Source organism: Streptomyces sp. NPDC059989, assembly GCF_042736975.1.
Classification (GTDB): Bacteria; Actinomycetota; Actinomycetes; order Streptomycetales; family Streptomycetaceae; genus Streptomyces.
This window is the reverse complement of the sequence record NZ_JBHWUO010000029.1, coordinates 1-57515: the sequence shown is the minus strand read 5'-3', so window position 1 is coordinate 57515 and position 57515 is coordinate 1. Positions and strand designations below refer to the sequence as shown.

Here is a 57515-nt window from a genome sequence, read left to right as displayed (position 1 = left end):
GACCCGGCCCCGGCGGGTGTAGCTGCGCAGGGGCCTGCCGCAGGTGCACGGCCAGTCGAGGTCCACGGGCTCCTCGGCGACACTGCGCTCCCCGAAGTACGTGGGGAACTGCAGCACGGGGTCGTCGTGGTGCTTGGCGATCCGCTGGGCCAGTGCCAGGTCGAGCGATTTCGTCTCGGCCGCGATCGCGGACAGGGCCGCGCCGCCGTCCGGCGGCGACAGCAGCACGGTCCGCACGGCATCGCGCAGTACGGTGTCCGCGAGCTGCCGCAGCCGGGGCCGCAGCGGGTACTCCTCGTTCAGCAGGCCGCTGTCGAGCAGGCCGGACAGCCGGGCTCCCAGGGTGTGCAGGGCCGCGTCCGCCGTCTCCTGCTCCTCCTGTACCGGCGCGGGCTGCTCGGTGAGCCCGGAGGACTGCAGCCCGATCTGGACGAAGGACGGGTACGGGTTGATGTCCGTGAGCCGTTCGTTGATCGCGCCGGCCGCACTGCCCCGGGAGGCGGTGTCGGTGAGCCAGGCGAGGTTCTCCGGGCGCTGGGCGTCGCAGGCCGTGAGGGTGGCGACGACGGTCTGTGCGGGACCGTCCAGCGCGTCGAGCAGGATCACGTACTTCGGGTCGTACATCGCGTGGTCGGACAGCGGGCCGCTGAAACAGTTGCCCAGGACCAGTTCCGCGGCGCGGATGTGCCGCGCGGGGATGAGCTTGTCCTCCGGTTTGGGGCAGCCCAGCCCGTACGCGCACTTGGGGCCGTCCGCGCCGGGCTGCCGCTCGCCGGCCGGGCTCAGCCCGCACAGGGTGAACTGGCCCAGGTTGAGCTGGTCGTCCTTGCCGTTGCCGTGGAACAGGACCCGGCTCCAGACGCGGCCGAGAGCGATGCTCTGGACGTCCTGGTGCCGTACCTCTTCGGCGCCGAGCCAGACCGTGCCGGGTACCGGCGCCAGCGTGTCCAGTTCCGAGATCATCCCCACCTCGCCGTGCGGTACGACCTTGCCGTACTGCTTGGCGACCATCCAGCTGAGGGTGTGCACATCGCGGCCGGTGAGCACGAACAGCGGGCGGTCCTGCGCGTGGGCCCGGTCGATGACCTCCTGTACGGCGTCGGAGCGCAGATCCGCGTACGCGCCGACGAGGAGCACGGAACCGGAGTCGGGCAGGTCGGACACGTCGGCCACCCAGGAGCGGGCCAGGGGTTCCGCGAGGCGCCGAAGCGGCTCGGGCAGCGGCCCGCCGATGACGACCCCGGTGGTGCTGGGGGCCGGGGCGCGTCGGCTGTCGTACACCTGCTCCGCCAGGGAGATCCCTCGAAGCAGTTCGGGACGGTCCCCGCTCCACACCGGGATCGGCTCGGCGTCCCGGTCGTCGGAAAGGAGCCGGGCCACGGCCTCGTCGAAGTCCCGCAGCGTCTCGCAGGCGACGAACAGCGCGCCGCGCTCCGGCCCGCTCACGCCTCTTCCACCTTCAGCTCGAAGTGGTCGAGCACCGCGTACATGCGCTGCTCGACCTCGTCCGCGGTGGCGCCTTCGACGTGGACGTAGCCGGTGCTGGCGTGCGAGGCCCGCGGGGGGTCGAGCAGGTCGCCGGGGGCCGCGGTGAGGTGGGCGCCGAGGACGCCGGGCAGCCGGCGCAGTTCCTCCTCGGTGCTGATGTGGAGGAGCTTTCCGGGCCGGATGGGCAGGAGCAGGTCGCCGACGGCGCGGTCCTTGGTGTACGCGGGTACCGGAACCCGGTCGAGGTAGGTGTCGAGGATGACGTGGAGGAAGTCGAAGCCGTAGGCGAGACCGTGGTTCATGGGCACTTCGCAGCCGCTGAGCCGGGCCGCGACCTCGCTCATGAAGAACTCGCCCTCGTCGGTGAGGAAGAACTCGCCGTGCAGGTATCCGTGGGGAATGCCCAGGCCGTCGGTGAGTTGCTGGGCCAGTGCCTTGGCGTCGACGGGAAGCTGCTCGCTCGGCGCGTACGTGATGTTGGCGTTGATGGCACCGTCGAGGACTTCGAGGATCGGCCGCGGGTTCTTGGACAGGTACGCGTCGACCACCTGCCCCCGTGCCACGACGGCGCAGAGCTGGAACTCGCGGCCGCTGATGAACTGCTCGACCATCCACTCCAGCTTGGGGTCGAGGGGCGGAATGGCCGCCAGTTCGTCCGTCGATCCGATCCGGTACGTGGCGATGCAGGAGTCGGAGTCGATCGGCTTGAGCACGACCGGCCAGCCGTGATCGGCGGCGAACGCCTCGACGTCCTCCAGGGCGTCCACGGGCCGGTACGCCGCGTGCGGAATGCCCAGTTCGGCGTAGCGGTCCTTCATGGACATCTTGTTGCGCACCCAGGCGACCTGCTCCTGGTCGAGGTGCGGCAGGCCGACGAGCGCGGCGAAGCGCTGGGCGTCCGCCTGGAGTGCCTCGTTCGGGTTGCAGAAGTACTCCGGCAGGACCCCGGCTTCCGCGATCCAGCTCAGGTACCGGGCCGCCTCGGCCTCCAGCGGGGCGGCGGTCGCCAGGGTGAACGTGGGGATGTGCGCGGTGCGTTCGACGTATTCCGGGGTCAGCTCCACGGAGTCGAAGCGCAGCAGCACGACCGTGACGTCGTCGCGGCTCAGCACGCTGTCGGTGAACGTCGCCCGGCGGCTCTCCACCAGCAGTACGACGGGGCGGGTGGTCTGGGAGGTCATGTCGGGTTCCTCGGGTGATCTGGGTGTGCTGTGCGTGGCGGTGTTGGGCTCGGCCTGTCAGCCGATGACGCGGGTCGTTCCGTCGAGGCGCCCCGGCCGGGTGCGCCGCAGGTCGCGGACGATGTTGACGCGCTTGAGCCAGCGGTCCGATCCGTCGAATCCGGCGCGGAACGGGCGGCGCCCGTGCACGACGTTGCGGTTGTCGACGAAGCAGACGTCGCCGGTGCGGATGAAGACGTCGGTGAGATTGGCGTCGAGGTGGTCCACGATCCAGGCCAGGGCCTCGGCCGCCTCGGCGTCCTGGTCCTGCGCGCGGAAGTAGTCGCGGTCGATGCGCAGCACGGGGCAGTCGGGGTGGCCGCCCAGGACCGGGACGGGGTCCATCTCCGGCTCGTGTTCGGCGAATTCGTGCGAGGCGTCGGGGATGGGGACGAAGCGGGGCTGCGCGAGGACCTTCGCGATGTTCTCGGGCACGCGCCGGACGTCGACGTGCGAGACGGTGGTGGGGACCTCGGCCGCGTTGCGCAGCGCGAGGAGGCCGACCCAGTCCGCGCGGTGGGGCGAGAAGGCGTCCTCGGTGTGCCAGGCCAGTTCGAGCTCGCTGGACGCGGACACCAGGCTGTGTTCGTAGCCCCGGCTCGGGAGGACGTCCGTCACCAGCCGGCCCGACTGCTGGGTCGCCCAGCCGATGACGTCGCCGAGGAGGGCGGAGTAGAGGACGAGCAGGCAGCCGTAGGTCTGGCTCGACTCGGTGTCGGCCTCGCTCCAGTGGCCCGGGGTGGCGCCCAGGGCCGTCTGGTCGAGGACGTTGCCGCGGATCACGGTCGTGTGCGTGTTCTCGTCCCGGCGCGCGGCGTTGAGGTGCCGGCGTACGGCCAGGGGCAGGTCGTGGGCGATGACCGGCGCCTCGTCGAGGAACTTGGGATCGTCAGCCGTCTTGAACTCCTTCGCGCACCGCTCGGCCAGCTCGCGGGCGGCGTACGCGTCTCGTTCGGACAGGTCGAGTATGTGGTGGCGCAAGTCCCAAGGACTGGCCTGCGTCATTGTGGGCATGGGTAGGCCTTCCGTTTCGCGGGAGTTCTGCGGGTGCGGCGGATCAATTGCCGATTTCGAGATCGGCCGCCGGCTGTTCGTTCAGGGCGTCGAGGCAGGTTTCGCGGAGGTCTTCGGGGTGCGCCTCGTGCCACCCGTCCGGTACCGGGACGGTGGTGGGCCACAGCGCACGCTGTCCCCGGTCGTTCGCGAGGACGGCGAACGTCCCGTACTCGTCCTCGAACGGGTCGTCGGACCAGGGCTCGCCGAGCACCTCCAGGGCGCCGTCGGAGTCCCGCCGTGCGGCGCGCGCGGCGCGCCACATGCGGCCGCCGGGTGCCTCGAAGGGGTCGGGGACGAAGCGTTCGCCCGTGGCACCGGGTCGGTTCGCGTAGCCGAGCGCGATGCCCGCACCGGCGACGTACAGCGCGCCGGTGGTTCCCGCCGGTACCGGCCGCAGGGCCTCGTCCAGCACGTACGCCCGGTGGTTCCAGACGTGCCCGGCGTCGTCCGTGCCGGGCGCGTGCCCGGTGAGGAGACGGGCCTCGGCGGGACCTCCGCGTACGGTCAGCGCCAGCCCGTGGGCACGGGCGAACCCGACGGTGTCGGGGCTCGCGCCGTCGTGGGGCGTGGACACCGTGAGGGCCCGTACGGGGGCGGGTGCGCGGCCCTGTGCCGCGGCGGCGCGGCACAGCAGGGCGGCGTCCGCGTCGCCGGCCAGTACCTCGTCGGCGGCGCTGTCGCGCAGCCAGTCGAGGAGGCCCGGAAGTTCCTCCGGCCACCGCGCATCCGGTACGAGCACCGTGCCGCCGGAGGCGAGTACGCCCAGGAGGCCGAGCGCGGCGTCGGCGTCGGGGTAGCGCCTGACCAGCCAGGCGCTCCGCGCGCCCGGGAGGTCCGCGGCCCGTCGGGCGGCGTCGGTGGCGACGGCGAGGGAGACGATGAGCGCTTCGCCGGCTCCGGGGGCGCCCGCGGCGGCGAGCAGCAGCGGGTGGTCCGTGGTGAGCGGCCGGGTGCGGTCGGCGTCGAGCAGCGGCCGGACGGCCGTGCCGGGCACCCCTTCGGGCGCTGCCTCGGGGTCCTGGAGCAGCCGCACGACACCGGGAGTCTCGGGGAACGACTCCTCGGCGGAAGCGTCCAGGAGCAGGACCACGGGCCGCGCCGCGGCGAACCGGTCCGTGATGTTCCGTGCACCGGCGTCCGGGTCGAGCGGCAGGCACACGGCGCCCGACTTGGCGACGGCCAGGGCGGCGACCGCGAAGCCGAGGGGCGAGGCGATCGCGGTGGCCACGGCCGTGCCCGGCCCCGCCTTGTGGTCGATGAGCGTGCGGGCGAGCCGGTCGGAGCGGGCGTCCAGCTCCGCGTAGGTCGTCTCCTCCCCCGCGTGGACCAGGGCGAGGGTGTCCGCAGCCTGCCCCGCCTGGCGGGCGAAGAGGTCGGGCACGGTCGCGGGTGCCACGGTGCGCGGTCCGCCGTCGGCCTCGCGCTGTGTGCGGGCCGGCGCTTCGTCGAGGGCGAGGGGCAGGCGGCTGATGCTGCTGCCCGGGTCCTCCAGTGCGGAGTCGAGCAGGGCCACCAGGCGGTCGGTCAGCGAGGCGGCCGTCCCCTCGTCGACGGCGCTGCGGCGGTACGCGACGTCGACCGTGATGCCGAGCGGGGCGCCGGTCGCGCTCTGCCGTTCCGTCAGCAGCAGGGAGAGCTCCGCGTCGGGGTGGGGCTGGAGGGGCTGTTCCATCTGGATGGCCAGCCCGGCCGCCTCGAAGTCGGCGCCGGTCTGCTGGGCCACCGCGAGCACCACGCCGCCCGGCCGGGCCTGCGGCGCGGCCTCCAGGCGGTAGGCCGCCAGGTCGGCGCCGCGCACGCGCCGGAGCAGCGCGGCGAACGCCGGGTCGCCCGAGGTGTCCGTACGCAGGGCCAGCATGCGGGTGTACGGTCCGACGGCGCCTCGCAGCGCGTCGTCGCCGCGGGCGGGCACCGGGGTGGAGAGCACGATGTCGGTTCCCGCGCCCAGCCGGGTGAGCAGGGTGGTCAGGGCGGTGTGGACCAGCATGAACAGGGTGGTTCCGTGTTCGGCGGCGAACGCCGTGAGCCTGCGGTGCAGGGCCTCGTCGATGGCCGTCTCCCACGTGCCGAACCCGGGGTGCTGCTCCCGCGGGGCGGCCACGGGCAGCGCTGTGGGCAAGGGGGACGCCGCGGTCGCGGCCGGTTCGGGGCGCGGTGCGGCGTCGGCGGTGAGGGCCGGGGACTCCGTGCGGAGTACGTCGCCCACGGCCCGCGCGGCGTAGGCCGCCGCGAGGTCCGAGGCGAGCGGGAGGTGCGACGCCACGTCGACCGCGGTGGCCGGCAGCGCGAGGACGAGCAGGTGGTCGTCTGCCGCGAGCGCGAACAGCTCGGCGTTGCAGGGGTGTTCGGTGGCGGGGTCGAGCGTGCGGTGCTGCGCGGCACGCAGCAGCCGGGGCACGTCGGCGTCCGCGGACCCTACGGCCGTCAGGGGCCGCGGGGTGAGGTCCTGCGTGCCGCCGGTCCGGTCCTCGCCGTTCGGGGAGAGCGCCGCACCCAGAGCTTCGTGGCGGTTCTGCAGGTCCCGGAGCGCGGCGGCGAGGGCCTGCGTGTTCAGGGCTCCCCTGAGCCGCAGCGGCAGGACGAGGTTGCCCGCGTTGACGTCCTCCGGGACGGGGAGGGCGCCGCCTGCGACGGCCCGCGGTCCGGGTCCGTCGAGAAGGGCCGCGAGCAGTACGGGAGTCGGCGCCTCGTACAGGGCGCGGCTGCTCGGGTCGGCGCCGAGGGTGGCGCGCAGCCGGGCGACGAGCCGGGCGGCCGCCAGGGAGTGGCCGCCGAGGGCGAAGAAGTCCGAATCCGCGTACACCTCCCGCTTCGGCAGTCCCAGGACCTCGGCGAACAGGTCGCGGAGGATCTCCTCGACGGGCGTTCCGGGCTGCGTCCCGGGCGATGCGGCCGCGAAGACGGGGGAAGGAAGGGCCCGCCGGTCGACCTTCCCGTTCGGGGTGAGCGGGAGCGCGTCGAGGGTCATCAGCGCCGCCGGGACCATGTAGTCCGGCAGCTGCTCCTGCAGGTAGCTGCGGAGCACGATGCCCAAGTCGACGGTGCGGTCGAAGGCCGTGGGGGTGTTGGCGCAGTCGGCGGCCGCGGGGGCGGCGGCCGGGGCCAGCGCGTATCCGTAGGTCAGGGGTCCGTCCGGGATGCCGTCGGAGGCGAGGAACAGGACGTCGAACGCCTCGTCCGACTCGGCCGACCAGGTCGTGAACGCCCGGTATCCCAGGCTCTCGCCCGCCGCGCAGAACGCTTCGGGGTCGGGGGCGGAGCCGGTTCCTGCGAGCCGCTCCCCCACCGCGGCGGTCGTGCCCCCGGCGTCGAGTTCCCGCATCGCCGCGTGTTCGCCGTGGATACGGCGGTTGGGCACGGAGGCGACGCGCAGGGCGGCGGGCCGCTGTGCCCGCAGGTGCTCCTCCAGCTCCGCGATGCCGGCCGGCTGCGCGTCCCAGTCGAGGCGCGGGACGGCGCTCAGGTCCGCGACGGGTTCTCCGGTACCGAGGACGACGTCGTACCGGTAGCGGGTCAGCTCGTTGTGGTGAACGCCTCGCTTGATCCGTACGTCCACCGAGCGGATGGCCGGCAGCTCGCGGGCGAGGGCGCTGAAGAGAGCGGGAGAGAGGAGGAGTTCGGTCTCCAGGGCGACGCGCTGGTCGATGGCCCGGCGCAGTCCCTCGGGGTCCCGGTCGGCGCCGTCCTGTGCGAGCTCCACTCCGGTCTGCATGCAGCGCAGCAGGTCCAGGTTGCGCAGGTCCCCGAGGAAGACGGAGCCGCCCGGCGCCAGCAGGGGCAGCGCGCCTTCGAGCACGGTCCTCAGGTAGTCGAGGTTGGGGAAGTACTGGATGACCGAGTTGATCACGATGGTGTCGAAGTGCCCGGCGGGCAGTCCGTCGGTGACGTCCGCCGCCCGGCAGCTCAAGGTGACCTTGTCGCGGAGGTTCGGGTCCGCCTCCGTCTGGGACCGCAGCGCCTCGATCACGGATGCGGAGAAGTCCGTGCCCCAGTAGTCCTCACAGTCCGGGGCGAGTCGGGAGAGCAGCAGGCCGGTGCCCACGCCGATCTCCAGCACGCGGCGCGGCCGGAGGTCGCGGATGCGTTCGACCGTCGCCGTGCGCCACTCCTCCATCTGGTCGAGGGGGATCGGCTCCGCGTCGTAACTGCTGTTCCAGCCGGTGAAGTTCTCTCCGAGACCGGCGGACTTCGCGTCGTCGTAGAGGGTTTCGTAGATCTCCCGCCATTCGGTGACCTGCTCGGCGGTCTCGGCCGCGGCGGCCGCCGCGGGCACGACATGGGCGACGAGGCGCCGGTCGTCCTCCGCCTCGTGCAGCGAGACCACCGCCTGGGCGACACCCGGGTGCGAGGTCAGTACCGCTTCGATCTCGCCGAGTTCGATGCGGAATCCGCGCAGTTTGATCTGGTTGTCGACGCGGCCGAGGAACTCGATCTCGCCGTCGGGACGCAGGAGGACGCGGTCGCCGGTGCGGTAGAGCTTGCTGCCGTCCGCCGCGAACGGGTCGTCGACGAATCGGTCCTGCGTGAGGTCCGGCCGTCCGAGGTAGCCCAGGGCCAGACAGGGCCCGCCCAGGTGGAGCTCCCCGGTGCCGCCCGGGGACACGCGCAGGCCGGCCTCGTCGAGCACATGGGCGACGGTGGCGCCTATCGGCCGACCGATCGGTATGGTGCGGGCGCCGTCAGCCGGTTCCGCGACCTCGTGCCACGTGGCGAAGGTCGTGGTCTCGGTGGGCCCGTACACGTGCAGGATCGTCCGGGGAGGCTGCGCCGCGAAGACCTCCCGGACGCGGCGCGGATCGCACGCCTCGCCGCCGAAGAGGAGGACGCGCAGCGGGGCGAAGGCCGAAGGCCGCTCGCGGGCGATCTGGTTGAACAGCGCGGTCGTCAGGAAGAGGACGGTCACCCCGTGCTCGCGCACGGCGCGCTCGAAGGCGGCCGGGTCGACGACGGTGTCCTTCGACAGGCCGAGCAGCCGGGCACCCGCGGTCAGCGCACCCCAGATCTCGAAGGTGACCGCGTCGAAAGCGGGGTTGGCGGCCTGCGCCACCACGTCCTCGGGGGTCAGTCGCACGTAGTCGGTCGACTGCACCAGGTCGATGACGGCGCGGTGCGGGACGACAACGCCCTTGGGGGTGCCGGTGGTTCCCGAGGTGTAGCAGACGTAGGCGGCGTCCTCCGGAGCCGGCCGCACGTCCGGGACGACCACGGGCTGTGCGGCGATCGCCTCCGCGAGGGTGTCCACCGCCACGGTCACCGTCGGGAGGTCCGCGCAGTCCGGGGCGAAGGCCTCCGTGGTCACCACGGCCCGGGCCTCGCAGTCACGCACGATCAGCCGACGGCGCTCCAGCGGGTGCGCCGGATCCACCGGGACGTAGGCGGCTCCGGCTCGCACGATCGCGAGAAAGGCGATCACCAGCGCGGATCCCGCCGGCAGGCAGGTGACGACCCGGTCCCCGGACCCCACGCCCCGCGCGATGAGGAACGAGGCCAATCGGTTGGCCCGCCGGCTCAGTTCGCTGTACGTGAGGGCTGGGCCTTCTCCCGGGTAGGAGACCGCGATGGCCTCCGGGGTGGCGAGAACCTGCCGTTCGGTGAGCTCCGAGAGAGTCTCACCCCTGCGTGTGCCGTGCGACGTCGGACCTACAACCATGCCGGTCATTCCCACCTCAGCGAGCAAAAGTACGTATGCGCTGCGAGGTCCGCCCCACCTGTTGACGGCACTCGGCGCAACCCCCGTGGGGCGTCCGACTTACGGACTCGCAGTCCGATATCCGCACCCCGGCACGGACGCTATGTGCAAAATTCACCTCCGTCAACCGTCAATTCAAAGGTCCGATTCCGCTCGCAGTAACGGAATGTGACGGATGAACAGAGGGCGGAAGTGCTCGCATGAACCCGCCGGCAACACAACCGGATATCGCGCCGGCGGGTGAAACTGAACAGGGCCGCAGGTTTTTGAGAATGGCTGAAACCTTACGTTTAAGTTCTTCCTCTCTGCGAGAAAGCGCGTCCCCATCCCGAAACCGGGCCGGAGCCTCAACCAGTGGGCTCCGGTGCGGGTTTGGTGTCCTTCAGGCGGTGGACGCGGGCGAGGACCAGGACGGTGTCGTCCGCCGGTGGACCGGGGAGCAGGTTGGCGAGGATGCGGTCCGCCGCGGGCTCCAGCGGGCCGGTCGATCCGGCCAGTTCGGTACGCAGTGACTCCAGGCCCGTCTCGATGTCCTGGCCGCGGCTTTCGATGAGGCCGTCGGTGTAGAGGACCAGCGTCGCGTTGTCGGGGAGTTCGATCTCGGTCGTCCCGAACGCGACGCCGCCGACGCCGAGCGGGACCCCCAGGACCTCGTCGACGGTGTCGACCGTGCCGTCCGGGCGGACCACGAGGGGCGGGAGGTGGCCGGCATTGCCGATGCGGGCACGGCCGGTCCTCGGGTCGTACACGATGTACAGGCACGTCGCCAGCTCGATGCCGGCCTCCTGGGCGCACACGTCGAGCTCGGCGAGCAGGGCGGCCGGTTCGCTGGTGTGCCGGGCCAGCGCCTTGCCGGTGATACGGAGCCGGCCCATGGCGGCGGCGGCCGGCACCCCGTGCCCCATCACGTCGCCCACCACGAGGCCGACCCGGTCGTCCGGCAGCCTGATCACGTCGTACCAGTCGCCGCCGACCTCGGTGATGCGGCTGCCGGGCACGTACCGGTGTGCCACGTCCACGTACGGGCTGCTCACCGGCGCGCTGGGCAGCAGGGCCCGCTGGAGGGTGAGCGAGATGTCCTGCACGCGGCTGTACAGGCGGGCGTTGTCCAGGCAGATCGCGGCGCGCGAGGCGAGTTCGCCGGCGAGGCCCAGGTCGTCCCGGGTGAAGGCGGGCCGGTTCGCGGACCGGCCGAACATGGCGATGCCCTGGATCGTGCCCCTGGCGATGAGCGGGGCGACGAGGACGTAGGCCACCCCGCTCTCGGCCATGAGGCGGGCGCGTGACTCGATGAGGACGGTCCGCGCCAGGAACTCTTCGTCCACCACGGCCGAGAGGGGACGGCCCGTTCGCAGCATGTCGTGCATGACGGAGCCGGGCGGGTACCGCACGGTCTCCACCCCGCTCACGAGCTCGGTCGCCGGCTCCGGGAGGATCGTCCCGGAGGCGATCCTGCGGGTGAACAGCGGCCGCGCCGGGTCGAAGCGCTCGCTGGCGTCCATCCATTCCACGACTTCGACCACCGCGCCGTCGCAGAAGTCCGGCATGGCCGCGTCGACCAGTTCCTGGGCCGTGAGGTTCACGTCCAGGGTGGTCCCGATGCGGGCGGAGGCGCGGTCCAGCAGGGCCAACCGCCGGCGGCCGGCCGTGGCTTCCAGGATGGCCTTCTCCCGGTCGGTCACGTCCACCATCAGCCCGCCCACGCCGCCCCGCGTGCCGACCGCCTGGCTCAGCGGAAAGAAGCTCACCGACCGCACCTGGTCGCGGTCCGGGTGCACCCGCGGGCGCATGCCCACCGGCACCCCGACGACCGGCGCTCCGCCGGCCGCGACCGCGCGCAGCATGCGCTCGTACTCGCCGCCCTCGGACATGATCACGATCTCGTCCGTGTGCCGCCCGATGTGCGCCTCGATGGGGAGGCCGTCCATGTCGGCCAGCGCCTGATTGAGGTGGACGAAGCGGAGGTCCTGGTCGAGCAGGCACAGCCCGATGGGGCAGGTCTCGAACAGCGCGTCGAGGAAGGCCAGGTTGGTCTTGACCCGGTCGAGTTCGTCGCTGCGGCTCGCGAGGCCCATCACGACCGGCCGGCCGTCGGCGCCCGTCAGGGGGAAGACGCGGAATCCGCAGTTGAAGGCGGTGCCGTCGCGGTGCCGCGCGGTCAGCCGGACCCGCCAATACCCCTGGGTCCGCGCTCGCTCCACCAGCTCGGCGCACGTGTCGGCGGCGTTCCGGGATTCCGTGTCGGCGAAGAGCAGGGCGCCGGGCCGCGCCAGGGTGGCGGCGGAGTCGTGGCCGAAGAGCTCCTGCGCGCCGGGCCCCCAGTAGGCGATGAGCCCGTCGTCGTCGATGCCGAAGACCGCCACCGGTACGTGCTCGAGCAGCGTCCCCGGTTCGGACAGGAACGGGCCGTGAGCCTTCTCGCCCCCCGGCTGCACCGATGGCACGAGACGTCCCCTTCCACCCGCGGACCTGTGCATCCAGTATGCGGACACCACGGCGGTTCTCGCCGTGGAAGGCCGTCGTGGTGCCACGGGCCACGGCACTAGGCCGTGCCCTCGTCCGTCGGTACGCACAGGACCGGGATCGGCGAGAGGTGCAGGAGCTTGTGCGGGGTGGAGCCCAGCAGCGCGCCGCGGATCGGGCTGTCGCCCCAGGTGCCGACGATGATGACGCGGGCGTGGTGGCGCTCGGCGGCGTCGAGCAGCGCCTGAGCCGGTTTCTCGTCGACCACCTCGACCGTCGAGGGCACTCCCGCCTCGTCGGCGGCCTCCACGGCGCGCGCCAGCGCGCTGCGGCCGACCTGGCGGACGGCTTCGCGGTGGGCCAGGTACTCCTCGCCCGGGGCGCCCGGGGCGGCCACGCCGTAGACGAGCACGAGGGGCTCGCCGAAGGCGGCCGCGACCTCCAGCGCCACCCGAAGGGCGTGTTCCGCGCCCGGTGACTCGTCGTACCCCAGGACCACGGACATCGGTCCTCCTCCTCAGGTCTTCCTGCCGTGCACGACGTCCGGATCGGCCACCCCGCGCCGCTCGCGCCAGAACCTGCCGTCCCGCAGCCGCCAGAAGCACATGACGGCCAGGCCCACGACAGCGATCGCGATCCCGATGACCAGCGGCGGGCCGAGTCCGAACCAGGAGACGCCGCTGGCCGAGTTCTCGGGGTTCGACATGTCGTGGACGGACTCCACCAGCAGCCAGACCAGCAGGCCGGCGCCGACGACCGGCCCGGCGCCGATGAGCAGGAAGTTGCGCGGGCTCTCCAGCAGGTGGCGCCGGTAGTAGATGGCGCAGGCCAGGCCGGTGAGCGCGTAGTAGAAGGCGATGAGCAGGGAGAGCGCGGTCAGCGAGTCCAGGAGCGCGTTCTCGCTGATCTGGTTGACGACGAGGTACCAGCCGATGGCGATGGCGGCCACCCACCAGGTGCTCACGTCCGGGGTGCGGAACCGCGGGTGGATGTGCGCGAGCGCCGGCGGCAGTGCGTGCCGGCGGGCCATGGACAGGGCGGTGCGGGAGGCGGGGATGATCGTGGTCTGGGTGGAGGCGAGCGCGGAGGTGCAGACGGCGAGGAGCACCATCCAGTCCCAGCCGCCCATGACCTCGTGGGCGAGCACGGCGAAGATCGCCTCCTCCTCGCCCGCGTTCTCGGCGAGGAAGGCGGTGCCCGCGTAGCCGACGACGGCGAAGCCGACGGACAGGTAGGTGACCAGGAGGACCACGGTCGACCAGATGCCGGCCTTGCCGGGTGCGGTCGCGGAGTTCTCGACCTCCTCGGTGAGGTTGACCGCGGATTCCCAGCCCCAGTAGATGAACACGCCGAGCAGCAGTCCGCCGGTGAGGGCGGCGCCGCCGGCGCCGAAGGGGTTGAGCCAGGTGAGGGACGGCTCGATCGCGTCGAGGGTGCTGGTGCCGGCGTAGATGCGGTAGATGGCGACCACCGCGAAGGCCAGGAGGAAGAAGACCTGGGCGAGGATGAGGATGTCCTGGAGGTGGGCCGACAGCTCGGTGCCGATGACGCAGACGGCGGTCATGGCCAGGATCACGACGACGGTGAGGGTCTGCCGGATCACCGTGTTCGCGGCCCAGCTGTCGAGGCCGGCGGCGAGCAGGCCGAAGTGGACGGCCACGTCCGCCAGCGAGCCGATGACGAGCACGCCGGTCATCGCGATGGCCCAGCCGCCGAGCCAGCCCGCCCAGGGGCCCATGGCGCGGGTGACCCAGGAGAAGGTCGTCCCGCAGTCCTGGTCGACCTTGTTGAGGTAGTAGAAGGCGGCGGCGATGAGCAGCATCGGTACGAAGGACGCCAGCATGATGCCCGGCGCGTAGATCCCGGCCAGGGCCACGATCGGGCCGAGGACGGCGGCGAGGGAGTAGGCCGGGGAGGTGGAGTTCAGGCCGATGACGAGCGCGTCGAGGAAGCCGATCGCGTTGGCCTTGAGCCCCGGCCCCGGGATTCCGGTACCGGGGCCGCCGCCACCGCTCGCACCGTCGTGGACCATGTACGAATCGTCACGCAACCGGCGCCGGCCCGCGAGGCGGAAGCGGCCGGGCGCGGGAGGGGCGCGCCCGGGACGGCCGGGGCCCGGGCGGTCAGGGCCGGGTGTTCCAGCCGGCGATCACCGGGAGCCCGTGCTCGGTGGAGAGCGTGCTGACCGTGCCGGTGCGCAGCAGGAAGAGCCGGCCCTCGGCGGGGTCCAGGCCCAGGTAGCGGGCGGTGAGGACGCGCAGGAAGTGGCCGTGGGCGACGATCGCCACGTCGCCGCGGTCGGCGCGGAGCACGGGGGCGACGCGGGCCAGGGCCCGGTCCGCGCGGGCGCCGACCTGGGCGGCGCTCTCGCCGGGGTGCTCGGCGTCGCCGGGCGGGACGCCGTGGGTCCACAGGGACCAGTCGGGCGTGGTCCGCTGGATCTCCTTGGTGGTGACGCCCTCGTAGCCGCCGTAGTCCCATTCGTACAGGTCCGGGTCGGTGAGCCCGCCGGTGAGCCCGGCGAGCTCGGCCGTGGCGACGGCCCGGCGCAGCGGGCTGGTCAGCACCAGCGCGGGGTGCCGGTCCCGGAAGAAGGGGGCCAGGGAGAGGGCCTCCTCGACGCCGCGGGCGGTCAGCGGCACGTCGGTGCGCCCAGTGTGCCGCCCGTCGGCGCTCCACGCCGTTTCGCCGTGCCTCACCAGCAACAGGTCGCTCATCCCAGCGACCCTATTCCCCCGGCATGTCGGCGCCGGAGGAGCGGGGCGGGCGTGTCACTGTCGGGCCTCATGAAGGTGGGTGCGCACCCGGTGCGTCCGTCCCTGACGGGCCTGATGATCGTCCTGACCGCGGTCACCGGGCTGGTCGAGGCGGTGAGCCTGCTCGCCCTCGGGCCGGTGTTCACCGCGATGCAGACCGGGAACGTGCTCTTCCTGGCGTTCGGGCTCGCGCGGGAAGGGAACGTGCCCGCGCTGTCGGCCGCCCTGTCGCTGGCCTCGTTCGCCGTCGGCGCCGTGGTCGGGGCGCGGCTGGAGTCGGTCACGGAGGCCCGCGGGTGGCGCTGGCTCGGGCTCGGCCTGTACGCCGAGGCCGCGCTGATCCTGACCGGTGCGGCCACCGGATGGAACCTGGCGCCGCGGTACGGGGATCCGGCCGGCCCGCATCTGGCGGTGACCGGGCTCGTGGCGACGGCGATGGGCATCCGCACGGTGACGAGCATGCGGGTGAACGTGCCCGGCGTGCCGACGACCCTGGTCACCCGGTCGATGACCGCGTTCATCGGAAGCTCGGCCCTGGGACGGGACAGCGCGTTCGGGTACGGAACGGGAGCCTGGGCGCGCCGAGCCGTGGCGGTCGTGGCGATGTTCACCGGCGGGCTGACGGGAGCCCTGCTGGTCCGGGCCGGGTGGACCGTCGGCGAGCTCCTGCTGCCCGCCGCCGCCGTGGTGCCGGCGGTGGCCCTGGCCCACCGGACACTGCCCCGGCTGCACACCACCTAGTGCTGTGACGGGAAGGGTTCACCCGGTCCCGCGCCCCCGCCGGAAGCGGTCGAGCCCGTCGGCGAGCTCCACCACCGGGTCCGGGTAGTCGTACCGCGCCCGCTCCGGGCCCGGCAGCCGCCACGGCTCGTGCACGTGCGGGGCCGCGAGCCCGGTGAGCTCCGGCACCCAGCGGTGGACGTAACGGCCCTGCGGGTCGTACCGCAGGGCCTGCCGGACGGGGTTGAGCACGCGGTTGGGGCGGGTGTCGGTCCCCGTGCCCGCGACCCACTGCCAGTTGAGCTGGTTGTTGGCGAGGTCCCCGTCGACCAGCAGGTCCAGGAAGTGGCGCGCGCCGATCCGCCAGTCGACGTACAGGGTCTTGGTCAGGAAGCTCGCCGCGAGCAGGCGGCCGCGATTGTGCATCCAGCCCTCGTGGCGCAGCTGGCGCATCGCGGCGTCCACCACCGGGTAGCCGGTGCGGCCCTCCTTCCACGCCTCGGTCTCCTCCTCGGCGGCGCCGCCCGTGCGCCACCGGTCCTGCCGGGAGCGGTAGTCCTCGGATGCCGCGGCGGGGCGGGCGGCGAGGACCTGGTGGTGGAAGTCGCGCCAGCACAGCTGCCGGACGAAGGCCTCGGCGCCCTTGCCGCCGGCGGCACGGGCCCGGAGGACGACCTCGGCCGCCGAGAGGGTGCCGAAGTGCAGGTGCGGGGAAAGCCGGGAGGTGGCGTCGCCGGCCAGGTCGTCGTGGATGTCCGCGTAGCGGGTGATGCCGGAGCGCAGCCAGTTCGCCAGCAGCCGGCGGGCCTCGGTCTCACCGCCCCGGGCGAGGCCCGGGGAGACTCCGGTGAGGGCGCCGCGCACGGGCAGCGGCTCCGAGCCGATGCCTTCGGGGAGCCGGACGGTGCGGGGGGCCGCGGCGACGGGCCGGGGCGGCAGGTCGGCCCAGCGGCGGAAGTAGGGCGTGAAGACGGCGAAGTGGTCGGAGCCTGCGGGCAGAACGGCTCCCGGGGCCACCGCGGTGACCACCGGGTCGTGCACGTGGAGCCGGCGGCCCTCCGCTTCGAGGGCGGTACGCAGCCGCTCCTCGCGGGCGTGGGCGTAGCCGCTGACACCGGCGGCCATGTGGACCTCGTCGGCGTCGGCCTCGCCCGCGAGGGCGCACACCTCCCGGACGGCGTCCCCGGAGCGGATCACGAGGCGACCGCCGCGCTCCCGCAGCCCGGCGTCCAGGTCGGCGAGGCAGTCGGCGAGGAACGCCTGCCGGTTGGGCGGGGCGAATCCGGCGGCCGCGACGGCGCGGTCACGGACGAAGAGCGGGACCACCCGGTCGCAGGAGGAGAGGGCCGCGCGCAGCGGCGGATGGTCGTGCAGGCGCAGGTCCGAGGTGTACAGGACCACCGCTACGTTCATGGCTCTCGCTCTTCGTCAGGCTGTGGAGGACGGTCGTCGTGCGGACGGTCGTCTACGGACCGTCGTCGTGCGGCACTTCGGCCACGGGGGCCGAAGGACCGGCCCCGTCCGCACGTTCGGCGGCTCGGGCGATGTTGCGGGCCATCCCTCCGAAGACAACGGCGTGGAAGGGGGACACGCTCCACCAGTACATGTGACCCAGCAGCCCGTGCGGGTGGAAGAGCGCCCGCTGCCGGTAGCGCGAGCGCCCGGGCTCCGGGCCGGGGTCCGCGTACATCTCCAGCCACGCGAGCCCCGGCAGCCGCATCTCGGCGCGCAGGCGCAGCAGCCGGCCCGGTTCGATCTCCTCCACCCGCCAGAAGTCCAGGGAGTCGCCCACCCGCAGCCGGCTCGCGTCGCGGCGGCCGCGGCGGATGCCGACTCCCCCGACGAGCCGGTCCAGCCAACCCCGTACGGACCAGGCGAGCGGGAAGGAGTACCAGCCGTTCTCCCCGCCGACGCCCTCCACCACCCGCCACAGCGCACCGGGCGAGGCCGCGACGGCCGTCTCCCGCCGGTCGGTGTAGAGGCTGCCGCCCGCCCAGTCGGGGTCCGTGGGCAGCGGGTCGCTGGGCGCGCCCGGCACGGAGGCGGAGGACCAGCGGGTGGTCACATCGGCCTCCCGCACCCGCCGGAGGGCCAGCGAGAGGGCCCGGGCGAACCCGATCGGCGTCCCGGGCGGGTCGAGGACGTACCGGGCAATCTCGTGCTCCGCGCAGACCACCTCGTGGCGCAGGGATTCGGCGAGCGGCCGGGCCAGCGCCCGCGGGACGGGAGTGACCAGGCCGATCCAGAGGCTGGACAGCCCGGGGGTGAGCATCGGGACGCGCAGGATGAGCCGGCGGGGCAGCTCGGCCACGGCGGCGTACCGGCGCATCATCTCCTCGTACGTGACCACGTCCGGGCCGCCGATGTCGAAGGCCCGGTTGACCTCGGGCGGCATGGCGGCGCTGCCGACGAGGTAGCGCAGGACGTCGCGGACGGCGATGGGCTGGCAGCGGGTGCCGACCCAGCTGGGGGTCACCATGACGGGCAGCCGTTCGGTGAGGTGGCGCAGCATCTCGAAGGAGGCCGACCCGGAGCCGATGATGACGGCGGCCCGCAGGACGGTGGCCGGCACGGGGCCGGCGAGGAGGATCTCGCCTACCTCCGCCCGGGACCGCAGGTGCGGGGAGAGCGCGCGGACGGGGATGCCCGCGGGGGTGAGCCCGCCGAGGTAGACGATCCGGCGGACCCCGGCCGAGTGGGCCTGCTCGGCGAAGATGCGGGCGGCCGCGCGGTCGCGCTCCTCGAATCCGGAGCCGCCGCCGAGCGCGTGCACGAGGTAGTAGGCCACGTCCATGCCGTCCATGGCCCGAGCCACGGACCGCAGGTCGGTGGCGTCGCCGCGGACGATCTCGGCCCGTCCGGCCCACGGGTGGTCGCGGAGCTTCTCCGGAGACCGGGCCAGGCAGCGCACGCGGTGTCCGGCGTCGAGGAGCTCGGGCACCAGCCGGCCCCCGATGTAGCCGGTGGCACCGGTGACCAGGCAGTTCAGACCTGTCATGGCTCGCTCCGCTCGTGGATCCCGTACGCATGCCGACCAGAACACGGTCGCCCCTCGCCCCCGGCGGTGCCATGCGGCCGTCCCCGGGGATCACCTGCCCGGGCAAGATCCCCGCGAACCCGGCCATTGGTACAGTCGCGGCATGGCGGTGGACGAACTCGACACGCGGATCCTGCGTCTGCTGATCGAGCAGCCGCGCACCAGCGTCCGCGAGTACGCCCGGATCCTCGGTGTCGCGCGCGGCACCCTCCAGGCCCGGCTGGACCGGCTGGAGCGCACCGGGGTGATCACCGGGACGGGTCCGGTGCTCTCGCCCGCCGCGCTCGGGCACCCGGTGCTGGCCTTCGTGCACATCGAGGTGACCCAGGGGCACCTGGACGACGTGGGCGACGCGCTGGCCGCCGTGCCCGAGATCATCGAGGCCTTCTCGATCACGGGCGGCGGGGACCTGCTGACGCGCGTGGCGGCCCGGGACAACGCGCACCTGGAGGACGTGATCCAGCGGCTGATCCAGCTCCCGGGCGTGGTCCGCACGCGCACGGAGGTGGCGCTGCGCGAGCGGGTCCCGCACCGGCTGCTGCCGTTGGTCGAGGCCGTGGGACGGTCCGCTCGCAAAAGCTGACAGGATGGCTGGAGACAGGACACGACCGGCAGGACGGGCGCATCGGATGATTTCCGTCATATTCGATCTCGACGGCACTCTCGTGGACAGCGAGCCGAACTACTACGCATCGGGCCGGCGCACGCTGGCGCGGCACGGGGTCCCCGACTTCACGTGGGAGCAGCACTCCCGCTTCATCGGGATCGGCACCCTGGAGACGCTGGAGATCCTCAAGGAGCGGTACGGGATCGAGGCGCCGGTGGAGCAGCTGCTCGCCGAACAGAACGCCGCCTACCTGGAACTGGCCCGCACCGAGACCGAGGCCTTCCCCGAGATGCGGAAGTTCGTGGAGCGGCTGCACGCCGAGGGCGTGCCGATGGCGGTGGCCTCCGGCTCCTCGCGCGAGGCGATCGACGCGGTGCTCGCCGGCACCGGCCTCGACTCCCTGCTGACCACGGTGGTCTCCGCCGAGGAGGTCGCGCACGGCAAGCCCGCCCCCGACGTGTTCCTGGAGGCGGCCCGCCGGCTGGGCGCCGAGCCCGCCGACTGCGTGGTCGTCGAGGACGCGGCGCCGGGCGCGCTGGCCGCCCACGCGGCCGGCATGGGATGCGTGGCCGTCCCCTACGTCGCGCAGACCGCGCACGACGCCGCCTTCGCGGATGCCGGGCTCCTCTTCCCGGGCGGGCAGCGGGAGTTCAGCGCCGACGCCGCGCACGACTGGCTGACGGCGCGCCGCACGGCCTGACGGTCCCGGCCTCTGGCGCCCTGCGGGAGCCGCTGTCACCATGCCGTCGTGACCTCGACCCAGTCCCCGGGCACCCGGACCGGCGGGCCCCGCCCCTGGCCCCTGCTCGGCAACCTTCCCGCCTTCGCCCGCGATCCGCTCGCCTTCTTCGAGTCCCTGCGCGACGACTACGGGGACTGGGTCCCCTGGGCGCTCGGCCCGCAGCGCAACGTGCTGGTCTCCCGGCCCGAGCACGCGGGCGAGCTGCTCGGCGCCGTGGAGGGAACCTTCAAGCCGATGGAACTGGGCTGGGCCTTCCACCAGTTGCTGGGCGAGGGGGTGGTCGTCGCCACCGGGGACGACTGGCGGCGCAAGCGGGCCCTGGTCCAGCCCGCCGTGCGGCCCCGCCAGGTGCGCTCGTACGCCGCCACGATGGTGGAGTGCGCGGACGCGCTGGCGGGCACCTGGCGCGAGGGCGACCGCATCGACGTGCACCGGGAGATGGCCGGGCTCACCCAACGGATCGCGGTCCGCACGCTGTTCGGCAGTGACGCCGCCGGCCGGGAGGCGCCCATCAGTGCGGCCATGGCCACGGCGCAGCGGGAGCTGGGGGCCGAGTTCCGGGGGCTGACGCTGTTCCTGCCGCCCTGGGTGCGCACGCCGGGGCGGCGCCGGATGCGGCAGGCGGTGGCGGTCCTCGACCGGGAGATCGAACACGTCATACGGGAGCACGAGGCGGCTTCGGCGGCCGGCGAGGAGCGGGACGACCTGCTGAGCCGGCTGCTCGCCGCCCGCGACGAGCACGGCGGCCCACTGTCCCGCAAGGAGCTGCGGGACGAGTCGATCACCCTCTACATCGGCGGCCACGAGACGACCTCGACCACCCTGACGTGGGCCTGGCAGCTGCTGTCGGGGGCGCCCGAGGCGCGGGCCCGGCTGGCGGAGGAGCTGGACCGGGTGCTCGGCGGGCGCCTGCCCACCTACGACGATTACGCGCGGCTGCCCTGGACCCGGCAGGTGGTCAAGGAGGCCCTGCGCGTCTACCCGCCGATCTGGCTCATCTCGGCGGTGGCCCGGGAGGGCGCGACCCTGGGCGGGCGGCCGGTCCCGGCGGGGACCGCGGTGTGGACCAGCCCCTGGTCGGTGCACCGCGACCCGCGCTGGTTCCCGGACCCGGAGGCCTTCCGCCCCGAGCGGTGGGACGAGGACGCCCCGCAACCCGTTCCGGAACACGCCTGGTTCCCCTTCGGCGGCGGCCCGCGGGCCTGTCTGGGAGCACGGTTCGCGCTGGTGGAGGCCGCACTGGTGCTGGCCGTGCTGGGGCAGCGCTTCCACCTCGACAGCGGCGGCGAGCGGGCCGGCGTGTTCCCCGGCCTCACCCTGCAGCCGAAGACTCCGGTCCTGGCGACGCTGCTGGCGCCCTGACGCTCGCGGGAAGATCCCGCGACCTTCGCGAGTTGGTAGAACCGTGAACGAAATCTCGCGGGACGACGCGGACGTGGACGTGGTGGTCATCGGCGCCGGGCAGGCGGGCCTGTCCAGCGCCTACCACCTCGGTCGGGCGGGGCTCGGTCACGTGGTCCTGGACCACGCGCCCCGCCCGGGCGGGGCCTGGCAGTTCCGCTGGCCCTCGCTCACCTACGGCAAGGTCCACGGGATGCACGCACTGCCCGGCATGGAGCTGACCGGAGCCGACCCGCTGCGACCCTTGTCGGAGGTGGTCGGGGAGTACTTCGCGGCGTACGAGGAACGCTTCGACCTGCGCGTACGGCGCCCCGTGGACGTCACGGCCGTACGCGAGGGGGCCGACGGGCGGCTACGGGTGGAGTCCTCGGCCGGCGTCTGGTCGGCCCGGGCCCTGATCAACGCGACCGGCACCTGGGACCGGCCGTTCTGGCCGCGCTACCCGGGTCAGGAGACGTTCCGCGGCCGCCAACTGCACACCGCGAACTACCCGGGGCCGCGGGAGTTCGCCGGGGCCCGCGTGATCGTGGTGGGCGGCGGCACCTCGGCGGTGCAGCACCTGCTGGAGATCTCCCGGGTGGCGGCGGGGACCACCTGGGTGACCCGGCGGCCTCCGGTCTTCCGCGACGGGAGCTTCGGCGAGGCCGAGGGCCGGGCGGCGGTGTCCCTGGTGGACGAGCGGGTGCGCCGGGGACTGCCGCCCCAGAGCGTGGTCAGCGTGACGGGACTGTCGCTGAACGAGGCCGTCCGGGCCGGACTGGACTCGGGGGTGCTCGAGCGGCGGCCCATGTTCGAACGCATCACCCCCACCGGCGCCGCCTGGGCGGACGGGAGCCGGGTGGAGGCGGACGTCATCCTGTGGGCCACCGGATTCCGCGCTGCCGTCGACCACCTGGCGCCGCTGCGGCTGCGCGAGCCGGGCGGCGGCATCCGCGTCGAGGGGACCAGGGCGGTCCGGAACGAGCGCATCCACCTGGTGGGCTACGGCCCTTCGGCTTCGACCATCGGAGCCAACCGCGCGGGCGGCGCCGCGGTCCGCGAGATCCGCCGACTCCTGGCCCGCGAGCGGGTGGGCTCGCCCGCGGGCTGAGCGGGCCGCGGGCTGAGCGGGCCGCGGGGCCTTCAGGCCGCGCCCGGCGCTTCGACGGGGAACGCCCGGTCCGGGGTGTCCGCCTTGCAGGCCTCCGGGGTGGCGTACACGTATCCCGTCCCGTTGCGCACGCGCAGGACGGGCTCGGTCCAGTTCTCCGTGTCGTCCGGGACGAAGAGGTGCGTGATGCGCCGCTCCGCGTCGTGGACCAGGAGCGAGACGATGGCGTAGAGCTGGGCGCCGATGTGGCCGAGCCCCTGCTGAGGATGGTCGGCCGGCCCTTCGACGCGGATGACGAAGAATCGTTCCTCTTCCCAGAGACCGCCCTTGTCCAGCCACTGACCCTCCCCCACGGGCACTCCGTCCACCCAGAGCCGCGCTTCGCTGGGATTGCCGCGGAACAGGAGCACCGAGCGGTGACGGTCGCCCGCGGTGAAGTCCACTTCGATCTCGTGCCGGCTCCAGCAGTCCATGAAGCCGCTGCACGCCCCGGGCACCTCCCCGTGCCGGTAGCTCGGGATCTCTTCGCCCGGCGGCACGACGGGATCCAGGCTGCAGACCTCCGCGAAGCGGCAGGCCCGCTCGACGCGCCGGTTGCAGCCGAGCCCCATCGCCGCGACATCGCGGGGCGCCGCCTTCGAGAGCAACTCGGCCAGGCGTGCCACGTACCGGTCCTCGCCGACCAGCGCGGTCAGGTCGGCCTCGTCGAACCACCAGTGGAGCAGGTCGACTCCGACGGGGGAACGGGCCAGCCAATGCCGCCACCCGGCCGCGCTGTCGCCCCACCGTGCGGCCACCTGCTTCTCAGCTGCCCGCTCGGCGGCCGCAGCGGCCTCGGCGGCCGCGTCCACCGGCGCTGGAGCCTCCTGCGCCTCGCCGCCGGGCACGCTCTCCGGCGCCGCCGCCTCAGCCGTCGCTTCGGCTTCGGCTTCGACTCTCGTTCTTTCTTTCGCTTTCGCTGTCCATGGCCACTTCACGGCTCGCCCCCTCGGTCCACGCGTCCGGCAGGCCGCCGATCGTAGGACCGATCCCGCGCCAGGCGCCCCTCATTTCCCGGCGGCACCCTCCTGACCTGCGCGGGAGCCCGCGTGGGCGTGGGCGCGGATCCGGTTGAACTCCGCGACGTGCTTCTTGTGCTCCTCGTACGTCGCCGAGAAGCGGGTGTCCCCCGGCTTCACGGTGACGAAGAACAGCCAGTCGCCCGGCGTCGGCGCGACCGCGGCCGCCATGGCCTCCAGCCCCGGGCTGTCGATCGGCGTGGGCGGCAGTCCCTGGCGTTCGTAGGTGTTGAACGGGCTGTCGATCCGGGTCTCGCTCAGCGTGGTGTCCACGGTGCTGCGGTTCAGCGCGTAGTTGATGGTGGAGTCCATCTGGAGCGGCATCGACTTCGCCAGCCGGTTGTGCACCACCCGTGCGACCTTGCCCATGTCGGCGCGGCTCTCGGCCTCCGCCTCGATGATGCTGGCCAGGGTGGCCGTCTGGTACGGGGTCATTCCGTGGGCCTTGCCGCCGTCCGCGACGGCCCGGGTGGCGAGCATCTCGTTCGCCGTGCGCACCATGTACGCGAGGAGCGTGGCCGGGGTGGACTTCGAGGTCACCGGGTACGTCGCCGGGAAGAGGTAGCCCTCCGGGTTCCCCTTGGCCTCCGCGGGCAGAGCCAGCCCGGCGGCGGCCACCGCCGACTTCGTGGATCCCGGCGGGAGCTTCAGCTCACGGTCGACCGCCGCGTACACCTGCGGGGCCCGCCAGCCCTCGGGGATCACCAACTGGCGCGGCCTCTCGGGCGCTTCGCCACCACGCAGCAGCGGGATCAGGGTTGCCGCCCCGATCGCGATCAGCGTGCCGAGGAAGAGCGCCAGCCGGCCCCGGCGGGTGAGCCGGGAACGGTGCTGTGGCGGCCGGTACTCATGACGCATACGGAAACGCTAACCCGTATATCGCCACATTCCCGGCATCCTGCCCGTGCGCCCGTCATACGATCACACGTTCACCGGAGCCAGCTCGACCCCGTCCACCGGTGCCGGCTTCTGCGTGGCGGCCCGGTCCCGGCGCACCAGGGCCGCATACCGGCCGTCCGCCTTCAACAGCTCCTCGTGCGTACCGCGCTCGGCTATCCGGCCGGCGTCCAGGACCACGATCTGGTCGGCATCGCGGACGGTCGAGAGCCGGTGCGCGATGGTGATGGTGGTACGGCCCTGCGACAGGTTGTCGATGGCCCGCTGGACGGCATGCTCGGTCCGGGTGTCGAGGGCGCTCGTGGCCTCGTCGAGAATCAGGACCGGCGGGTCCCGCAGGATGGTCCGGGCGATGGCGAGGCGCTGCTTCTCGCCGCCGGAGAAGCGGTAGCCGCGTTCGCCGACCAGGGTGTCGTACCCGTCGGGCAGGGAGGCGATGTGGTCGTGGATCTGGGCCGCGCGGGCCGCCTCGGCGATCTCCTCGTCGGTGGCGTCCGGTTTGGCGAAGCGGAGGTTGTCCGCGACCGAGGCGTGGAAGAGGTAGGTCTCCTGGGAGACCACGCCTATCGAGCGGGCCAGCGAGTCGAAGTCGAGGTCGCGCACGTCCACCCCGTCCAGGGCCACCCGGCCGCCGGTGACGTCGTAGAGCCGGGGCACGAGGTAGCTGAGCGTGCTCTTGCCCGATCCCGTCGGGCCGACCACGGCGAGGGAGCCTCCGGCCGGGACGGTGATGTCGATCCCCGTGAGCGTCGGGCCGCTCTTCGCGTCGTAGGCGAAGTGGACGTCCTCCAGCCGGACTTCCCCCTTGGCCCGGTCCAGGCGCACGGCGTCCTCGCGCTCGGTGATGTCGACCGGCAGGTCGAGGTACTCGAAGATGCGGGCGAACAGCGCGAGCGAGGTCTGTATCTGCACACCGGTCGACAGCAGGCTGACGGCGGGCCGGAACAGGCCCTGCTGGAGGGTGACGAAGGCGACGAGGGTGCCGACGGAGAGCGAGGGGGCACCCGTCTGCAGGGCTATGCCGGCGGCCCAGTAGATGAGCGCGGGCATGGCGGCCATGACGATGCCGATGGTGGACATCCGCCAGCGCCCGGCCATGCTGGAGCGCACTTCGAGGCCGACGAGCTTCTCGGACTCCTCGGAGAACGCGGCGGTGAGGGACTCGGAACGGCCCATCGTGCGGCCCAGCAGGATGCCGCTCACCGACAGGGACTCGGTGACGGTCGCGGCCATCGTGGCCATCTGCCGCTGCCGCTGCGCGGTGATCTTCTTGCGCTCGCGGCCGACCCGGCGGCTGATCCACACGAAGACGGGGAGCAGGAGCAGGGAGACGAGGGTGAGCCGCCAGTCGAGGGCGAGCATCGCGACCACGGAGGCTATGACGGCCGTCAGGTTCGAGACGAGCGAGGTGGCGGTCGAGGTGACGGTGGCCTGCATGCCGCCGATGTCGTTGGCTATGCGGGACTGCACCTCGCCGGTGCGGGTCCGGGTGAAGAAGGCCAGCGGCATCCGCTGGAGCTGTGCGTAGACGGCGGTGCGCAGGTCGTGCATGACGCGCTGGCCGACCGTGGTGGAGATGAGGGTCTGGAGCACGCCGAAGACGCTGGTGACGACGGCGGTGAGGATCATGCCGAGGGCGAGCAGGCTGAGCAGCCCGGTACGGCCCTGCGGGATCGCGACGTCGAGGATCTCCTTGAGCAGGAACGGCGAGGCGACGCCGACGAGCGAGGAGGCGCCGACGAGCAGACCCACGACGGCGAGCCGGCCGCGGTAGGGCCGGAAGAGGCCCACGATGCGGCGCAGCTCGCGCGGCTGGTCGGCCGGAGCGGGGCGGGTGGGGTCGAGGGATTCTTTCGATGGGGTCCACTTCGGTTCTTCGGGGCGCATGGGCCTCCTTCTGACGAGACTCGGATGAGCATAGCTCATTGTTACCTATGCTCACAATGAATCTGGTCCTGGTACTGTTCCCCAGTATGAGGACCCCTTCCGAGACCGACACCACAGACGGCGTGCTCGCCGAGCAGTTGCTGCGCCTGACCCGTCGGCTCCACCGCATCCAGAAGCGCCATCTGGAGCCGCTCGGGATCACTCCGGCCCAGTCCCGGCTGCTGCGTCTGGTCTCTCATTACGAAGACGGCGACCCTCCCCGAATGGCGGATCTCGCCGCCCGCCTGGAGGTCGTCCCCCGCGCCGTGACCACCCTCGTGGACGGCCTCGAGGCCGCCGAGTGCGTGCGCCGCGCGCCCGACCCGGCGAACCGCCGCGTCATAAGGATCGAGCTCACCGACACCGGCCGCGCCACGCTGCGCCGTCTGCGCAACGCGCGAACCGACGCGGCAGAGGAGATCCTGGCTCCATTGACCGCCGAACAGCGCGAGGTGCTCGGCGGCCTGCTGAACGCCCTGTCGGACGCCCCGGCGGAGCGCCGCTGCTGAGAAGACGGCCGTGCCTGCGCGGGCCGCGATGAGGCGAGGGGTCGCACATGCCGCTGCTGGAACCGAAGCCGGGGACCCTGCGCCCCCGCAGCATCAGCGGCCCCGCCCCCGACCGGATGCCCGAGCACCGGGCCGCCGGTACCCCGGAGCCGCTGCGCACCGAGCTGGCCGAGCTGCTGGGCCCCGAGAAGGTCCTGTGGAAGGTCTCCGACCTGGTCCGCTACGCCACGGACGCCTCCCCCTACCGCTTCGTGCCCCAGGTCGTCGTGATCGCCGAGGACATCGACGACGTCTCCGCGGTCCTCTCGTACGCCCACGGCCGGCAGCGCGAGGTCGTCTTCCGCGCCGCCGGGACCTCGCTCAACGGCCAGGCCCAGGGCGAGGACATCCTCGTCGACGTACGCCGCCACTGGGCCGGCATCGAAGTGCTGGACGGGGGCCGGCGCGCCCGGATCCGGCCCGGCACCACCGTGCTGCGGGCCAACGCCGCCCTCGCCCGGCACGGCCGCGTCCTCGGCCCCGATCCGGCCAGCGCCATCGCCTGCACCCTCGGCGGAGTCGTCGCCAACAACGCCTCGGGCATGACGGCGGGCACCACCAGGAACTCGTACCGCACGCTCTCCTCCCTCACCTTCGTCCTCCCCGGCGGAACCGTCGTGGACACCGCGGACCCGCTGGCCGACGAGGAACTGGCGCGCGCCGAACCGGCCCTGTGCCACGGGCTGATGGAGATCAAGAAGGAGATCGAGGCCGACCCGGAACTCGTCCGGCGGATCCGCGCCAAGTACGAGATCAAGAACACCACCGGCTACCGCCTCGACGCCTACCTGGACGGCAACACCCCCGTGGAGATCCTGCGCGGGCTGATGGTCGGCTCGGAGGGCACCCTCGGCTTCATCTCCGAGGTCGTCTTCGACACCCTCCCGCTGGACCGTGAACTCTGCTCCGCCCTGCTGTTCTTCCCCTCGCTGCCCGCCGCGGCCGCTGCCGTACCCCTCTTCAACGAGGCGGGCGCCATCGCCGTCGAGCTGATGGACGGCAACACCCTGCGCGCCTCGGTCAGCGTCGCGGGCGTCCCCGCCGACTGGGCGGAGCTGCCCAAAGGCACCACCGCGCTGCTGGTGGAGTTCCGCGCTCCGGACGAGGCCGGCCGGGACGCGTACGAGCGCCGCGCGGCCGAAGTCCTCGCCGGACTCGACCTGGTGGCGCCGGTGCCCTCGGTCACCAACGCCTTCACCCGGGACGCGCACACCATCAGCGGCTACTGGAAGGCCCGCAAGGCCTTCGTCACCGCCGTCGGCGGAGCCCGCGCGTCCGGCACCACGCTGATCACCGAGGACTTCGCCGTGCCGCCCTCCCGGCTGGCCGAGGCCTGCGAAGCGCTCCTCGAACTCCAGGCGCGGCACGGCTTCGACGCGGCCGTCGCAGGTCACGCGGCCCACGGCAACCTGCACTTCCTGCTCGCCTTCGACGCCGCCAAGCCCGCCGACGTCCAGCGGTACGCGGCCTTCATGGACGCCTTCTGCCGGCTCACCGTGGAGCGGTTCGACGGCTCGCTGAAGGCCGAGCACTCCACCGGCCGCAACATCGCCCCCTTCCTGGAGCTGGAGTGGGGCCCCAAGGCCACCGGGCTGATGTGGCGCACCAAGCGGACCGTGGACCCGGACGGGGTGCTCGCCCCGCGGATCCTTCTCGACCGCGACCCGCTGGCGCACCTGCGCGGGCTGAAGACGATCCCGAAGGTGGAGGCGGTGGCCGACCCCTGCATCGAGTGCGGGTTCTGCGAACCGACCTGCCCCAGCGAGGACCTGACGACCACTCCGCGCCAGCGGATCGTGCTGCGCCGCGAGATGATGCGCCAGCCGCCCGGTTCCCCGGTGCTGGACGGGCTGCTGGAGGCCTACGGCTACGACGCCGTCGACACCTGTGCGGGCGACTCCACCTGCAAGCTCGCCTGTCCCGTGGGCATCGACACGGGCGCGCTGATGAAGGACTTCCGCCACCGCCGGCACAGCCCGCGCGAGGAGAGGGCGGCCGCGCTGGCCGCGCGCCGGTTCCGGACCGTCGAGGGCGCCGCCCGGCTGGCCGTGGCCGCCGCCGACAAGATCGGCGACCGGGTCGGGGACGGGCTCCTCGCGGCCGTGACGGGGGCGGCGCGGAAGGCCGTACGGCCCGACCTGGTTCCGGAGTGGCTGCCGCAGATCCCCGGTGCGGCGGCGCGGAAGCTGCCCGACACCCGGCGGGTGGGCGCCGCCGCCGTGTACTACCCGGCCTGCGTCAACCGGATCTTCGGCGGCCCCGAAGGCCGCCCCGGGCCCTCCCTGCCGGAGGCCGTGGTGGCCGTGTCGGAGCGGGCCGGCAAGCCGGTGTGGATCCCCCGCGACGTGACGGGCACCTGCTGCGCGACGATCTGGCACTCCAAGGGCTACGACGCCGGGACCCGCGTGATGGCCAACCGGATCGTCGAGGCGGCCTGGGGCTGGACCGCCGGCGGGCGGCTGCCGCTGGTCGTCGACGCCTCCTCGTGCACGCTGGGCATCGCGCACGAGGTGGTCCCGTACCTGACGGACGACAACCGGGCGCTGCACGCGGAGTTGCGGATCGTCGACTCCGTCGTGTGGGCGGCCGAAGAGCTGCTGCCGCATCTGGAGGTCCTCCGCACCGTGGGTTCGGCGGTGCTCCACCCGACCTGCTCGATGCGACACTTGGAGGACGAGGCGCAGCTGCGGACGGTGGCCGAGGCGTGCGCCGACGAGGTGGTGGTCCCGGACGACGCGGGCTGCTGCGCCTTCGCGGGCGACCGGGGCATGCTGCACCCGGAGCTGACGGCCTCGGCGACGGCGCGCGAGGCGGCGGAGGTGACGGCCCGTCCGTTCGACGCCCATCTGTCGGCGAACCGGATGTGCGAGGTGGGCATGGACCGGGCGACCGGACGCGGCTATTACTCGGTTCTGCTCGAACTGGAGCACGCCACGCGCCCCTGATCGTTGTTCCTGACCTGGCGCTACGTCGTCCGGCAGGCCCGTAAACCTCCCCGCGAGGGGGCTCGGCCGACGGAAAATCAATTGCCCGGAGCCAGTCCGGAAGGCGAACCTTGCACGGTTTGAACCACTCGACCAGTCATGGGGCGTCATGCAGATCAGCGATCTTCCGTATCCGGATCCCGGGGTACCCGACGCTCGTTCCGGTCCCCGGTTCCTGGTGTGGCTGGGCCGGGGTCAGCTCGGCGGCCAGTTCAAGAGCCTGGGCTGGGGGCTGCTGCACTTCTCCGGCATCGCCGGACTGCCGTACACGGTAGGGCTGGGCGTGGACGCGGTCGTCGACCACGACGCCGGCCGGCTGCTGCTCGTCGGCGGGCTGCTCGTCCTGCTCGGCGTCGCCATCTCGGTCGGTGACGCCATGCTGCACCGGACCGCCGTCACCAACTGGATCACCGCCGCGGCGCGCGTGCAGCAGTTGCTGGCGCGCAAGACCGCCGAACTGGGCTCCGCCCTGACCCGGAGGGTCGCCGCGGGCGAGGTGGTCGCCGTGTCCACGGGCGACGTCGAGAAGATCGGCTGGTTCGTCGAGGCGGTCTCCCGCTTCCTCGCGGCCGCCTTCGCCGTCGTCCTCGTCTGCGTCGGCCTGCTGTTCTACGCGCCCGCGCTGGGCGTGGTCGTGGCGATCGGCGTGCCGCTGGTCGCCCTGGCCGCGCTGCCGCTGCTGCCCCGCGCCACCCGGCGGGCCGACTTCCAGCGGGAGAAGGCGGGCAAGGCCACCGAGCTGGCCTCGGACACGGTCGCGGGCCTGCGGGTGCTGCGCGGGATCGGCGGCGAGGAACTCTTCCTCGGCCGCTACCGCGAGGCCTCGCAGGAGGTCCGCAAGGCGGCCGTGCGCAGCGCCCGCATGTGGGCGCTGATCTCCGCGATCCAGGTGCTCCTGCCGGGAGCGCTGCTGATCACGGTGGTCTGGTACGGCGCCACGCTCGTCGTGGACGGGCGGATCGCGGTGGGTGAACTCGTCGCGGCGTTCAGCGCGGTGGCCACGCTCCTCTACCCGCTGCGGCACTTCGAGGAGATCGCCATGGCGTACTCCTTCTCGCGCCCCTCCGCCCAGCGGGCCGCCCGGGTGCTGTCGCTGACCCGCACGGACGCCGCCGAGCGGCCCGCGGACGCCGAGGTTCCCAAGGCCCCCGCTCCGGGCGGGGACCTGTACGACCCGCAGACCGGACTGCTGGTCCCCGCGGGCCGGTTCACGGCCGTCGTGTGCGGGGACCCGGACCTGGCGGGCCGGCTCGCGGAACGCCTCGGCGGCCATCCGATGGACGGGGAGGAGGGCACGGACGCCGGGCCCTCGGTGCTCCTCGGCGGGGTCGCGCTGGACGATCTCGCGCTGGACACCGCGCGCACGCTGGTCCTCGTACAGGACAAGGAACCGGTGCTGCTGTCCGGAACCCTGCGCGAGCTGTTCGACGTACCGGCCTCCGGAGCGGTGGAGTCCGGCGCGGCCCTGGAGGCGGCCCAGTGCGGGGACGTGCTGGACGCGCTGCTGCAGTCGGCCCCGGACGGGGTCGACGATCCGATGGACGCACGGATCACCGAGCGCGGCCGGTCGCTGTCGGGCGGGCAGCGCCAGCGGCTGGCGCTCGCGCGCTCCCTGGTCACCGATCCGGAGGTGCTGGTGCTGGACGAGCCGACCTCCGCGGTCGACTCGCACACCGAGGCACGGATCGCGGACGGGGTCGCGGCGCTGCGCGCCGGGCGCACCACGGTGGTCCTGGCCTCCTCGCCGCTGCTGCTCGACCGCGCGGACCGGGTCGTCCTCATCGACGAGGGGAAGGTGGTGGCGATCGGTACGCACCGGGAGCTGCTGCACGGCGAGCCGCTCTACCGGGCGGTCGTCACCCGCGAGACGGAGGAGGAGCAGCGCCTCGCCGTGGTGGAAATGAACCGGCTGGAAGACGTACTCACAGAGATCGAGGAATCCGCATGATCGGCGTGGCGCCGCCGGAATACGATCCGGCGGCCCCCGAGTCGGCCGCGACCCTGCCCGTGGGCACGGCCGCGACCGTACGGGGCTATGTGCGCGGCCTGTTCCGGCGGCACCGGCGGGCCTTCGTGGTGCTGGTGGCGGTCAACGCGATCGCGGTGATCGCCTCCATGGTCGGCCCCTACCTGCTGGGCCGGGTCGTGGACGACCTCACGGCGGGGGCGCGCGAGCTCCATCTGGAGCGCGTGGGACTGCTGTTCGCGCTGGCGCTCGCGATCCAGACGTTCTTCGTCCGGCTGGTCCGGCTGCGCGGGGCGATGCTCGGCGAGCAGATGCTGGCCGATCTGCGCGAGGACTTCCTCGTACGGTCGGTGGGGCTGCCGCCGGGCGTGCTGGAGCGGGCCGGCACCGGTGACCTGCTGTCGCGGATCACCACCGACATCGACCGGCTGGCCAACGCGATGCGCGAGGCCGTGCCGCAGCTGGCCATCGGCGTGGTGTGGGCGGGGCTGCTCTTCGGGGCGCTCGCGGTGACGGCCCCGCCGCTGGCGCTGGCCGCACTGGTGGCGCTGCCGGTGCTGGTGATCGGCTGCCGCTGGTACTTCCGGCGGGCGCCGTCTGCGTACCGCTCGGAGGCGGCCGGCTACGCGGCGGTCGCGGCCGCGCTCACCGAGACGGTGGACGCGGGCCGCACCATCGAGGCGCACCGCCTGGGGCAGGACCGGATCGCGCTGTCGGAGCGGCGGATCAAGCAGTGGACGGCGTGGGAGCGGTACACGCTGTTCCTGCGCACGGTCCTCTTCCCCGTCGTCAACGTCACCTACGTGACCATCCTCGGCTCCGTGCTGATGATCGGCGGCTTCTGCGTGATGCGGGGCTGGATGTCGGTGGGACAGCTGACCACGGGCGCGCTGCTGGCCCAGATGATGGTCGATCCGATCGGCCTGATCCTGCGCTGGTACGACGAACTGCAGATCGCCCAGGTCTCCCTGGCCCGCCTGGTGGGCGTACGGGAGATCGAACCGGACGCGGGGGACGCGAAGATCGGGCCCGAGGGCCGGGACGTCCGCGCGGACGAGGTCCACTTCGGATACCGGGAGGGCGTGGACGTCCTGCACCAGGTGTCGATGTCCGTCCCGCCGGGTACCCGGATGGCGCTCGTAGGCCCGTCGGGCGCGGGCAAGTCCACGCTGGGGCGGCTGCTCGCGGGCATCTACGCACCGCGGACCGGCGAGATCACCCTCGGCGGGGCGCGGCTGTCGCAGATGCCGGCGGAGCGGGTGCGCGAGCACGTGGCGCTGGTCAACCAGGAGCACCACGTGTTCGTGGGCTCGCTGCGGGACAACCTGCGCCTCGCCCGCACGGGCGCCGGGGACGCGGAGCTGTGGGCGGCGCTGGGCGCGGTGGACGCGGACGGCTGGGCCCGTGCCCTGGCGGCCGGTCTGGACACCGAGGTCGGTTCCGGCGGTACGGCGCTGACCCCGGCGCAGGCCCAGCAGATCGCGCTGGCCCGGCTGGTGCTGGCCGACCCGCACACCCTGGTGCTGGACGAGGCAACCTCGCTGCTGGACCCGCGCGCCGCCCGGCACCTGGAGCGTTCCCTGGCCCGGGTGCTGGACGGCCGGACGGTCATCGCCATCGCCCACCGCCTGCACACCGCGCACGACGCGGACGTGATCGCGGTGGTCGAGGGCGGCCGGATCAGCGAACTCGGCTCGCACGACGAACTGGTCGCGGCCGACGGTGCGTACGCGGCCCTGTGGCGGTCCTGGCACGGGTGACCCCGGTGCGCGGGGCGGGTCACCGCCCGCCCCGCGCAGCCCGTCCCTCGGACGGGTCGGTCCTAGTGCTGTGGCCGGGAAGGTTTGCCGGGTCGCGGTGTCCGGTGCGGTGCATCGCAAGGCGGAGGACCGCGGCTCGTACTGGACGTACTTGCGTGGTCCGACAACGCGGCGAGGTGCCGTGCCTGGGGGTACCTCCCAGCGGTAGCTGGGGGAGCGCCGCGACCCGGTGAACCTTTCCGGTCACAGCACTAGATGAAGCCGAGGGCCGAGGCCCCGCCGAAGCCGCCCAGCAGGACGAACACCGGCATCAGGACCTTGAGCTCCACCCAGCTGCCGGCCCGGAAGCGCATCATCTTCGGCGGGCCGATCGGGTACCAGCGCTTCCCGGCGATCGGGAGCGGCCACAGGACCGGGCAGCCGGAGACGGTCAGCGCGTCGCCGATGTCGTGGACGAGCGCGCCGAGCAGGATCGGCAGGCCCAGCCAGAGGTACTCCTGCCCGGGCCCGGTGAACAGCCAGCCCGCGCCGTTGCCCGGCTGGTCCAGCACCCCGGCCAGGATCCACGCGCTGGTCGCGCCGAGCAGCCAGACCAGGACGTCGCTGGACATCCGGGCGGCCCGCCACAGCAGGCCTTCGACGGCCAGCACCAGGTGGACGAAGAGCAGCGCGAGCACGCCCCAGCGGTCGGCGGTCACGGCGAGCACGGAGGCCCCGCCGCCGATCAGGACGGCCCAGAGCCAGGTGTGCGTCAGGGTGCGGTGGCCCCCGGTGCGGCGGGCGTCCTTCGGGGAGCGGGTGGCCTTGTAGACGGCGTAGGAGATCTTGTCGACCACCTCGCACAGGCCGCGGGAGAGCGGGCCGAAGGCGCGGGAGATCGTCGCCGACTTGTGGTCGAGGTCGGGGGCCAGGGCGGCTCCCGCGCAGATCAGCGCTCCTACGACGAGGACCGGCCACGGCATGGGGTGTCCGGCGGCCGCGGTCGCCGCGCCCACCCCCAGCCAGGCCGCTGCCCCTGACAGTGAGTGCGCCGGACCCATCATGGTCGTTTCCCGCCCCGGTTCTGTGCTGGTCGGGCCCTGTTGAAGGTTTCGTTCGGGCCGCGTCGACGGCACAGCGTACCGTCGACGATCTTCGTTCTGTCCGCCGGTTCCCGCATCCGGGGGGAAGCCAGGCAAGATGGGGGGTGTGACCCTCATTGATCAGCTCCCGCCGAACGCCGACCCCGATGCCCTCTTCGAGGCTTTCTCCTCGTGGGCGGAGGACCAGGGCATCACCCTGTACCCGGCTCAGGAGGAGGCGCTGATCGAGGTCGTCTCCGGGGCGAACGTGATCCTCTCCACCCCGACCGGCTCCGGCAAGAGCCTGGTCGCGGCGGGCGCGCACTTCACGGCCCTGGCCCAGGACAAGGTCACCTTCTACACCGCGCCGATCAAGGCGCTGGTGTCGGAGAAGTTCTTCGACCTGTGCAAGCTCTTCGGCACCGAGAACGTCGGCATGCTGACCGGCGACGCTTCCGTGAACGCGGACGCGCCCGTGATCTGCTGCACCGCCGAGGTCCTGGCCTCCATCGCCCTGCGCGACGGCAAGCACGCCGACATCGGCCAGGTCGTCATGGACGAGTTCCACTTCTATGCCGAGCCGGACCGCGGCTGGGCCTGGCAGATCCCGCTGCTGGAGCTGCCGCAGGCGCAGTTCGTCCTGATGTCGGCGACCCTCGGCGACATGAAGCGGTTCGAGGAGGACCTGACCCGGCGTACGGGCCGGCCCACCTCGGTGGTGCGCTCGGCGACGCGGCCCGTCCCGCTGTCCTACGAGTACGTGACCACGCCGATCACCGACACGATCACCGAACTGCTGGAGACCCGGCAGGCTCCCGTCTACATCGTGCACTTCACCCAGGCCCAGGCGGTCGAGCGGGCGCAGTCGCTCATGAGCATCAACATGTGCACCCGCGAGGAGAAGGACAAGATCCAGGACCTGATCGGCAACTTCCGCTTCACCACGAAGTTCGGCCAGAACCTCTCCCGCTACGTCCGGCACGGCATCGGCGTGCACCACGCCGGCATGCTGCCCAAGTACCGCCGTCTGGTCGAGAAGCTCGCCCAGGCCGGTCTGCTGAAGGTCATCTGCGGAACGGACACCCTCGGCGTCGGGGTCAACGTCCCGATCCGCACGGTGCTGTTCACCGCGCTCACCAAGTACGACGGCAACCGGGTCCGCACTCTGCGCGCCCGCGAGTTCCACCAGATCGCCGGCCGCGCCGGCCGGGCCGGATTCGACACGGCGGGCTACGTGGTCGCCCAGGCGCCCGAGCACGTCATCGAGAACGAGAAGGCGCTCGCCAAGGCCGGCGACGACCCGAAGAAGCGCCGCAAGGTGGTGCGCAAGAAGGCTCCCGAGGGCTTCGTCGCCTGGTCGGACACCACCTTCGAGAAGCTCATCGCCGCCGACCCGGAGGCGCTGACCTCGCGCTTCAAGGTCACCAACATCATGCTGCTGTCGGTCATCGCCCGGCCGGGCGACGCCTTCAAGGCGATGCGCCACCTCCTGGAGGACAACCACGAGCCGCGCAAGGCCCAGCTGCGGCACATCCGCCGGGCCATCGCGATCTACCGCTCGCTGCTGGACGGCGGCGTCGTCGAGAAGCTCGACACCCCGGACGCGGAGGGCCGCACCATCCGGCTCACCGTCGACCTCCAGCAGGACTTCGCGCTCAACCAGCCGCTGTCCACCTTCGCACTGGCCTCCTTCGACCTGCTCGACCCGGAGTCCCCCTCCTACGCGCTGGACATGGTGTCCGTCGTGGAGTCCACGCTGGACGACCCGCGCCAGATCCTCGCCGCCCAGCAGAACAAGGAACGCGGCATCCAGGTCGGCCAGATGAAGGCCGACGGGATCGAGTACGAGGAGCGGATGGAGCGGCTCCAGGACGTCACCTACCCCAAGCCGCTCGAAGAACTGCTCTTCCACGCCTACGACGTGTACGCCAAGAGCCACCCGTGGGTGCGCGACCACCCCGTCTCCCCGAAGTCGATCATCCGCGACATGTACGAGCGCGCGATGACCTTCACCGAATTCACCTCCTTCTACGAGCTGGCCCGCACCGAGGGCATCGTGCTGCGCTACCTGGCGAGCGCGTTCAAGGCTCTGGACCACACCATCCCCGACGACCTCAAGTCCGAGGACCTCCAGGACCTCATCGAATGGCTCGGCGAGCTGGTCCGCCAGGTCGACTCCAGCCTGCTGGACGAGTGGGAGCAGCTGGCGAACCCGGAGGTGGAGACGGCGGAGCAGGCCCAGGAGAAGGCCGACCAGGTCAAGCCGGTCACCGCCAACTCGCGCGCCTTCCGCGTCCTGGTCCGCAACGCCATGTTCCGCCGGGTGGAGCTGGCCGCCCTCGACCACGTCAACGTGCTGGGCGAGCTGGACGCCGAGTCCGGCTGGGACGCCGACGCCTGGGGCGAGGCCATGGACGGGTACTGGGACGAGTACGACGACCTGGGCACCGGCCCCGACGCCCGCGGCCCCAAGCTGCTCCAGATCGAGGAGGACGCGGCGCACGGCCTGTGGCGCGTCCGCCAGACCTTCGCCGACCCGAACGGGGACCATGGCTGGGGCATCAGCGCCGAGGTCGACCTCGCGGCCTCCGACGAAGAGGGCCGGGCGGTCATCCGGGTCACCTCCGTCGGCGAACTCGGCGCGCTCTGACCGCACCCCGCATCCCGCCGGACCCGCCGGCGCCCGCGTCCCGCAGGCGCCGCCCGGACCTGACAGTGGAGAACCTCTGATGACGAACCCCGCCGAGAGACTGGTCGATCTGCTCGATCTGGAGCAGATCGAGGTCAACATCTTCCGCGGCGCCAGCCCCCAGGAGTCCCTCCAGCGCGTCTTCGGCGGCCAGGTCGCCGGCCAGGCGCTGGTGGCCGCCGGCCGCACCACGGAGAGCGACCGCCCCGTCCACTCGCTGCACGCGTACTTCCTGCGCCCCGGCATCCCCGGGGTGCCGATCGTGTACCAGGTGGAGCGCGTGCGCGACGGGCGGTCCTTCACCACGCGCCGGGTCACCGCGGTCCAGCAGGGCAAGACGATCTTCAATCTCACCGCCTCCTTCCATCATCCGGAGGAGGGCGGCATCGAGCATCAGCTGCCTCCCCACCACGTCCCCCATCCGGACACCCTCCCGAAGGTCGCGGACGAGATCCGCGAGCACCTCGGCGCCCTGCCCGAGGCCCTGGAGCGGATGGCCCGCCGCCAGGCCTTCGACATCCGCTACGTGAACCGGCTCCGCTGGGCCCCCAAAGAGCTCAAGGGCGCCGATCCGCGCAGCGCGGTGTGGATGCGGGCGGTCGGCCCGCTGGGCGACGACCCGCTCGTGCACACCTGCGCCCTCACCTACGCCAGTGACATGACCCTCCTCGACGCCGTGCGCATCCCGGTGGAACCCCTGTGGGGGATGCGCGGATTCGACATGGCGAGCCTGGACCACGCCATGTGGTTCCACCGGCCGTTCCGGGCGGACGAGTGGTTCCTCTACGACCAGGAGTCCCCCATCGCCCACGGCGGCCGGGGCCTGGCCCGCGGCCGCATCTACGACCTGGAGGGCAGGCTGCTGGTCTCCGTGGTCCAGGAAGGCCTCTTCCGCCCGTACCCCGCCAAGCCGTCCCGGCCGGCCACGCCCTCCTCCGAGAACTGAGCAATCCCATGCCCACCCCGGCCCTCCCCTGCCCCTGCGGGCTGCCCGCCGCCTACGCGGACTGCTGCGGCCGCTTCCACTCCGGCGACCGGCAGGCGCCCACGGCCGAGCGGCTGATGCGCTCGCGCTTCAGCGCCTTCGCCGTCGGCGACACGGCCTACCTGCTGCGCTCCTGGCACCCCTCCACGCGCCCGGACCGGCTCGACCTGGATCCCGGCCAGCGCTGGGAGCGGCTGGAGATCCTCGCCACCGAACGCGGCGGGATGTTCGAGACGGAGGGCTCGGTGGAGTTCCGGGCGCACTACCGCGAGGGCCGGCACACCGGCTCACTCCACGAGCACAGCAGCTTCTCCCGGGAGAACGGGGCCTGGGTCTACGTCGGCCCCCTGTCCCCCGTCGACTTCGACTGACCGCGCGCCCCGGTCAGCGCGAACTCCAGGCTGGTGCGGTACCAGTGGACCTCCTCGGGCGCTTCGGCCTTCAACAGCCGAAGCGCCACGGCCGCGGCCGCCGGAACCTGCGGATGCCCGTACGGCGGAGGCGGAGCGAGCGCGGCCAGGACGATCCGCTCCGACGGGTCGGGCACGGCCCGCAGCAGCTCCTCCTCCGGCAGTACGGAGGCCAGTACCGCCGCGCGCTCCCACGGGTCTGCGGTCCGTCTCAGCAGCAGCCCGACGTGCCGCCCGCGCCACTTCGGCGGGCGCAGGTCAGCCCTGGCCGCCATCAGCTCCCGGTCCGGCGGGGGCGCGATCCCGCGCAGCATCGCCGGCTCCCGCCCCGCGAACTCCCGTAGCTCCGCGGTCAGATAGAGCCACACCACGGCCCGGTAGCGGTTGATCCGGTAGGCCACCGGGGTGAGGTGCCCGCAGCGCGCGAGCCGGGTGAAGCGGCTCGGGCCGACCCCCATCACCTCGGCCGCGGCCTGGGCTCCGGCCACGGTCTCGACCCGTTCGCGCAGGGCGCCCGGCCACCCCTCGGCGGACCTGACCCGCTCCAGCTCGGCCCGCGCGTAGCGCGCGGCCCCGCCGGCCGGCGGACCGGCGCGCACGATCCCCAGCTGGACGGCCCGGGCGAACTCGCCCCGGCTCAACCCCAGTTCCCCGGCGGCCGGCACACCGCCCACCAGCTCATCCCCACAGCCATCGGCACCGGCATCGGCATCGGCATCGACCCGGCCGACGACCTCCGCGGCCACGTCGTCCCGAGCCACGGCCCCCAGCCGTGTCGTCGTCAGCCGTGCCGCCCCATCCGTCGTCAGCCGTGCCGCCGGCCGTGTCCTCGGTTGTGTCGTCAGTTGTGTCGTCATGACGGTCCTCCCCCACGAGCAGTGATTACTCTGTGTGAAGACCGTAACTCAGCGCGACGACACCCCGCGAGGCCTGTGGACAACTCCGGAGCCTCAGCCGCCGGTGACGCGCCGCTCCGCGACCCCGAGGTGCTCGCCCACCCGGTTGACCAGCAGCGTCATCTCGTACGCGACCTGCCCGATGTCCGCCTCGGACGCGCTCAGCACGCACAGGCAGCTCCCCGCACCCGCCGCCATGACGAAGAGGACCCCTTCGTCGTACTCGACCATCGTCTGCCGGACCTCCCCGGCCCGAAAGTGCCGCCCCGACCCCTTGGCCAGGCTCTGCAGCCCTGCGGCGACCGCCGCCAGGTGCTCCGAGTCCTCCCGCGCCAGCCCCGCGCTCGCGCCCGTCACCAGGCCGTCGTTGGACAGCACCACCGCATGCCGCACCTGCTGGACCCTGCGTGTCAGGTCGTCCAGCAGCCAGTCGAGCTGCTTGTCCAGTGCCATTCCCAGCCCCTCCCCGTTGACCCGGCCGACATGGCCGCGCCTCACCCCGCGTAGTTGTGGCGCAAGCCTTCCCCACCAGTGCCTTTCCGGCAAGGAGGATGTCCCCATGGCGAAGAAGATGACTCAAGAGGAATGGCGTGCGTTCGTCTCCCATTCCACCCGCACCGGGAAACTCTCCACCGTCCGTGCCGACGGAAGCCCCCACATCGCCCCCGTCTGGTTCGTACTCGACGGCGATTCCTTCCTGTTCAACACCGGCAAGGACACCGTCAAGGGACGGAACCTCGCCCGTGACGGCCGGGTCGCGCTGTGCGTGGACGACGACCGGCCCCCGTACGCCTACGTCGTGCTCCAGGGCCGCGCCGAGATCAGCGAGGAACCGGACGAGCTGCTCACGTGGGCGACCAGGATCGGCGCCCGCTACATGGGCGAGGAGCGCGCCGAGGCCTTCGGCCGCCGCAACGCGGTCCCCGGCGAACTCCTCGTCCGGGTCCCCATCGACAAGGTGATAGCGATCTCCGGCGTATCGGACTGACCCCGATCCCACCACCCCCTCCTCGCCGCAGGCCGGTTCACACCGAATCGGCCTGCGGCTCCACCGAGTCCAACAGCCGGGCGGTGTGCACCCGCCCCGCGTACTCGACCAGCCTGATCAGCACTTCCTTCCCCGAGTCCTTGTCCCGCGCGTCACACAGCACCACCGGCGTCCCCTGGTCCAGGTCCAGCGCCCGCGACACCTCGTGCGCCCCGTACCGCCGCGCGTCCGTGAAGCAGTTGACGGCCACGACGAACGGGATGCGCCGGTGCTCGAAGTAGTCCACGGCGGGGAAGCAGTCCTCCAGCCGCCGCGTGTCGGCGAGGACCACCGCGCCCAGCGCCCCCTGCGACAGCTCGTCCCACAGGAACCAGAAGCGGTCCTGCCCGGGCGTGCCGAACAGGTACAGCGACAGCCCGGAGCGGATGGTGATCCGTCCGAAGTCCATGGCCACCGTCGTGGTCGTCTTCTGGTCCACCCCGCCCGTGTCGTCGACCAGTTCGCCCGCCTCGCTGAGCAGTTCCTCCGTCCGCAGCGGGCGGATCTCGCTCACCGCGCCCACCAGCGTGGTCTTGCCGACCCCGAAGCCGCCCGCGACCAGGATCTTCAGGGCGAGCGCGGCCAGTTCGCCGTCGTCCCCGGGATCGGCGGCCGTGTCCGGGGCCGGCCCGAGGGGCCCGTTGTCGTGTTGTCCCATCACAGCGCTCGCAATCCCTCGATGACTTCCCGCAGAATCCGCTCGTCCGGCAGCTGCGCGGGCGGTACCGGCCGGCTGACCTTGACGTGCCCGCCCTCCAGCAGGTCCCCGAGGAGCACCCGCACCACCCCCACGGGCAGGTCCGCGTCGGCGGCGAGCTCCGCCACCGACTGGGTCTCGGCCCGGCAGAGCCCGAGCAGCGCCCGGTGTTCGGGGCCCAGCAGGGACTCGGCCGCCTCGTCGGTGCCCTGCGGGTCCACCACGACCAGCGCGATCAGGTCGAAGCGCACCCCGTGGGGTCCCGGCTTCGTGCGCCCGCCGGTCATGGCGTACGGACGGACGAGCGGGCCCGCGTCGGCGTCGTACCACTGGCCGTTCATGTGCCGGACCGCCGCCCTCAGCCGGCGGCCGGCGGCCGCGCCGCGAACCGTGGCGGGGTGTAGAGGTGCTCGCCGACCCGCTTCACCAAGCGGGCCATCTCGTACGCGATCAGGCCGATGTCCGCGCTGGCGGCGCTGAGCACGGCCAGGCAGGAGCCGTCCCCTGCGGCCGCGACGAAGAGGAAGCCCTCGTCCATCTCGACCATCGTCTGGCGCACGCCCCCGGCGTGGAAGTGCCGGCCCGCGCCCTTCGCCAGGCTGTGGAAGCCGGAGGCCACGGCGGCCAGGTGCTCGGCGTCCTCCCGGCTCAGCGCGCTGGAGGCGCCCACCGCCAGCCCGTCGTTGGACAGGACCACGGCGTGCCGGACCTCGCGGACCCGGACGACGAGGTCGTCCAGCAGCCAGTCCAGCTCGCCGGACCTGCGGACCCCGTTGAGGTCGATCCTCTGGTGTTCGATCATCACACTTCTCCTTCGCTGCCTGCGTGAGGGGAGTTCTCCTGGGCGCCGCGGACCCAGCCCGCCCGGTAGGCCGCCATCCGGTCCCGCGCCTGCTCCGGGCTGCGTCCCGGCGGGTCCTCGGGGAGGCGTGCGCCGGCCGGGGACTTGGGGGCGGGGGCCTCCCGCAGCTGGGGGACGAGGCTGGCCTGGCGGACCCGGCGCGGCAGTTCCGTCACCGACGCGGGGGCGGGGACCGGTGCCGCGGCGACCGGCGTACGAGTGACCGTGCCGCCGGGGGCGCGCGGCCGCAGCGAAGCCACCGGGGCGGGACGGGGCTCCTCCGGCGCGGGGGCCCGCTCCGGCAGCGGGAGGCCGCGCGGCTCCTGGCGGGCCGGGGCCGAGCCGCGCGCGTCCTCCCGTACGACGGTCATGGCGGGCGGCTCCTCCGCGGCGACGACCGGCCCCGCGACCGCCGCCGGAGCGGGCGCCTGCCGTGCCTCGTCCCGGAAACCGGTCGCGACCGATTCCGGTTCCGCGGCCCGTTCCGAGACCGGCTCCGGGGCCGGACCGGAGGCCGTGATCGCGCCCTGGAGCATGGAGTTCGGCATCAACACCACGGCGGTGGTGCCCCCGTACGGCGATGTGCGCAGGTGCACCTTCACCCCGTGGCGGGCCGACAGCCGGCTGACGACGAAGAGGCCGAGCCGGTCGCTGTCGAAGAGGTCGAGCGCCTCGGACTGTTCGATGCGCCGGTTGGCGTCGCTCAGGGATTCGCGGCCCATCCCGAGGCCGCGGTCCTCGATCTCCAGGACGTACCCGGCGCCCACCGGCTCACCGCTGACGCGCACCTTGGTGTGCGGCGGGGAGAACTGGGTGGCGTTCTCGATGAGTTCGGCGAGCAGGTGGGTGAGGTCGGCGACCGCCCCGCCCACGACGGCGGCCTCGGCGAGCCGGCTGACCTCCACGCGCGGGTAGTCCTCGATCTCGGAGACGGCGGCCCGTACGACGTTCGTGAGCGGGACCGGTATCCGCCAGGCCCGGCCCGGGGCCGCGCCGGACAGGATGATCAGGCTCTCCGCGTGCCGGCGCATCCGGGTGGTCAGGTGATCGAGGCGGAAGAGGTCGCCGAGCTCGTTCGGGTCGTCGGCGCGCCGCTCCATCGAGTCGAGCAGGGTGAGCTGCTTGTGCACGAGGACCTGGCTGCGGCGGGCGAGGTTGACGAAGACCCCGGAGACCCCGCTGGCCAGTTCCGCCCGCTCGACGGCCGCGCTGAGCGCCGCCCGGTGGACGGTGGCGAGCGCCTCGCCGACCTGGGTGATCTCGTCGTCGGCCGGCGGCCCCGCCGGGGTCTCGGCGGCGACGTCGATCTCGTCGGCCCGGCCGGCCCGGAGCCGCTCCATGGCGTACGGGAGCTTGCGGTGGGCGATCTCCAGGGCGGTGTTGCGCAGCGAGACCAGTTCCACGACGAGGGCGCGGCCGATGCGGACGGAGATGACGAGCGAGGCGGCGACGGCGGCCAGTCCCAGCAGGACGGCGGCTCCGGCCGGGCTGAGCGCCCCCTCGGCGAAGGGGTCGGCCCGGTCGGCGGCGGTGGCGTGCGCGGCCTCCTCGATCTCCCGCATCGAGGCGCCGATGGCGGCGTGGGCGGCCTCCCAGCCGGCGGGCGCGCCGCGGGCCTCCTTGGCGGTGCCGAGGGCCAGCGCACGGTCCTCGGCTCCGGTGAGCTCGGCGTAGGCGGCGCTCTTGGAGACGGACTGCCAGGTGTCCTGCTGGGCGGTGGGGAGGTCGCGGGCCGCGGTGGCGGTGAGGGCGCGGCGGGATTCGATGGTGCCGGTCAGCAGGCGGAGCGTTTCCGCGGTGCGCTGGCCCGGTGCGGCGAACAGCGCGTCCTCCCGGGAGAGGAGTTCCGCGGCGCGGGCGAATTCCAGCAGGACCCGGGAGTCGGGGCCGAGTTCGGCGTCCTCGCCGCCGGTCAGGGCGCCGCCGACGGCGAGGGCCGAGTCGACGACGCGGGTGTAGATCTCGTAGGCGGCCTCGGGGGTGGCACGGCGGCCGGTGATGTCCTTGCGGGCCGCGCCGAGCGCCTCGGCGTCGGCGACGAACGCGCCCAGGCGGACCACGATGTCGGAGCGGTAGTCCCCGGAGTCGGCGACGGTGTTGCGGTCCCCGAGCCGGAGCCGCCGGACGGCGGCGTCGGTACGGCGGGCCTGCTGGTCCAGGGTGGCGGCCGGGTCGGCGGTGGGGTCGGCGAGGAGGCGGACGGCGGCGCGCCGTTCGGCCTGGAGCTCGGTGATCGCGGCGGCGACCGGGGTGCGTATCTCGGTGTCGACCCGCTGGACGCGGCTGAGCCGGGCGATGTCCTGGGCGGTGCTGACGGTGGCGAAGGCCCAGAGGGCGAGGAGCGAGACGACCGGGACCATCAGCAGCGAGACGATCTTCGCGCGGACGGTCGCGGGGCGCAGCCGCAGGCGGGGGCCGCGGTCGTGCGGGGTGGTCGGGGCGGGCCGGGGGTGGTGGAGGTGCTCGTGCTCCGCCGGTTCCTCGGCCGGGGGTCCGGCGTGGGCGCGGCGGCCCGTTCCCTTACCGCGGCCGCCCGCAGGCGCGAGCGGCCGCGGCGCCGCTGCTTCCGGTGTTCTGCGGGGTGTGCGCATGGGCTCCTCGTTCCGGGGCGGTGCGGGGCCGCGGGTGCGGCGGGTACGGGTGCGGTCGTACGGGCGGGTGGTGCGGGTGCGGGGTGCCGGTCCGGCGTGCGGCGGGGGTGCTTGCCTCGGGGGCCTACGACCCCTCGGGCCCTACGGCTCCGCGGACCCACCGGACTCCGCGGGCTCCACGAGCCCCCGCCGGCCCGGCGTGCTCAGGGGGCCGTCGCCGCGTGGTCCCCCAAGTACCGGGCGGAGGCCGAGGCGGCGCGCTCGTCCGCCGTCGGGGAGAGCGCGACGAAGGCGGCGGTGATGAACAGGTAGGAGCCGAGCCCGACGGCGAGCGGGAAGATGAACTGCATGGCGGTGGCTCCGGGCAGGGCCGCGTCCGCGGGGCTGACGCTGACGGCGACGGCCATCATCCCGGTGTAGTGCATGCTGCTGACGGCGGCGCCCATGACGAGCGAGGCGACGGCGACGGCCACCGGGGACTTGATGTTGAGCGCGGCCCACAGGGCGGCGGTGGCCGCGACCACGGCGATGGCGACGGAGAGCCCGACCGTGAGCGGGTCGTACGAGATCTCTCCGTGCAGCCGGAGGGCCGCCATGCCCAGGTAGTGCATGCTGGCGACGCCGAGGCCGGTGGTGAGGCCGCCCAGGACGAGCGCCCGCCCACGGTCCTTGCCGTAGCCGACGGCGAAGACCCCGGCGCCGACGACCAGCATGGCGACGAGCAGGCTCAGGATGGTGAGCGGCACGTTGTAGTGGATCTCGGTGCCGGTGACGTCGAAGCCGAGCATCGCGACGAAGTGCATCGTCCAGATGCCGGTGCCGATGGCGGAGGCCGCGGTGAGCAGCCAGTTGCGGCGGGAGGATCCGGTCGCGGCGAGCGCGCGGACGGTGCAGCGCAGCCCGAGGGCGGCGCCGATCGATGCCATCACGTATGACAGCGCGGGTGTCAGCCAGCCATAGGCGGCGTGGTCCAGGTGTCCCATGGCCACCGGACGCTAGTCCGGGTGAGGGCGCGAACAAGGGGCGCATTTCGAAAGACGCTGGAACTGCTGGAATATGACAGAGATACGTTCGTCTTCGATCACGCCACGTGCCACCTTGCGCACCGTACGCAGGCACCCGCCCGCGCGACGGTGGGGGATCATGGGCGTATGAGCGAAGACCACACGCACGTGCAGGAGTTCTTCGGGGTGCGCGCCGCCGACTGGGACCGCAAGTTCCCCGAGGACGGGCCCGCGTTCGCGACCGCCGTGGCCGAGTTCGGGCTGCGGCCGGGAGACCGCGTGCTCGACGCGGGCTGCGGCACCGGGCGGGCCATGACCCCGCTGCGGGCCGCCGTCGGACCCGCCGGGTTGGTGCTCGGCGCGGACCTCACGCCGCAGATGCTGGCCGCCGCCCGGCGGGCGGGGCGGGCCGAGGAGGGCGCACTGCTGCTCGCGGACGTGGCCCGGCTGCCGCTGCGCGACGGTGCGCTCGACGCGGTGTTCGCCGCCGGGCTCATCGCGCACCTGCCCGACCCGGGGGCGAACCTCCGCGAGCTGGCGCGGGTGGTCCGCCCGGGCGGCCGGCTCGCGCTGTTTCACCCGATCGGGCGAGCCGCTCTCGCCGCCCGCCACGGTCGCGCGCTCACGCCGGAGGACATGCGGGCCGAGCACAACCTCGGCCCGCTGCTGGCCGGTTCGGGCTGGGAGATGACCTCGTACGCCGACGAGGACGCCCGCTTCCTGGTGCTGGCCGTCCGTCGGCCGTGACGTCACCCCTCATACGAGGCTGTACGTCGGCCCCACGCCCGGGATCCGCGGAGGTACCCGGGATCACGCCGGAGGCTGCGCCTCGGCTCCGGCGGGCCGGCGGGGATGCGGCACGGGGCAGCCGCCCGATCCGGGCACGGGGAACGTGCCGAGCTCGCCCACGTCGTAGCCGCCGGGGTAGCTCTTGATCTCCGGGTTCTGGCGGCCGTAGTGCGGGGCCGTGCGCGGGGGCAGCAGCCGCACGGCGCGGCCGCGCAGCCGCAGGGCGCCCTGCACCAGCCGCCGCACGCGGGGGCGCGGATGCTCGTACCGGAAGGCGGCCAGCAGCGGTTCGTCGAGGAGGGCGAGGCTCGCTCGGCGGACGGCGGGGGCGAGCGGCTCCGGGTACCAGGAGGCCATCAGGTCGAGGGTGGAGTCGGCGACCTTCCGACCTCCCTCGTCCCACCCGAAGTGGGCCGCCTCGTAGGCGTTCAAGGTGGCTTCGAACTCCTCGAAAGAGCCGGGAATGTCCGCGATGCCCAGATGACGGCCCAGCGTGGCGTAGTAGTTCGCGGAGGCCCGGCGCTCGTGGTGGGTGAGCGGGCGCCAGCCGTACGCGTCCAGCCAGCGCGACGGAATCACCACGAAAGTGCACAGGACGTAGCGCATGTCGTCGTTGGAGATGTCGTAGCTGTGGTGCATCTGGTTGACGCGGCGGATCGCGGTGCGCGCGGTGTCGCTGTCGAAACCGTGCTCCACGACCGCGTCGAGGAGCAGCGCGGTGTCGTCGTAGCGCTTCTGGGTGCGGTCGGTGAACTCGGCGGTCTCGGCCAGCAGGCCGCCGATGGCGGGGACGGCGTACGTGCGGAACAGGGCTAGTTCCAGGGCCCGGGTGAAGTCCCAGGGGAACTCATAGGTGGCGGTGAGCCGGTAGATGGCGAGGAAGTCCTTGTCGGGGTCGAGACGGAGGATCTCCCTCAGCCGGTCGTAACGCTGCACCGGGTGTCCCTTTCTGTGGCGGGTTCCCAACTCTACGTGCAGGTAGCGGGCTTGGAAATCGTCGGCCGTAGCCTCTCGACGGGCGGGTTACCCGCTGGTTAAGGTGCGCCGACGAAAGAGCTACCGGGAGGCCAGGTGTCCGACGACGAGGGTGGCGGCTCGCTGTACGTGCTGACCGCCGTGCTGCTGACCCCCGCGCAGTTCCCGAGCATCCTGGGCGACGACTTCCCCGAGGCCTGCTCCCTGCTGGGCGTGGAGCCGGGCGGGGACGGGTACGGGCTGGTGCTCGGCCAGGACGAGGAGGGCGCGCGCTGGACGGTCGTCGTGGACGACGTCTCGCTGGTGGCCACGGCCATCGCCTCCTGGGACTGCGGGATGGAGTACGACCTGTCCCCCGACGAACGGTCGATCGTGATCTCGCTGGCCGGCTGGCCGCTCGAGCTGTCGGTGGCCGCGTCCGGGATCCCGGAACCGCACGATCCGGAGCAGGGTGCGGACGGTACGGGGCGGGTGCCGCTGGCGCCGCCCTCGGCGGAGGCGTGGGGTCCGGTGCAGCGGCGGATGGGCGCGGACCAGATCGCGCGGGAGTGGGCCGACTGGCGCGAGCGCGAGGCGACGGACGGCGGGGCGGCGGCAGCCGCGCACCCGGGGCTGGCGCGGGCGCTCGAGGAGGCCCAGGGGTACACGCGGACCCCGCCGCCGCCCGGTCGGGTGCGCTCCTCCTTCGCCGGCGAGGGGGCCCGGACGCTGCGGGCGGACGGACCCGGCTGGTCGCTGGTGGCCCGCACCGGGGAGGCGGCCTTCGTCCTGCTGGACGAGGAGCCGGGCGAGGTGCTCACGGTCCCCCGGGACGGGGATCCGGACCTGCCGGCGCTGCTGGATGCGCTCGACCGCGTCGCGGTACGCCCGGCCTGAGACGGAAATCGACATGCGAGGGGAAATGGTGATGGTGGAATCGGAGCCGGTGGGCGTGGTGGTGGGCGGCCGCGCGGAGGTGGTCGATGACGACTGGGGGCGCGAGACGGCGGTGATCCGCCTGGACGGACGGCGGTTCGGCCCCGAGGCGCTGTACGGCCTGGAGGACTTCTCGCACATCGAGGTGGTGTACCACTTCGACCGCGTGCCGGTGGAGAGGGTCGAAACGGGCGCGCGGCACCCCCGGGGCAACCCGGATTGGCCGCTGGTCGGCATCTTCGCCCAGCGCGGCAAGAACCGGCCGAACCGGATCGGCCTCTCGCGGTGCCGGGTGGTGAAGGTGGACGGCCTGGACGTCCAAGTCGAGGGCCTCGACGCGGTGGACGGCACTCCGGTGCTCGACCTCAAGCCGTACATGGCCGAGTTCGGACCGCGCGGTGAGCTGCGGCAGCCGGAGTGGGCGACCGCCCTGATGCGCGACTACTACTGAGCGGTGCCGGGCGGCGATGTGCGCGCCGGCCGCCGCCGGCACTGCGAGGGTGCGTGGACCGGTCGGCCCGGATGCTTCTGCGACCGGAGCCGGCGGCCCCCGCCGACAGGGACCGCCACCGCGGAGCCGCGCACAGTGGCAGCGCGGGCGCCGCTTGCTCGTGCCGCCTCGGCGGATCGGGGCCGCGCGGTGGTCAGCGGCCGATCTGCTTCCTGGATATGCCCCGCAGACGACGCCGCTGAGAGGAGTCCAGCAGGAAGTAGGCGGCCGTCGGCACGCCGATCAGGACCAGCAGCCCAGCCCAGAACCCGACCGTCCAGAACAACACGATGGCTGCCACGACTCCGGCAACCGCGACCTTTCCGCTGGTGGACATCCGCGGACACCTCCTCCTGCCGTCGACCACTTATCCCTTCAACGCGCCGCCACGACCGCGCGTTCCCGGGCGGGGCAACGGTCCGCGAAGGTTCCGGGAACGGCCCGCGAAGTGACCCGGGTCACGGCCCGGCCGCAGCCTGCGGAGCCCTCGCGTGGGGTACTCTCGGCCGCCTCATGCCCAGGTAGTCAAGTTTGAGGAATGCGTGCTCACCGAGATCTCCGGCCTCCTCCGCTGCTCCGCCGTCTTCCTTCCCGCCGATCCCGCACGCAGCGGCCGGATCGGCCTCTGGCAACCGGACGGCAAGGCCCCCGACGGCGGCTTCGGCGCGGGCGGCACCGGTACCGCCACCGCCACCGTCGAGGAACTCTCCGTCGTCACCTCCGACCTGCGCCGGACGACCGTGACCGCCCTCGTCCTGTCCCTCGACGAAGCCCTGCCGCTGCTCACCCGCGCCCGCACCGCCGTCGCCGAGACCGAGGCCGCCACCGAGGCCGCCACCGAGAGCGAGGACGAGAACGACACCGGCATCCCGGCCGGCCCGGCCTTCTGGGGCGCCGCCGCGCTGCTGGCCCTGCGCTTCGCGGCCCGCGGGCTGCTGCTGCCCGGGCTCAGCCCCGCCGGCCACGACGCCTGGCGGATCGGGCCGCTCGGCCCCGCCGACCTCGACGAGGTCCGGGAGCTGGCCGCCGCCATGCCGCCCGAGGCCCGATGCGTACCGCTGGGCCCGGACGGACCGCCCCGCCTGCCGGCCGCCGAGCCGCTGCTGCGCGCCTTCCTCGACGCCGTCGCCGACACCCTGCCCCGCTCCCCCGCCGCACCCGCGGCGGCCACCGGGCCCGCCTATGCCGCCCGCCCGCCCCGGCTGCACCCGCAGTTGCGCGACTGGGCCGCCGAGGTGGCCTCCGGCCACGACGCGGGCGTACGCATCTCGCTGCGGATCGAGCTGGACCGGGCCCCCGAGGACGCCCCCTCCTTCCGGGCCGTCCTCCAGATGCACGGCCTGGCCGACGCCACGCCGGTCGCCGACGCCGCCGACGTCTGGGCCGGTTCCGGAGCCGCCGCGGCCGCCTTCCCGCCCGGTGCCCGCATGGACGCGCTGCGCGCCCTGCGCCGCGCCGCCCGGCTGTGGCCCGCGCTGACTCCGCTGCTCGGAGCGGCCGTCCCCGATGCCGTCGAACTCGCCGACGAGGACGTCACGGAGCTGCTCGGCGGAGCCGCCACCGCCCTGGCCGCCGACGGGGTGCAGGTGCACTGGCCGCGCGGGCTCGCCCGTACCCTCAGCGCCCGGGCCGTCGTCGGATCCGGGGATCCCACCGCGTCCACCCGCGCCTCCGGCCCGCTCGACCCCTCCGGGCTGCTGTCCCCCGGCGCCCTGCTCTCCGTCGGCTGGCGCTACTCCCTCGGCGGGCAGGACGACCTCACCCCCGCCGAACTCGACCACCTCGCCGAGGCGAACCGCCCCCTCGTCCGGCTGCGCGAGCAGTGGGTCCTCCTCGACCCGGCCGAGGCCCGCCGCGCCCGCGCCCGCCGGGACCTCGACCTACCCGCCGCGGACGCGCTGGCCGCCGTACTCACCGGGTCGACGGAGATCGACGGCAAGCGGGTCGACGTAGCGGCCACCGGTCCGCTCGAACTCCTGCGCGCGCGGCTCACCGCCGATCCGCAGGACTCCGACGCCCCCGCGGCGCCCCCCGAGCTGCGCGCCACCCTGCGCGACTACCAGCTGCGCGGCCTGCGCTGGCTGGCCCGGATGACCTCGCTCGGCCTCGGCGCCTGCCTCGCCGACGACATGGGCCTCGGCAAGACCGTCACCCTCATTGCGCTGCACCTGCACCGCCGGCGCGATCCCGCGACCGCCGGACCCACCCTGGTGGTGTGCCCCGCGTCGCTCCTGGGCAACTGGCAGCGGGAGATCGAGAAGTTCGCGCCCGGCACGCCCGTACGCCGCTTCCACGGCGCTCGCCGCAGCCTCCAGGGGCTCGCGGACGGCTTCGTCCTCACCACCTACGGCACGATGCGCCTGGACGCCCCCGCGCTCGCCACCGTCTCCTGGGGCCTGGTCGTCGCCGACGAGGCCCAGCACGTCAAGAACCCGCACTCCTCCACCGCCAAGGCCCTGCGCACGATCCCGTCCGCGGCACGCGTCGCCCTCACCGGCACCCCCGTCGAGAACAACCTCTCCGAGCTGTGGGCCGTCCTCGACTGGACCACGCCCGGACTCCTCGGCCGCCTCGGCACCTTCCGCACCCGCTACGCCGAGCCCGTCGAGAGCGGCCGCGACCCGCAGGCGGCGGCCCGACTGGGCGCCCTCGTACGGCCGTTCCTATTGCGCCGCAAGAAGTCCGACCCCGGGATCGCACCCGAGCTGCCGCCCAAGACCGAGACCGACCACCCGGTCACCCTCAGCCGCGAACAGGCCGCGCTGTACGAGGCCGTCGTACGCGAGACCCTCGCCGCGATCTCCGAGTCGGACGGGATGGAGCGGCGCGGTCTGGTGGTCAAGCTGCTGACCTCCCTCAAGCAGATCTGCAACCACCCGGCCCATTTCTTGAATGAGCACAGCTTGAATGAGCACAGCTTGAGTGAGAACGGCGCGAAGGATGCCGCCGGCGCCCGCTCCGGCAAGCTGGAACTGCTGGACGAACTCCTCGACACCATCGTCGCCGAGGAGGGCTCGGTCCTCGTCTTCACCCAGTACGTGGCGATGGCCAGGATCCTGGAGAAGCACCTCGCCGCGCGCGGGATCGCCGCGCAGCTCCTGCACGGCGGGACACCGGTGGCGCGCCGCGAGGAGCTGGTGGACCGCTTCCAGGCGGGCGAGGTCCCCGTCTTCCTCCTCTCCCTGAAGGCGGCGGGCACCGGCCTGAACCTCACCCGCGCCGGGCACGTCATCCACTACGACCGCTGGTGGAACCCGGCCGTCGAGGAGCAGGCCACCGACCGCGCCTACCGGATCGGCCAGACCCAGCCCGTCCAGGTCCACCGCCTCATCGCCGAAGGGACCGTGGAGGACCGGATCGCGCGGCTCCTGGAGCGCAAGCGCGCGCTCGCGGACGCCGTCCTGGCGGGCGGCGAGGGCGCGCTCACCGAACTGACCGATACCGAACTGGCCGAACTCGTGGCGCTGCGCCCGACCCCCGGGGAGTGACGGATGAGCACCCGAGACCCGTACGAGAAGACCTTCCCGGCGCTCCCGTCCGCCCCCGCCGGCCGCGGCTTCGCGCACACCTGGTGGGGCAACGCCTGGCTGCGCGCGCTGGAGGACAGCGCGCTCGACGGGGAGCAGGTCAGGCAGGGCCGCCGGTACGCGCGCACGGGCGCGGTCGGTGCCGTGTCCGTGCGCCCGGGCGGGCTGACGGCAGTGGTGCGCGACCGGGACGGGACGGCGCACCGGACGGACGTGCTGGTGCAGGAGTTCACGGAAGCGGAATGGGACCGGCTGCTGGGGCTGGCGGCCGCGGAGTCGGGGTACATCGCGGCGCTGCTGGACCGGGAGGTGCCGCCGGAGCTGGCCGAGGACGCGTCGGCGGCCGGGGTGGAGCTGCTGCCCGGGATCGGGGACCTCGACCCGCGCTGCGACTGTGGTGAATGGGACCACTGCCCGCACACGGCGGCGCTCTGCTACCAGGTGGCCCGGCTGCTGGACCGGGACCCCTTCGTGCTGCTGCTCCTGCGCGGCCGCGGCGAACGGGAGCTCGTCGACGAGCTGGAGGAGCGCAGCACGGCGGAAGCGGAGGCTCCGCACGCTCCCGCCGACGCGGGCGACCCGGCGGCGGAGGCCTACACGGCGCGGGCGACCCTGCCCCCGCTGCCGGGACTGCCGGACGCGCCGGGCCAGCCGCCGACGCTGGACACGGAGTCGGAGCCGGAGGGGCTGGACGTGGACGCGGTGGAGTTCCTGGCGCAGGCGGCGGCGTCCGAGGCGCACCGCCGGCTCGCGGAGGCGCTGGCTCCGGGCCATGCGGACCGCGTCCCTCCGGCCCCTCTCACGGCGGCCGATGATGCCGTACGACTCGCGGCGGAGGCCGGTGACCTCCGGCTCCGCGCCCGCCTGTCGGCGGCTTCCGGACGCAGCCGGGCCGCCATGGACCTGGCCGTACTGGCCTGGGGCTTCGGCGGGGCCCCGGCCCTCGCGGCGCTGGAGGACGACTGGACGCCGGACCGCACCACGCTGACCCGGGCCCGGTCGGCGCTCGCGGCGGCCTGGGCGGACGAGGAGGCTCCGGTGCTCCGCCGGGTCCGCGCCCGCTGGACGGAGGCGGGCACCGGGCGCCAGCTCCGGCTGGGCCGGGACGGCCGGTGGTGGCCGTACCGGAGCGAGGGGGGCCGCTGGATCCCGGCGGGCCCGTCGGCCCCCGACCCGGCCTCGGCCCTGCCCGCGCCGGAACCGGAACCGGAATCCCCGGCCCCGGCCCCTGCGGCCCAGGCAGCCCCCGCGAACGCCCCGGCCCCTCAGCCCCGCGAAGCCACCCCCCAGCCGCGTTTCGGCACGGACCGGCCGACGTAACGGCCCGGCAGTGGCCGCGCATCGGCCCCGCGGTGGCCGACGCTGCGACCCCGCAGTGGCCGACGTACCGCTTGCCGGGGGCCGGTACCGGGACGACGATGGGGGCGCTCCGGGTACCGCGGCACCACGGGAGGGTGACATGGACGATCCTTCGGTGGCCCTGCCGGGCGGGGCCGATCCCGCCGAGCGCACGCGTGAACTGCGCCGGGCGCACGCCGCGTTCACGCGGGACGGTCGGGTCGAGGCCCCTGTCCGGGCGGTCATCGCGAAGTCCTGGCGGCGGTGTGCCCGGGCCCGCGTCAGCCCGGAGTGCGTGCCCCGGGTGGAGCTGGCGGAGGCGCAGCTGCGGCCGTACCGCGAGGAGCACCCCCTCTCCCGGGTGATGCCGCTGTTCCGGGAACTCATCGGGGAGTTCGCCGCGCACGGGGCCCATCTGCTGGCGGTGTGCGACGCGCGCGGCAGCCTGCTGTGGGTGGAGGGCGAACCGGACACGCTGCGGCGCGCGGAGCGGCTCGGCTTCGTGCCGGGCGCACGCTGGGCGGAGACGGCGATGGGAACGAACGCACCCGGTACGGCGGTCGCGGTCGGCGAACCCGTCCAGGTCTTCGGGGCCGAGCACTTCAGTCGTCGGGTCCATCCGTGGACCTGTGCGGCGGCCCCGGTGCGGGATCCGCGGACGGGCCGGTTGCTGGGTGCGGTGGACATCACCGGCGGCGACGGGCTCGCGCACCCCCACTCGCTCGCCTTCGTGCGGGCGGTGGCCCGGGCGGCCGAGGCCCAACTGGCCCTGCTCGACCCCGGTCCGCCGGCCGTCCGGGACACCCTGACCGCCCTCGGTCAGGACGAGGCGCTGCTGGTCACGGGCGGGCGGACGGTGCGCCTCGGGCGGCGGCACAGCGAGATCATGGTGCTGCTGGCACACCATCCCGAGGGGCTGTCGGGCGAGGAGCTGGCGATCGCCCTGTACGAGGACGAGTCGGTGTCACCGGTGACCCTGCGCGCCGAAATCTCCCGGCTGCGCGCCCTGTTGGGGCCCTCCGCCCCGCTCTCGCGCCCGTACCGCACGGCCGGCCCGCTGGACGCGGACTTCACGGCGCTGACCCGGCACCTGGCCGCCGGCGCGATCTCCGCCGCCCTGCACCCCTACCCCGGCCCATTGCTCCCCGCCTCGACCGCGCCCGCCGTCGTGCGGCTGCGCCGGCGGATCGAGGACCAGGCGCGGGCCGCCGTCATCGCCCGTGCGGATGCGGGGCTGTTGACCGACTGGGTGTGCAGTCCGTGGGGCACGGACGATCCGGAGGCGTGGCGGGCGCTGGCCGCGGCGCTGCCGCCCGAGGGCAGGCCGGCCGCGCTGGCCCGCGTACACGCCCTGGACCGGGAGCTCGGCACGCGCGGGGCCGACGTAGGGGAGCAGCCGCGCCCCGGCCGCCGCGGGCGTGCAACGTATCCGCAACCTGTCCGCTCCTAGCCTCCCTCCGAGCGCCGTCCGACGGTGGCCGGCGCCCCGGCAAGTGGGAGGACACCATGGCCCGTTACGCTGCGCCCGGTACCGAGGGGGCGCTCATGTCGTACGCGTCCCGCTACGACCACTTCATCGGCGGCGAGTACGTCGGACCCGCCCGCGGCGAATACTTCGCGAACCCCTCCCCCGTCAACGGCCAGACCTTCACCGAGGTCGCGCGCGGTACGGCGGAGGACGTGGAGCGGGCGCTGGACGCGGCCCACGCGGCCGCGCCCGCCTGGGGGCGGACCTCCGTGGCGGAGCGGTCGGCCGTCCTGCTGCGCATCGCGGACCGGATGGAGCAGAACCTGGAGGCCCTCGCGGTCGCGGAGACCTGGGAGAACGGCAAGCCGGTCCGCGAGACCCTCGCCGCCGATCTCCCCCTGGCCATCGACCAGTTCCGCTACTTCGCGGGGGCCCTGCGCGCGCAGGAGGGGGCCCTCAGCCAGCTCGACGACGACACGGTGGCCTACCACTTCCACGAGCCGCTGGGTGTGGTCGGGCAGATCATCCCGTGGAACTTCCCGATCCTGATGGCGGTGTGGAAGCTGGCCCCGGCGCTGGCGGCCGGGAACACGGTCGTCCTGAAGCCGGCCGAGCAGACCCCCGCCTCCATCCACTACTGGCTGAGCTTGGTGGCGGACCTGCTGCCGCCCGGCGTGGTGAACATCGTCAACGGCTTCGGGGAGGAGGCGGGCAAGCCGCTCGCCTCCAGCCCGCGCGTCGCGAAGATCGCCTTCACCGGGGAGACCTTCACCGGGCGGCTGATCATGCAGTACGCGGCCGAGCATCTGAAGCCGGTGACCCTGGAACTGGGCGGCAAGAGCCCCAACCTCTTCTTTGACGACATCTGGTCGACCGACGACGACCTGCGCGACAAGGCCCTGGAGGGCTTCACCATGTTCGCCCTCAACCAGGGCGAGGTGTGCACGAGCCCGTCGCGCGCCCTGATCGAGCGCGGCCGGTACGGGGACTTCCTCGACGCGGCGGTGGCGCGCACGGAACTGATCGTGCCGGGCCACCCGTTGGACACGGACACGATGATCGGCGCGCAGGCCTCCGAGGAGCAGCTGAGGAAGGTCCTGTCGTACGTGGAGATCGGCCAGCGGGAGGGCGCGAAGGTCCTCACCGGCGGTGTGCGCCGGGAACTGGACGGGGAGCTGGCGGGCGGCTTCTACGTCGAGCCGACCATCTTCGAGGGCGACAACCGCATGCGGATCTTCCAGGAGGAGATCTTCGGGCCGGTGGTGTCGGTGACCTCCTTCCAGGACTTCGACGACGCCGTACGGATCGCGAACGACACGGCGTACGGCCTGGGCGCGGGCGTGTGGACCCGCGACATCAACACCGCCTACCGCGCGGGCCGCGCGATCCAGGCGGGCCGCGTCTGGACGAACTGCTACCACGCCTACCCCGCCCACGCGGCCTTCGGCGGCTACAAGCAGTCCGGCATCGGACGCGAGACCCACAAGATGATGCTGGAGCACTACCAGCAGACGAAGAACTTTTTAGTAAGCTATTCCCCCAAGAAGATCGGCTTCTTCTAAAAATTGAGCACGGTGCCTGACCTGCACAAACGACCGGTCAGGCACCGCGCCCTGGTCTCGTAATAGCTACCGAAGCCGCGTGATTCCAGGGTCTATTTGCCTCCGGAATCCCACTTCATAGAGAAGCTCCGGGCCAGTCACGGACCAGCGCGATCGCCGGTCCACCACGCATACCAGCAGACACTGGCCGTCTTCGGAGCCCGTAGCCACCGTCCACGCCGCCTGCGCAGTGAACGACCCACCCCAGACGTCGAGCAGAAGGCGTCAGCACCCGGAAACCGGCGGCGTTGAGTATGGCGGCCACCAGTGACCTGATCACACCGTGCCCCACATGAGACACGACCTCAAGATCAAGAACCCTTTCCGCAAACCACATCGGGGTCATGACAACCCTTCCGTCCGGCCCATCTCGCGGAAGCGCCCAGGGCTGTCGCGGAGGCAGTGATCGAGGTGCTGCTGTACCGATTCCGTTCGGCCCCTTGATGACCGCTGACTCCCGCCTCTGCAGGCAGGTTGCGGCACGGCCTCCCGGGCCCACGGGGGGGGGCGACGGCCAGGTCCCTCGGCCGTGGCGGGGCCGCAGGCCGTTGAGCCTGCGGCCCCGCTCGGGCGTCGGGGTCAGGACGGGTCGCCGTACTGGAGACCGCGTCCGTTGGTGCCGACGTACACGCGGCCGAAGGCGTCGGGGTCGCCGGTGATGACGCCGACGCCGCCGATGCTGCCCCACTGGTGGGCGTCGTCGTTGACGCGGAGCCAGGTGGCGCCCTTGTCGGTGGACCGGAAGACTCCGGTGACGTCCTTGACGGTACCGATCAGGTAAAGGGCCTGGTAGGAGGCGCCGG

Annotated in this window: 44 protein-coding genes (1 of these 44 running past the window's edge); 20 read left to right on the top strand and 24 right to left on the bottom strand. The window is 73.2% G+C overall.

Annotation, left to right across the window (positions count from 1 at the left end):
* The 8 genes from ACFWBN_RS24870 to ACFWBN_RS24835 all read right to left on the bottom strand — a co-directional run.
* Positions 1-1446, bottom strand: partial view of a hypothetical protein gene (locus tag ACFWBN_RS24870; protein WP_385179124.1) — the 5' portion only. It extends 387 nt beyond the left edge of the window; the window shows 1446 of its 1833 coding nt (coding positions 1-1446); the start codon lies at positions 1444-1446; its stop codon lies beyond the left edge, outside the window.
* Entirely contained in the window at positions 1443-2669 is a 1227-nt protein-coding gene (locus ACFWBN_RS24865) for an ATP-grasp domain-containing protein (protein ID WP_385179122.1), read from the bottom strand. Before ACFWBN_RS24865 ends, ACFWBN_RS24870 begins: the two co-directional genes overlap by 4 nt.
* Before the next feature lie 57 nt (positions 2670-2726).
* A complete protein-coding gene (gene gntD, locus ACFWBN_RS24860) occupies positions 2727-3722 on the bottom strand; it encodes a guanitoxin biosynthesis L-enduracididine beta-hydroxylase GntD (protein ID WP_385179121.1) in 996 nt (331 codons plus the stop codon).
* A 43-nt stretch (positions 3723-3765) separates the two neighbouring features.
* Positions 3766-9414 (bottom strand): amino acid adenylation domain-containing protein, encoded by a 5649-nt coding sequence (locus ACFWBN_RS24855; RefSeq protein ID WP_385179119.1) that lies wholly within the window; start codon positions 9412-9414, stop codon positions 3766-3768.
* Between the two features lie 386 nt (positions 9415-9800).
* The gene (locus tag ACFWBN_RS24850) at positions 9801-11897 is read right to left on the bottom strand and encodes a SpoIIE family protein phosphatase (RefSeq protein WP_385179118.1); all 2097 of its coding nucleotides are present in this window, start codon (positions 11895-11897) and stop codon (positions 9801-9803) included.
* A gap of 98 nt (positions 11898-11995) precedes the next feature.
* On the bottom strand, positions 11996-12421 hold the full coding sequence (locus ACFWBN_RS24845) for a universal stress protein (RefSeq protein ID WP_385179117.1): 426 nt from the start codon (positions 12419-12421) through the stop codon (positions 11996-11998).
* A gap of 12 nt (positions 12422-12433) precedes the next feature.
* Positions 12434-13948: an APC family permease gene (locus tag ACFWBN_RS24840; protein WP_385179116.1), complete on the bottom strand. Its 1515-nt coding sequence runs from the start codon at positions 13946-13948 to the stop codon at positions 12434-12436.
* A 91-nt stretch (positions 13949-14039) separates the two neighbouring features.
* Complete coding sequence (locus ACFWBN_RS24835; protein WP_385179115.1) at positions 14040-14633, bottom strand: histidine phosphatase family protein; 594 nt, start codon at positions 14631-14633, stop codon at positions 14040-14042.
* Positions 14634-14684: 51 nt separating this feature from the next.
* On the opposite strand from ACFWBN_RS24835, the gene ACFWBN_RS24830 reads away from it, so the two are divergent.
* Positions 14685-15413, top strand: a complete 729-nt coding sequence (locus ACFWBN_RS24830; protein WP_385179114.1) for a YoaK family protein — start codon at positions 14685-14687, stop codon at positions 15411-15413.
* 18 nt (positions 15414-15431) lie between these two features.
* Here ACFWBN_RS24830 and ACFWBN_RS24825 read toward each other — a convergent pair whose 3' ends face one another.
* Positions 15432-16805: a cryptochrome/photolyase family protein gene (locus ACFWBN_RS24825; protein ID WP_385179113.1), complete on the bottom strand. Its 1374-nt coding sequence runs from the start codon at positions 16803-16805 to the stop codon at positions 15432-15434.
* A 52-nt stretch (positions 16806-16857) separates the two neighbouring features.
* Positions 16858-18390, bottom strand: coding sequence for an SDR family oxidoreductase (locus ACFWBN_RS24820; protein ID WP_385179112.1), 1533 nt, complete (start codon positions 18388-18390; stop codon positions 16858-16860).
* Between the two features lie 142 nt (positions 18391-18532).
* Between ACFWBN_RS24820 and ACFWBN_RS24815 the strand changes: the two genes are divergently transcribed.
* The 4 genes from ACFWBN_RS24815 to ACFWBN_RS24800 are packed head-to-tail and all read left to right on the top strand — an operon-like array spanning position 18533 to position 22269.
* Positions 18533-19012 carry an Lrp/AsnC family transcriptional regulator gene (locus ACFWBN_RS24815; RefSeq protein WP_385179111.1) on the top strand — a complete coding sequence of 160 codons (480 nt, stop codon included), beginning with the start codon at positions 18533-18535 and terminating at the stop codon, positions 19010-19012.
* Between the two features lie 46 nt (positions 19013-19058).
* Positions 19059-19736: an HAD family hydrolase gene (locus tag ACFWBN_RS24810; RefSeq protein WP_385179110.1), complete on the top strand. Its 678-nt coding sequence runs from the start codon at positions 19059-19061 to the stop codon at positions 19734-19736.
* A 48-nt stretch (positions 19737-19784) separates the two neighbouring features.
* Positions 19785-21140, top strand: a complete 1356-nt coding sequence (locus ACFWBN_RS24805) for a cytochrome P450 (RefSeq protein ID WP_385179109.1) — start codon at positions 19785-19787, stop codon at positions 21138-21140.
* Between the two features lie 52 nt (positions 21141-21192).
* On the top strand, positions 21193-22269 hold the full coding sequence (locus ACFWBN_RS24800) for an NAD(P)-binding domain-containing protein (RefSeq protein ID WP_385179194.1): 1077 nt from the start codon (positions 21193-21195) through the stop codon (positions 22267-22269).
* 32 nt (positions 22270-22301) lie between these two features.
* Here ACFWBN_RS24800 and ACFWBN_RS24795 read toward each other — a convergent pair whose 3' ends face one another.
* The 3 genes from ACFWBN_RS24795 to ACFWBN_RS24785 all read right to left on the bottom strand — a co-directional run bounded on the left by ACFWBN_RS24795 (position 22302) and on the right by ACFWBN_RS24785 (position 26111).
* Positions 22302-23120: a hypothetical protein gene (locus ACFWBN_RS24795; protein ID WP_385179108.1), complete on the bottom strand. Its 819-nt coding sequence runs from the start codon at positions 23118-23120 to the stop codon at positions 22302-22304.
* 195 nt (positions 23121-23315) lie between these two features.
* Positions 23316-24185: an endolytic transglycosylase MltG gene (gene mltG / locus ACFWBN_RS24790; protein ID WP_385179107.1), complete on the bottom strand. Its 870-nt coding sequence runs from the start codon at positions 24183-24185 to the stop codon at positions 23316-23318.
* Between the two features lie 63 nt (positions 24186-24248).
* The gene (locus ACFWBN_RS24785; protein ID WP_385179106.1) at positions 24249-26111 is read right to left on the bottom strand and encodes an ABC transporter ATP-binding protein; all 1863 of its coding nucleotides are present in this window, start codon (positions 26109-26111) and stop codon (positions 24249-24251) included.
* Between the two features lie 86 nt (positions 26112-26197).
* Between ACFWBN_RS24785 and ACFWBN_RS24780 the strand changes: the two genes are divergently transcribed.
* From ACFWBN_RS24780 to ACFWBN_RS24765, 4 genes are all read left to right on the top strand, one after another.
* Positions 26198-26659 (top strand): MarR family winged helix-turn-helix transcriptional regulator, encoded by a 462-nt coding sequence (locus tag ACFWBN_RS24780; protein WP_385179105.1) that lies wholly within the window; start codon positions 26198-26200, stop codon positions 26657-26659.
* A 47-nt stretch (positions 26660-26706) separates the two neighbouring features.
* Positions 26707-29643 (top strand): FAD-binding and (Fe-S)-binding domain-containing protein, encoded by a 2937-nt coding sequence (locus ACFWBN_RS24775; RefSeq protein ID WP_385179104.1) that lies wholly within the window; start codon positions 26707-26709, stop codon positions 29641-29643.
* Positions 29644-29791: 148 nt separating this feature from the next.
* Positions 29792-31630: an ABC transporter ATP-binding protein gene (locus ACFWBN_RS24770; RefSeq protein ID WP_385179103.1), complete on the top strand. Its 1839-nt coding sequence runs from the start codon at positions 29792-29794 to the stop codon at positions 31628-31630.
* Positions 31627-33408 carry an ABC transporter ATP-binding protein gene (locus ACFWBN_RS24765; protein ID WP_385179102.1) on the top strand — a complete coding sequence of 594 codons (1782 nt, stop codon included), beginning with the start codon at positions 31627-31629 and terminating at the stop codon, positions 33406-33408. Before ACFWBN_RS24770 ends, ACFWBN_RS24765 begins: the two co-directional genes overlap by 4 nt.
* A gap of 251 nt (positions 33409-33659) precedes the next feature.
* Here the strand turns inward: ACFWBN_RS24765 and ACFWBN_RS24760 are convergent, their stop codons facing one another.
* Positions 33660-34451 (bottom strand): metal-dependent hydrolase, encoded by a 792-nt coding sequence (locus tag ACFWBN_RS24760; protein WP_385179101.1) that lies wholly within the window; start codon positions 34449-34451, stop codon positions 33660-33662.
* A 145-nt stretch (positions 34452-34596) separates the two neighbouring features.
* On the opposite strand from ACFWBN_RS24760, the gene ACFWBN_RS24755 reads away from it, so the two are divergent.
* The 3 genes from ACFWBN_RS24755 (at position 34597) to ACFWBN_RS24745 (ending at position 38514) form a co-directional block, all read left to right on the top strand.
* Entirely contained in the window at positions 34597-37119 is a 2523-nt protein-coding gene (locus ACFWBN_RS24755; protein ID WP_385179100.1) for a DEAD/DEAH box helicase, read from the top strand.
* A gap of 79 nt (positions 37120-37198) precedes the next feature.
* Positions 37199-38104, top strand: coding sequence for an acyl-CoA thioesterase (locus ACFWBN_RS24750; protein ID WP_385179099.1), 906 nt, complete (start codon positions 37199-37201; stop codon positions 38102-38104).
* An 8-nt stretch (positions 38105-38112) separates the two neighbouring features.
* Positions 38113-38514, top strand: a complete 402-nt coding sequence (locus ACFWBN_RS24745) for a YchJ family protein (protein ID WP_385179098.1) — start codon at positions 38113-38115, stop codon at positions 38512-38514.
* Here ACFWBN_RS24745 and ACFWBN_RS24740 read toward each other — a convergent pair.
* Both ACFWBN_RS24740 and ACFWBN_RS24735 read right to left on the bottom strand, forming a co-directional pair.
* Entirely contained in the window at positions 38478-39410 is a 933-nt protein-coding gene (locus tag ACFWBN_RS24740) for a DUF6397 family protein (protein ID WP_385179097.1), read from the bottom strand. The two genes, ACFWBN_RS24745 and ACFWBN_RS24740, sit on opposite strands and share 37 nt — an antisense overlap.
* Positions 39411-39503: 93 nt before the next feature.
* Positions 39504-39902 (bottom strand): roadblock/LC7 domain-containing protein, encoded by a 399-nt coding sequence (locus tag ACFWBN_RS24735; RefSeq protein ID WP_215016362.1) that lies wholly within the window; start codon positions 39900-39902, stop codon positions 39504-39506.
* A 106-nt stretch (positions 39903-40008) separates the two neighbouring features.
* Between ACFWBN_RS24735 and ACFWBN_RS24730 the strand changes: the two genes are divergently transcribed.
* Complete coding sequence (locus ACFWBN_RS24730) at positions 40009-40437, top strand: PPOX class F420-dependent oxidoreductase (RefSeq protein WP_385179096.1); 429 nt, start codon at positions 40009-40011, stop codon at positions 40435-40437.
* 37 nt (positions 40438-40474) lie between these two features.
* Here the strand turns inward: ACFWBN_RS24730 and ACFWBN_RS24725 are convergent, their stop codons facing one another.
* From ACFWBN_RS24725 to ACFWBN_RS24705, 5 genes are all read right to left on the bottom strand, one after another.
* Positions 40475-41134, bottom strand: coding sequence for an ATP/GTP-binding protein (locus ACFWBN_RS24725; protein WP_385179095.1), 660 nt, complete (start codon positions 41132-41134; stop codon positions 40475-40477).
* Positions 41134-41514 (bottom strand): DUF742 domain-containing protein, encoded by a 381-nt coding sequence (locus ACFWBN_RS24720; RefSeq protein WP_385179094.1) that lies wholly within the window; start codon positions 41512-41514, stop codon positions 41134-41136. Before ACFWBN_RS24720 ends, ACFWBN_RS24725 begins: the two co-directional genes overlap by 1 nt.
* Positions 41515-41531: 17 nt before the next feature.
* Positions 41532-41975 (bottom strand): roadblock/LC7 domain-containing protein, encoded by a 444-nt coding sequence (locus tag ACFWBN_RS24715; RefSeq protein ID WP_385179093.1) that lies wholly within the window; start codon positions 41973-41975, stop codon positions 41532-41534.
* Entirely contained in the window at positions 41975-44605 is a 2631-nt protein-coding gene (locus tag ACFWBN_RS24710) for a nitrate- and nitrite sensing domain-containing protein (protein WP_385179092.1), read from the bottom strand. Before ACFWBN_RS24710 ends, ACFWBN_RS24715 begins: the two co-directional genes overlap by 1 nt.
* A gap of 203 nt (positions 44606-44808) precedes the next feature.
* A complete protein-coding gene (locus ACFWBN_RS24705) occupies positions 44809-45588 on the bottom strand; it encodes an MHYT domain-containing protein (RefSeq protein WP_385179091.1) in 780 nt (259 codons plus the stop codon).
* 168 nt (positions 45589-45756) lie between these two features.
* On the opposite strand from ACFWBN_RS24705, the gene ACFWBN_RS24700 reads away from it, so the two are divergent.
* Complete coding sequence (locus ACFWBN_RS24700; RefSeq protein WP_385179090.1) at positions 45757-46356, top strand: class I SAM-dependent methyltransferase; 600 nt, start codon at positions 45757-45759, stop codon at positions 46354-46356.
* A gap of 63 nt (positions 46357-46419) precedes the next feature.
* Here ACFWBN_RS24700 and ACFWBN_RS24695 read toward each other — a convergent pair whose 3' ends face one another.
* The gene (locus ACFWBN_RS24695) at positions 46420-47334 is read right to left on the bottom strand and encodes an oxygenase MpaB family protein (protein WP_385179089.1); all 915 of its coding nucleotides are present in this window, start codon (positions 47332-47334) and stop codon (positions 46420-46422) included.
* A gap of 135 nt (positions 47335-47469) precedes the next feature.
* Here ACFWBN_RS24695 and ACFWBN_RS24690 point away from each other — a divergent pair, with 135 nt between their 5' ends.
* Both ACFWBN_RS24690 and ACFWBN_RS24685 read left to right on the top strand, forming a co-directional pair.
* Positions 47470-48249 carry a hypothetical protein gene (locus ACFWBN_RS24690; RefSeq protein ID WP_385179088.1) on the top strand — a complete coding sequence of 260 codons (780 nt, stop codon included), beginning with the start codon at positions 47470-47472 and terminating at the stop codon, positions 48247-48249.
* A 13-nt stretch (positions 48250-48262) separates the two neighbouring features.
* The gene (locus tag ACFWBN_RS24685; RefSeq protein WP_385179087.1) at positions 48263-48739 is read left to right on the top strand and encodes an SAM-dependent methyltransferase; all 477 of its coding nucleotides are present in this window, start codon (positions 48263-48265) and stop codon (positions 48737-48739) included.
* Positions 48740-48932: 193 nt separating this feature from the next.
* On the opposite strand, the gene ACFWBN_RS24680 is transcribed toward ACFWBN_RS24685, so the two are convergent.
* Complete coding sequence (locus tag ACFWBN_RS24680; RefSeq protein ID WP_383189679.1) at positions 48933-49115, bottom strand: hypothetical protein; 183 nt, start codon at positions 49113-49115, stop codon at positions 48933-48935.
* Positions 49116-49320: 205 nt separating this feature from the next.
* On the opposite strand from ACFWBN_RS24680, the gene ACFWBN_RS24675 reads away from it, so the two are divergent.
* The 4 genes from ACFWBN_RS24675 to ACFWBN_RS24660 all read left to right on the top strand — a co-directional run bounded on the left by ACFWBN_RS24675 (position 49321) and on the right by ACFWBN_RS24660 (position 56673).
* The gene (locus ACFWBN_RS24675) at positions 49321-52266 is read left to right on the top strand and encodes a DEAD/DEAH box helicase (protein WP_385179086.1); all 2946 of its coding nucleotides are present in this window, start codon (positions 49321-49323) and stop codon (positions 52264-52266) included.
* Positions 52267-52269: 3 nt separating this feature from the next.
* Positions 52270-53625, top strand: a complete 1356-nt coding sequence (locus ACFWBN_RS24670; RefSeq protein ID WP_385179085.1) for an SWF or SNF family helicase — start codon at positions 52270-52272, stop codon at positions 53623-53625.
* A 139-nt stretch (positions 53626-53764) separates the two neighbouring features.
* Positions 53765-55093 carry a GAF domain-containing protein gene (locus ACFWBN_RS24665; protein WP_385179084.1) on the top strand — a complete coding sequence of 443 codons (1329 nt, stop codon included), beginning with the start codon at positions 53765-53767 and terminating at the stop codon, positions 55091-55093.
* A 56-nt stretch (positions 55094-55149) separates the two neighbouring features.
* Positions 55150-56673, top strand: a complete 1524-nt coding sequence (locus ACFWBN_RS24660; protein ID WP_385179083.1) for an aldehyde dehydrogenase family protein — start codon at positions 55150-55152, stop codon at positions 56671-56673.
* A 618-nt stretch (positions 56674-57291) separates the two neighbouring features.
* Here ACFWBN_RS24660 and ACFWBN_RS24655 read toward each other — a convergent pair.
* On the bottom strand, positions 57292-57515 hold a 224-nt coding region (locus tag ACFWBN_RS24655; protein WP_385179082.1), incomplete at its 5' end, for a hypothetical protein.

Bases quoted from the DNA above. Each gene is read 5' to 3' on its own strand.
- ACFWBN_RS24865 (WP_385179122.1), bottom strand. From the start codon at position 2,669: ATGACCTCCCAGACCACCCGCCCCGTCGTACTGCTGGTGGAGAGCCGC.
- gntD (WP_385179121.1), bottom strand. From the start codon at position 3,722: ATGCCCACAATGACGCAGGCCAGTCCTTGGGACTTGCGCCACCACATA.
- ACFWBN_RS24855 (WP_385179119.1), bottom strand. From the start codon at position 9,414: ATGGTTGTAGGTCCGACGTCGCACGGCACACGCAGGGGTGAGACTCTC.
- ACFWBN_RS24845 (WP_385179117.1), bottom strand. From the start codon at position 12,421: ATGTCCGTGGTCCTGGGGTACGACGAGTCACCGGGCGCGGAACACGCC.
- ACFWBN_RS24840 (WP_385179116.1), bottom strand. From the start codon at position 13,948: ATGGTCCACGACGGTGCGAGCGGTGGCGGCGGCCCCGGTACCGGAATC.
- ACFWBN_RS24835 (WP_385179115.1), bottom strand. From the start codon at position 14,633: ATGAGCGACCTGTTGCTGGTGAGGCACGGCGAAACGGCGTGGAGCGCC.
- ACFWBN_RS24825 (WP_385179113.1), bottom strand. From the start codon at position 16,805: ATGAACGTAGCGGTGGTCCTGTACACCTCGGACCTGCGCCTGCACGAC.
- ACFWBN_RS24820 (WP_385179112.1), bottom strand. From the start codon at position 18,390: ATGACAGGTCTGAACTGCCTGGTCACCGGTGCCACCGGCTACATCGGG.
- ACFWBN_RS24815 (WP_385179111.1), top strand. From the start codon at position 18,533: ATGGCGGTGGACGAACTCGACACGCGGATCCTGCGTCTGCTGATCGAG.
- ACFWBN_RS24810 (WP_385179110.1), top strand. From the start codon at position 19,059: ATGATTTCCGTCATATTCGATCTCGACGGCACTCTCGTGGACAGCGAG.
- mltG (WP_385179107.1), bottom strand. From the start codon at position 24,185: ATGCGTCATGAGTACCGGCCGCCACAGCACCGTTCCCGGCTCACCCGC.
- ACFWBN_RS24785 (WP_385179106.1), bottom strand. From the start codon at position 26,111: ATGCGCCCCGAAGAACCGAAGTGGACCCCATCGAAAGAATCCCTCGAC.
- ACFWBN_RS24780 (WP_385179105.1), top strand. From the start codon at position 26,198: ATGAGGACCCCTTCCGAGACCGACACCACAGACGGCGTGCTCGCCGAG.
- ACFWBN_RS24775 (WP_385179104.1), top strand. From the start codon at position 26,707: ATGCCGCTGCTGGAACCGAAGCCGGGGACCCTGCGCCCCCGCAGCATC.
- ACFWBN_RS24770 (WP_385179103.1), top strand. From the start codon at position 29,792: ATGCAGATCAGCGATCTTCCGTATCCGGATCCCGGGGTACCCGACGCT.
- ACFWBN_RS24765 (WP_385179102.1), top strand. From the start codon at position 31,627: ATGATCGGCGTGGCGCCGCCGGAATACGATCCGGCGGCCCCCGAGTCG.
- ACFWBN_RS24760 (WP_385179101.1), bottom strand. From the start codon at position 34,451: ATGATGGGTCCGGCGCACTCACTGTCAGGGGCAGCGGCCTGGCTGGGG.
- ACFWBN_RS24750 (WP_385179099.1), top strand. From the start codon at position 37,199: ATGACGAACCCCGCCGAGAGACTGGTCGATCTGCTCGATCTGGAGCAG.
- ACFWBN_RS24745 (WP_385179098.1), top strand. From the start codon at position 38,113: ATGCCCACCCCGGCCCTCCCCTGCCCCTGCGGGCTGCCCGCCGCCTAC.
- ACFWBN_RS24740 (WP_385179097.1), bottom strand. From the start codon at position 39,410: ATGACGACACAACTGACGACACAACCGAGGACACGGCCGGCGGCACGG.
- ACFWBN_RS24735 (WP_215016362.1), bottom strand. From the start codon at position 39,902: ATGGCACTGGACAAGCAGCTCGACTGGCTGCTGGACGACCTGACACGC.
- ACFWBN_RS24730 (WP_385179096.1), top strand. From the start codon at position 40,009: ATGGCGAAGAAGATGACTCAAGAGGAATGGCGTGCGTTCGTCTCCCAT.
- ACFWBN_RS24725 (WP_385179095.1), bottom strand. From the start codon at position 41,134: ATGGGACAACACGACAACGGGCCCCTCGGGCCGGCCCCGGACACGGCC.
- ACFWBN_RS24720 (WP_385179094.1), bottom strand. From the start codon at position 41,514: ATGAACGGCCAGTGGTACGACGCCGACGCGGGCCCGCTCGTCCGTCCG.
- ACFWBN_RS24715 (WP_385179093.1), bottom strand. From the start codon at position 41,975: ATGATCGAACACCAGAGGATCGACCTCAACGGGGTCCGCAGGTCCGGC.
- ACFWBN_RS24710 (WP_385179092.1), bottom strand. From the start codon at position 44,605: ATGCGCACACCCCGCAGAACACCGGAAGCAGCGGCGCCGCGGCCGCTC.
- ACFWBN_RS24705 (WP_385179091.1), bottom strand. From the start codon at position 45,588: ATGGGACACCTGGACCACGCCGCCTATGGCTGGCTGACACCCGCGCTG.
- ACFWBN_RS24700 (WP_385179090.1), top strand. From the start codon at position 45,757: ATGAGCGAAGACCACACGCACGTGCAGGAGTTCTTCGGGGTGCGCGCC.
- ACFWBN_RS24685 (WP_385179087.1), top strand. From the start codon at position 48,263: ATGCGAGGGGAAATGGTGATGGTGGAATCGGAGCCGGTGGGCGTGGTG.
- ACFWBN_RS24680 (WP_383189679.1), bottom strand. From the start codon at position 49,115: ATGTCCACCAGCGGAAAGGTCGCGGTTGCCGGAGTCGTGGCAGCCATC.
- ACFWBN_RS24670 (WP_385179085.1), top strand. From the start codon at position 52,270: ATGAGCACCCGAGACCCGTACGAGAAGACCTTCCCGGCGCTCCCGTCC.
- ACFWBN_RS24665 (WP_385179084.1), top strand. From the start codon at position 53,765: ATGGACGATCCTTCGGTGGCCCTGCCGGGCGGGGCCGATCCCGCCGAG.
- ACFWBN_RS24660 (WP_385179083.1), top strand. From the start codon at position 55,150: ATGGCCCGTTACGCTGCGCCCGGTACCGAGGGGGCGCTCATGTCGTAC.